The organism is Alistipes sp. HGB5, from assembly GCF_000183485.2.
In the GTDB taxonomy this organism is placed as follows: Bacteria; Bacteroidota; Bacteroidia; order Bacteroidales; family Rikenellaceae; genus Alistipes; species Alistipes finegoldii.
This window is the reverse complement of record NZ_AENZ01000011.1, coordinates 1-44764: the sequence shown is the minus strand read 5'-3', so window position 1 is coordinate 44764 and position 44764 is coordinate 1. Positions and strand designations below refer to the sequence as shown.

General features: G+C 61.6%; 33 protein-coding genes, 1 other RNA gene and 1 pseudogene. 22 read left to right on the top strand and 13 right to left on the bottom strand.

Features of this window, described 5'->3' with window-relative positions; all coding sequences use genetic code 11:
• The 4 genes and pseudogenes from HMPREF9720_RS02750 to HMPREF9720_RS02735 form a co-directional block, all read left to right on the top strand.
• Window positions 1-889 (top strand): annotated as a pseudogene (locus tag HMPREF9720_RS02750) (BACON domain-containing protein); the annotation flags it as partial.
• Window positions 890-904: 15 nt separating this feature from the next.
• Window positions 905-3898, top strand: a complete 2994-nt coding sequence (locus HMPREF9720_RS02745; protein WP_009596655.1) for a fibronectin type III domain-containing protein — start codon at window positions 905-907, stop codon at window positions 3896-3898.
• Window positions 3899-4028: 130 nt separating this feature from the next.
• Complete coding sequence (locus HMPREF9720_RS02740) at window positions 4029-4655, top strand: RNA polymerase sigma-70 factor (RefSeq protein ID WP_014776446.1); 627 nt, start codon at window positions 4029-4031, stop codon at window positions 4653-4655.
• 39 nt (window positions 4656-4694) lie between these two features.
• The gene (locus tag HMPREF9720_RS02735; protein ID WP_009596628.1) at window positions 4695-5675 is read left to right on the top strand and encodes a FecR family protein; all 981 of its coding nucleotides are present in this window, start codon (window positions 4695-4697) and stop codon (window positions 5673-5675) included.
• Window positions 5676-5799: 124 nt separating this feature from the next.
• On the opposite strand, the gene HMPREF9720_RS02730 is transcribed toward HMPREF9720_RS02735, so the two are convergent.
• The 7 genes from HMPREF9720_RS02730 to glyA all read right to left on the bottom strand — a co-directional run bounded on the left by HMPREF9720_RS02730 (window position 5800) and on the right by glyA (window position 13858).
• Window positions 5800-6648 carry an alpha/beta hydrolase gene (locus tag HMPREF9720_RS02730; protein ID WP_009596631.1) on the bottom strand — a complete coding sequence of 283 codons (849 nt, stop codon included), beginning with the start codon at window positions 6646-6648 and terminating at the stop codon, window positions 5800-5802.
• Window positions 6649-6721: 73 nt separating this feature from the next.
• Window positions 6722-8362: a phosphoenolpyruvate--protein phosphotransferase gene (gene ptsP / locus HMPREF9720_RS02725; protein ID WP_009596633.1), complete on the bottom strand. Its 1641-nt coding sequence runs from the start codon at window positions 8360-8362 to the stop codon at window positions 6722-6724.
• Window positions 8362-8625 (bottom strand): HPr family phosphocarrier protein, encoded by a 264-nt coding sequence (locus tag HMPREF9720_RS02720; RefSeq protein ID WP_039939670.1) that lies wholly within the window; start codon window positions 8623-8625, stop codon window positions 8362-8364. The genes ptsP and HMPREF9720_RS02720 overlap by 1 nt, the downstream gene beginning before the upstream one ends.
• Window positions 8626-8671: 46 nt before the next feature.
• Complete coding sequence (locus HMPREF9720_RS02715; protein ID WP_009596637.1) at window positions 8672-10798, bottom strand: PTS mannitol transporter subunit IICBA; 2127 nt, start codon at window positions 10796-10798, stop codon at window positions 8672-8674.
• Between the two features lie 134 nt (window positions 10799-10932).
• A complete protein-coding gene (locus HMPREF9720_RS02710) occupies window positions 10933-11880 on the bottom strand; it encodes an alpha/beta hydrolase (RefSeq protein ID WP_009596656.1) in 948 nt (315 codons plus the stop codon).
• Window positions 11881-11895: 15 nt separating this feature from the next.
• Complete coding sequence (locus tag HMPREF9720_RS02705) at window positions 11896-12576, bottom strand: DUF2461 domain-containing protein (protein ID WP_009596625.1); 681 nt, start codon at window positions 12574-12576, stop codon at window positions 11896-11898.
• Window position 12577: 1 nt separating this feature from the next.
• Complete coding sequence (gene glyA, locus HMPREF9720_RS02700; protein WP_009596629.1) at window positions 12578-13858, bottom strand: serine hydroxymethyltransferase; 1281 nt, start codon at window positions 13856-13858, stop codon at window positions 12578-12580.
• A 170-nt stretch (window positions 13859-14028) separates the two neighbouring features.
• On the opposite strand from glyA, the gene fabG reads away from it, so the two are divergent.
• The 3 genes from fabG to HMPREF9720_RS02685 all read left to right on the top strand — a co-directional run bounded on the left by fabG (window position 14029) and on the right by HMPREF9720_RS02685 (window position 16639).
• Entirely contained in the window at window positions 14029-14775 is a 747-nt protein-coding gene (gene fabG / locus HMPREF9720_RS02695) for a 3-oxoacyl-[acyl-carrier-protein] reductase (protein WP_022044589.1), read from the top strand.
• A gap of 114 nt (window positions 14776-14889) precedes the next feature.
• Window positions 14890-15546 (top strand): chloramphenicol acetyltransferase, encoded by a 657-nt coding sequence (locus HMPREF9720_RS02690; protein ID WP_009596653.1) that lies wholly within the window; start codon window positions 14890-14892, stop codon window positions 15544-15546.
• A gap of 214 nt (window positions 15547-15760) precedes the next feature.
• A complete protein-coding gene (locus HMPREF9720_RS02685; RefSeq protein ID WP_009596626.1) occupies window positions 15761-16639 on the top strand; it encodes a PorV/PorQ family protein in 879 nt (292 codons plus the stop codon).
• 90 nt (window positions 16640-16729) lie between these two features.
• Here HMPREF9720_RS02685 and HMPREF9720_RS02680 read toward each other — a convergent pair whose 3' ends face one another.
• Window positions 16730-17206, bottom strand: coding sequence for a low molecular weight protein-tyrosine-phosphatase (locus HMPREF9720_RS02680; RefSeq protein ID WP_009596646.1), 477 nt, complete (start codon window positions 17204-17206; stop codon window positions 16730-16732).
• Window positions 17207-17503: 297 nt separating this feature from the next.
• Here HMPREF9720_RS02680 and HMPREF9720_RS02675 point away from each other — a divergent pair, with 297 nt between their 5' ends.
• The 4 genes from HMPREF9720_RS02675 (at window position 17504) to HMPREF9720_RS02660 (ending at window position 21473) form a co-directional block, all read left to right on the top strand.
• A complete protein-coding gene (locus HMPREF9720_RS02675; protein ID WP_009596652.1) occupies window positions 17504-17917 on the top strand; it encodes a DoxX family protein in 414 nt (137 codons plus the stop codon).
• Window positions 17918-18020: 103 nt separating this feature from the next.
• On the top strand, window positions 18021-18539 hold the full coding sequence (locus tag HMPREF9720_RS02670; RefSeq protein ID WP_009596622.1) for a hypothetical protein: 519 nt from the start codon (window positions 18021-18023) through the stop codon (window positions 18537-18539).
• 4 nt (window positions 18540-18543) lie between these two features.
• Window positions 18544-19746, top strand: a complete 1203-nt coding sequence (locus tag HMPREF9720_RS02665; protein WP_009596651.1) for a BamA/TamA family outer membrane protein — start codon at window positions 18544-18546, stop codon at window positions 19744-19746.
• Between the two features lie 14 nt (window positions 19747-19760).
• Window positions 19761-21473: a phosphoethanolamine transferase gene (locus tag HMPREF9720_RS02660; protein ID WP_009596639.1), complete on the top strand. Its 1713-nt coding sequence runs from the start codon at window positions 19761-19763 to the stop codon at window positions 21471-21473.
• A 76-nt stretch (window positions 21474-21549) separates the two neighbouring features.
• Here HMPREF9720_RS02660 and HMPREF9720_RS02655 read toward each other — a convergent pair whose 3' ends face one another.
• Window positions 21550-21723, bottom strand: coding sequence for a histone H1 (locus tag HMPREF9720_RS02655; protein ID WP_009596623.1), 174 nt, complete (start codon window positions 21721-21723; stop codon window positions 21550-21552).
• A 174-nt stretch (window positions 21724-21897) separates the two neighbouring features.
• Between HMPREF9720_RS02655 and HMPREF9720_RS02650 the strand changes: the two genes are divergently transcribed.
• From HMPREF9720_RS02650 to HMPREF9720_RS02610, 9 genes are all read left to right on the top strand, one after another.
• Window positions 21898-23010, top strand: a complete 1113-nt coding sequence (locus tag HMPREF9720_RS02650; RefSeq protein WP_009596638.1) for an efflux RND transporter periplasmic adaptor subunit — start codon at window positions 21898-21900, stop codon at window positions 23008-23010.
• 4 nt (window positions 23011-23014) lie between these two features.
• Window positions 23015-26149 (top strand): efflux RND transporter permease subunit, encoded by a 3135-nt coding sequence (locus HMPREF9720_RS02645; protein ID WP_009596635.1) that lies wholly within the window; start codon window positions 23015-23017, stop codon window positions 26147-26149.
• Window positions 26146-27510 carry an efflux transporter outer membrane subunit gene (locus tag HMPREF9720_RS02640; protein ID WP_009596650.1) on the top strand — a complete coding sequence of 455 codons (1365 nt, stop codon included), beginning with the start codon at window positions 26146-26148 and terminating at the stop codon, window positions 27508-27510. The genes HMPREF9720_RS02645 and HMPREF9720_RS02640 overlap by 4 nt, the downstream gene beginning before the upstream one ends.
• Window positions 27511-27588: 78 nt before the next feature.
• Entirely contained in the window at window positions 27589-30237 is a 2649-nt protein-coding gene (feoB, locus tag HMPREF9720_RS02635; protein WP_009596657.1) for a ferrous iron transport protein B, read from the top strand.
• A gap of 475 nt (window positions 30238-30712) precedes the next feature.
• A complete protein-coding gene (locus tag HMPREF9720_RS02630; protein WP_009596636.1) occupies window positions 30713-31105 on the top strand; it encodes a CidA/LrgA family protein in 393 nt (130 codons plus the stop codon).
• Window positions 31098-31796, top strand: a complete 699-nt coding sequence (locus HMPREF9720_RS02625) for an LrgB family protein (protein WP_009596643.1) — start codon at window positions 31098-31100, stop codon at window positions 31794-31796. The genes HMPREF9720_RS02630 and HMPREF9720_RS02625 overlap by 8 nt, the downstream gene beginning before the upstream one ends.
• Before the next feature lie 127 nt (window positions 31797-31923).
• A complete protein-coding gene (locus HMPREF9720_RS02620) occupies window positions 31924-33588 on the top strand; it encodes a putative transporter (protein WP_009596645.1) in 1665 nt (554 codons plus the stop codon).
• Between the two features lie 185 nt (window positions 33589-33773).
• The gene (locus HMPREF9720_RS02615; protein WP_009596654.1) at window positions 33774-34961 is read left to right on the top strand and encodes a pyridoxal phosphate-dependent aminotransferase; all 1188 of its coding nucleotides are present in this window, start codon (window positions 33774-33776) and stop codon (window positions 34959-34961) included.
• 218 nt (window positions 34962-35179) lie between these two features.
• Window positions 35180-36001: a GNAT family N-acetyltransferase gene (locus tag HMPREF9720_RS02610; protein WP_009596649.1), complete on the top strand. Its 822-nt coding sequence runs from the start codon at window positions 35180-35182 to the stop codon at window positions 35999-36001.
• Between the two features lie 221 nt (window positions 36002-36222).
• Here the strand turns inward: HMPREF9720_RS02610 and HMPREF9720_RS02605 are convergent, their stop codons facing one another.
• Together HMPREF9720_RS02605 and purT are read right to left on the bottom strand one after the other, a co-directional pair.
• Window positions 36223-36663 (bottom strand): peptidylprolyl isomerase, encoded by a 441-nt coding sequence (locus tag HMPREF9720_RS02605; RefSeq protein WP_009596647.1) that lies wholly within the window; start codon window positions 36661-36663, stop codon window positions 36223-36225.
• A gap of 14 nt (window positions 36664-36677) precedes the next feature.
• A complete protein-coding gene (purT, locus tag HMPREF9720_RS02600) occupies window positions 36678-37853 on the bottom strand; it encodes a formate-dependent phosphoribosylglycinamide formyltransferase (protein WP_009596658.1) in 1176 nt (391 codons plus the stop codon).
• A gap of 83 nt (window positions 37854-37936) precedes the next feature.
• Here purT and HMPREF9720_RS02595 point away from each other — a divergent pair, with 83 nt between their 5' ends.
• Window positions 37937-39802 carry an outer membrane protein assembly factor BamB family protein gene (locus HMPREF9720_RS02595; protein WP_009596627.1) on the top strand — a complete coding sequence of 622 codons (1866 nt, stop codon included), beginning with the start codon at window positions 37937-37939 and terminating at the stop codon, window positions 39800-39802.
• A 149-nt stretch (window positions 39803-39951) separates the two neighbouring features.
• On the top strand, window positions 39952-41928 hold the full coding sequence (locus HMPREF9720_RS02590) for an LruC domain-containing protein (RefSeq protein WP_009596640.1): 1977 nt from the start codon (window positions 39952-39954) through the stop codon (window positions 41926-41928).
• A gap of 62 nt (window positions 41929-41990) precedes the next feature.
• Here HMPREF9720_RS02590 and ssrA read toward each other — a convergent pair.
• Window positions 41991-42393: a transfer-messenger RNA gene (ssrA, locus tag HMPREF9720_RS14940) on the bottom strand.
• A 415-nt stretch (window positions 42394-42808) separates the two neighbouring features.
• The coding region (locus HMPREF9720_RS02585) for an ATP-binding protein (RefSeq protein ID WP_039939664.1) at window positions 42809-44764 on the bottom strand (1956 nt) is incomplete at its 5' end.

Below are 44764 nucleotides of genomic sequence, written 5' to 3'. Positions count from 1 at the left end.
CACGGAGAAATACACCGTTTCGGTGACCCAGACGGGCGGCAACGGGCTGACGGCGGCCGCAGGCAGCTATTCGATCTCCTCGCCGGGCAACGGCTTCATCGAGATACCCCTCACGGGCACCGCGACCAAACAGGGCATCGTGACCTTCGCGCTGAAAGTCACCGACGCCGCGGGCGTCGAAACGGACTTCGGCGAGATTTCGACCATCGTCCGCGCCGGATTCGACCAAGCGGGCGAAGAGACGCCGCTGCTGGTCCAGAACTTCAACAAATTTCCTTGGGGCGGCGACTGCATCGGCCAGAAAGCCGGCGTGACCTCGGCGGACAAGACCGTCGCCAACCTCAGCCTCGACAACGAGACGGTGAGCGTCACGGCGGGCACCAACGCCAGCATCGGCGGCATCACCTCGACCGTACGCAACGGCAATCCCTCGTTCTACCGCGCCATCGGCATGGAGGGCTGGACGGGTTACCTCAACTACATGTGCCCCGGCTACATGCAGTTCGGAGCGGCAGGCGACAATGCCGACGGACAGCCCGGCAACATCATCTCCCCGGTGCTGAACATTCCCGCGGGCTACGACATGCTGCTGACCTTCAAGGTCGGCATCTGGGCCGCCGCGCCCGATCAGGGCATGGTCGGCATCTGCGAGAAGAACGACGGCTTCTGGATTTCGAAAGGCACGCTCAGCAAGATCGTCGCTTCGACCAAGAGCTACGTCTCGCTCGACATCCCGGCCTACACGTGGGTCGAAGTGTCGGCCGTCATCCCCAACCCCGGATCGCTGGCCAATCCGTCGCTCTTCATCTCCACGGCCGACAGCTGGTTCTCCGGATCGACGGTGAAGGCGGGCCGCTGGTATGTGGACGACATCAAGCTCGTATATTAAAACCGGACAACAACCATGAAAAAAAGCATCATATACATTCTGTTCGCCCTGTTCTCGTTCTCGGCCGCGGTTTCGCTCACGGCCTGCAAGGACGACGGCGTGGAGATTTCGGACGCCTACAAGTCGAAGACCCCGAAAAACGTGAAACTGCTCGAATACGGCAACAAGTCGCTCACGATCTGCTGGGACTTCGTCCGCGGCGCGACATCATACACTGTACAGCTCGTGGACGGCGACATGAACCCCGTCAGCGAAGCGCTCTGCATGACCACCGCCGACATCGACTACCATGAATTCACCGACCTGCCGACCGACCGGATCTATTACGGCCGCGTGCGGGCCAACTACCCCTACTCCGCCACTTCGGACTGGGTGTACGTCACCGAGCACGACAAACCGGCCATGCTGATGGCTTCGGTGGGCATCCTCGACCTCGATCCGCAGCTGAAACTCCATGCGGCGAGCGGTTCGACGCTGACCTTCGAGTGGTCCTACACCGACGACAAGGCGACCGACGCCGCGCGCAGCTACAATGTCGAGCTTTTCCGCGACGAAGCCTGCACCGATCTCTACGTCAGCTGGCTCGCCGACGGCAAACTCTCGTCGGGCAAAGGCATCTTCACTGCGCTGGCCGGCTACCCCGTCGTGCGCTACACCTTCTCAGGGCTCGATCCCGAAACGACCTATTACGCCCGGATCACCAACCTGAGTTTCGCCAATATCCAGACTCCCGTCGTGGCCGGAACCACGACCCAAGCCGGCCCGAAAGCCGCTGCGAACACCCCCGCGAAGGCCGGTGACATCGTGCTGGCGCAGGATTTCTCCGCCTTCATCCACGGCGGCGACATCGTGAATTCGGCGGCCGGTTACAACGCCGTTTCGGGCACCGACTTCCGCAAGACGTGGGAGAAGGCCGAGGGCGTGAATCCGCAGGCGGACGGCGACCGTCCCCTCTGCAACTGGGCGACCGAGTTCCACATCCACACGGGCGGCACGTCGGCCGAATACGTCGAAGCGCTCGGCATGAAGGGCTGGGGTTCGTCGGGCAACACCTCCACCCGTCCGGGCTACATCAAGTGCGGCGGCGGAAGCGGCGGCATCGGCATCCTCTACACGCCCCAGCTGACGGCCCTGCCCGCGAACACGACCGTCAAGGTCAGCTTCTCGGCCAGCGCCTATGCCGAAGGCGAAAACGTCTACGGCAGCGACATTGTCGTCGAAGCCGTCGAAGGGGCGGAATTCGGCTCGAACAACGTCGTGAGCAAGAAAGGCACCGCCTTCGTGTCGAAAACGGTCGACATCTCGTCCGCCGTGGGCAGGTTCGAAACCTACACCGTGACGCTCGAAGGACTCACCCCGGCGTCACGCATCGCCTTCTCCTCGAATCCGGCGCAGGCCGGCGCCAACAAGACGCGCTTCCTGCTCGACGACATCGTCGTCACCTGCGAGGGCGAAACGCATCTTGAGCAGCTCGCGGCCCCGGCGAACGTGAAATTCGACGCCGAAGCCGTTCAGCCCGACAAGCTGACGCTCAAATGGGACGCCGTGAGCGGCGCGGCATCCTATACGGTCGCCTGCTGGGCCGACGGCACCGACGAAAGCAAGGCTGCGCTGGTCGAAAAGATCGACGGCACGGCCTGCACGCTCGACAAGCTGACGCCCGAAACCAAATACAACGCCAAGGTCAAGGCCGTAGCCGGCCGCACGGCCACCGACTCCGACTGGTCGGCCAAGGCTTCGGCAACCACCGCCGAAGCTTCGCAGGGCAAGCTCGACGCACCCGCCAACCTGAAGGCCGAACCCGGATTCTCGACCGTGGCGCTGACATGGGACGCCGTTTCCGGTGCCACGGGATACAGCGTGACGGTCGATAACGGCACGCCGCAGACCGTGACGGACAACGCCTTCACGGCGACCGGGCTGACGGCGGGCACTTCGCACGACTTCTCGGTCGTGGCGCTCGCCGCGCTCGCCGCGGACAACTCCGATGCGGCGACGCTGCAGTCGAAGACGCTTTACGTCAGGATAGCCGCCGTAACCACGTCGAGCATCATCCTCGAATGGGAGCAGGCGGGAGACGTCTCGCAATATACGGTGGCCATCGAGGAGGAGGGCGATCCCTCCCGCAGCGCCCGGTTCACCTATGACTGGTCGAAAGCTTCGGGATACGGAAGCATCCCCCTGCGTTTCGCCTTCAACTATGTAGGCACGGAGTGGGCTTCGGCCGCCCTGTCGCCCTCGGCAAGCTACAGGCTCAGGGTGAAGGCCGGCGCCGCAGATTCCGATTCGGCGTGGTCGAACGACATTACGGGCACCGTAGCGCGCCGCACGGCCCCTGCCGGCGAAGTGTTCTATGAAGACTTCGACCGCTTTATGGGCGGCGACGCCGTCATGACCGCTGTCGGCGTCAAATCGGCCAAGAAGGTGACCAGCGAGGCCGGGCTTTCGACCATGCTGACCGAGTTCACCTACACCGACTGGTCGGCAGGCGGCGGCGCCATGAATGCCGGCAGCGGCACCTACGGCGATCCCTACCGGTTGATGTTCTTCAAGGACGACGGCTGGGAAACCGGTGCGCTGGTTACGGGCAACGGAGTTCACAATGCCTTCTGCGGCAGTTTCCGTCTCGGCGGCGACAACGCGAACCAGAGCTATATCCAGACGCCCGCCATGAGCGGACTCACTGCGGCGGCGAATGTCACGGTGACCTTCAAGACCGCCGTAAACGTCTGGACCGCGGCTTCGACCACCGCCCCGGCCGTTGTCTTCAAGGCGGGCTGGTGCCGCGACCAGTTCGAGTCGATGGAGCTGTATGTGGTCCACGGCGACGGAACGAAAGTCAAGGTCGGCGACACGATCGCGGTCGGCGATGCCGGGAGCGAGCTGGCGTGGAAATCGCACAGCGTCGCGATCGAGGGGCTGTTGCCTACCGACAAGCTGATGTTCACCAGCGTAGGCGCCAAGAAGAGCCGTTATTACATCGACGAGATATCGGTCGTCAAGAACTGACGCCTTGCATTCTCTGACTGCTTCGGCGCCGGAATACAGCGATGTGTTCCGGCGCCGTCGTTTTGTGCCGGACGGTGAAAAAACCGGGTGCGGAGTGGCGAATACGCAAGATTTGTGTATCTTTGTAAACATGGAATCCATTCCGACAGACAACGCCCGGCTCACGGCGGCGATCCGCGACGGCAGCCGCGAGGCTTTCGACGAGATGTGCGGCCGTTATTACGCGCCGCTGATGGCTTACGCCCGTCTCTTCCTGAAGGGAAACTGGGCGCAGGACATCGTGCAGGACGTTTTCGTAAACGTCTGGATTCGGCGCGAGACACTCGATCCCCGGCAGTCGCTCTACGGCTACCTGCTGCGCTCGGTCTACAACCAGTCGGTCAATTACGTGAACAAAAACCGCCATGCGGGCAACTACCGCTCCTACCATCAGGAGCGGATCGAGAGCATCGGATACGCCTACTACGATCCCGACAACAATCCCATCATCGAAAAGATCTACTCGCAGGACCTGCGCGCCGGCATCGACGCGGCGGTGGCCGCCCTGCCCGAAAAGTGCCGCGAGGTCTTCACGCTGAGCTACCTGCAGGGATTCTCGCACCGCGAAATCAGCGAGCGGCTCGGCATCGCGCAGAGTACGGTCGAAAACCACATCTACCTCGCGCTGAAGGCCCTGCGGTCGAAATTGTCGAAATCGGAACTGCTGATGCTCCTGTTTTTCATTTTCCTCTGTAATAATTCGCAGTCCTTTGGGTAGATTCATCCTGAGGATTGTATAGTAAGTAGCAAAACCAAAATGGAAGATACGCTTATAATGGATGCAGTCATCAATAAATACTTTGCGGGGGAGACCAGCGATCGGGAGGAGCAGTTCCTCATGGCGTGGCTGGAGGAGTCGGAGGAGCACCGGAAATACTTCTTCGAACTCAAAAGTATCTGGAACGCCCGCAACGTCTTCGCCGAAAGCGCCGACCTCGGCCGGTTCGCGGCCTTCATGCGCAGTACCGACGCCCGGATCGCGAAAATCGCCGGCGAGGAGCGCGCCCGTCGCCGCCGCGGTCTGCTGCGCTGGTCGATGAGCGCCGCAGCGGCCGTGCTGTTGGTGGTGTGTGCGGGATTCGCATGGCATTTCCTCGCAGGTCCCGACATTTACCGGGTCTATGAGAACAATACCGAAACCGTGACGACCGTCACCCTCGACGACGGCACGCAGGTATGGCTCAACGCCCGCACCCGGCTGATACTGCCCAAGGCTTTCAGTCCGACCGAGCGCAACGTGAAACTTGCCGGCGCGGCCTTCTTCGAAGTCGCGCGGGACGAAGCGGCGCCGTTCACCGTGGCTACCGACGACCTGCGGGTCCGGGTGCTCGGCACGGCCTTCTGCGTGCAGGCCTACGAGAACTCCGGGCAGGCCGAAGTGGTCCTCGAACACGGCTCGGTGCGCCTGCAAACCCCAGAAGGCGTCAATCTGGTCACCTTGCAGCCCGACCAGCGCGCGCTGTACGACGCGGCGGCCGACAACCTCGAAATCTCGCACGTGAACGCTTCGCACCTCGTGCTTTCGCAATACGATCTGGTGACGATGGCCAACGCCACCCTGCATGAAATCATCTCGCATATCGAAACGACCTACGGCGTGCGGATTTCGGTGCCGGGCCGTTACGGCGACAAGCGCTATGCGTTCAACTACCAGCGTTCGAACTCGCTCGAAGAGGTGCTCAACATCGTCGAGTACATGACGGGCGAACACTGCGAGGTGATCTTCCGCCAGAAATAACGTCGCTCCGCCGCATCGCCGGTCGGGGTTGCAGCCGGATGCTGCCCCGCCGCCGGCATCCGGAGCAAACCGCATACAAAAAGCCCCGCTTTCCGGCGGGGCTTTTCATGTTTTTGCAACTGCGTTACAGCGTCGAGAGCCAGTCGAGCGTGGCTTTCTGCCAGTCGTCGTAATAGCGGAACTTCGGGTTCATGCCCCAGCCGTGGCCGCCCGACGGATAGATGTGGAGCGTAGCCTTGACGCCGTGTTCCTTGAGCTTCTGGTAGAAAAGCGCGCTGTTCACGGCAGGCACCACCTTGTCATCGTCGCAGTGGAACAGCAGCGTCGGCGGGGTCCGGGCATCGACCTTCTTTTCGAGCGAGAACTCCTGCGCGACGGGTTTGTCGGCATCGTCGGCGCCGAGCAGCTGCACGAACGTCCCCTTGTGGCGTTTGTCGGCGTCGGCCGAAATCACCGGGTAGTAGAGGATCATGAAATCGGGCTTCACTTCCGAAAGCGTACCCACGCTGCCGGCGAGATAGCCGCCCGCCGAGGTGCCCGACACCCCTACTTTCGCCGGGTCTATGTTCAGCTCAGCGGCCATTTCGCGCATGACGCGCAGCGCCTCGTCGGCGTCGTTGCGCGGAACTTCGCTGTGACCGTTGGGCAGACGGTATTTCACCACGGCGGCCGTGACGCCGTTTTCGGCGAACCACTTGGCCTCCTTGTGGCCGTTGCCGACCGAAAGCGTCGAGTATCCGCCGCCGGGGAAGAATACCAGCGCCTGTCCCGTGGCATTGTCTCCGGCCTTGTAGATCCACATTTCGGCTTTCTGGGTATTGGACCACTGGCCGGGTTTGGGCTGAATCTCCTCGCCCGTCAGGCCGTTGGAGGTGGGCGCCGTCGCGTTGTCCCAGAGTACGACATGGTAGTCCTGCGCATAAAGGGCCGGCGACAAGGTCAGGGCGGCCAGCAGGAGCAGTGTTTTTTTCATGGTTTGCAGTTTATTTTGGATTAAACGGGTAAATCGGGTTCAAAGATAGTGTAAACCGCGTGCCGCGGCAAATTTATTCGGCTGCACCGGGTGTTTTTCGCACCTCAGGCAGGTCCAGCGTCCGTATCCGCTCTTTGAGCGGCGCGACGGCGGGTGCGCTGACGCTGAACTCCTCCAGTCCCGCTTCGAGCAGCCACGCCGTGGCTTCCGGGTCGGCAGCCAGTTCGCCGCACATGCCGGCTTCGATGCCCGCGCTGCGCGCCGCCGCGAGCGTCATGGCGACGGAGCGTTTCACGGCCGTATCGAACGGGTCGCAGAGATGCGCCACGCGCGGATTTCCCCGGTCTGCGGCCATGACGTATTGGGTCAGGTCGTTGGTCCCGATGCTGAAAAACCGCGCTTCCGCGGCCAGCAGGTCGGCGACCATGACCGCGGCGGGGGTTTCGATCATCACGCCCAGCTCGATTCCGGGATTGTAAGCGGCTTTTTCCGCGTCCAGCTCCGCCATGCACTCCCGCACGGCGGTTTCGGCCCGGCGGAACTCCCCGACCGACGTAATCATCGGGAACATGATCCGCAGGTTGCCGAATACGCTCGCCCGGAGCAACGCCCTCAGCTGCGTACGGAACACGTCGTGCATGGAGAGCGAAACGCGGATGGCGCGCCATCCGAGAAACGGATTTTCCTCATGTCCGAAATCCATGTACGGCAATGCTTTATCCCCGCCTATATCGAGCGTTCGTATAACTAACGGCCGTTCGCCGCACAACTCTGCCGCATGCCGGTAGGCTTCGAACTGCGTCTGCTCGCCGGGAAACCCGCCGCGGCTCTGCATGTAGAGAAATTCGCTGCGGAACAGCCCGATTCCCTCGGCTCCCGCATCGAGGGCCGCGCGCACCTCCGCGACGCTGCCGGCATTCCCCAGCACGGCGATACGCCGTCCGCCGCGCGTCACGGCAGGCGTATGCGCACCTTTCAGGCAATGCTCGCCGTGCCGTTTCCGCGATGCGCTCAGGGCGCGGTATCGCCGTTCGGTTGCGGTATCGGGAGCGACGATTATTTCGCCCGTATCTCCGTTGATTATCAGCTTGTCGCCTGTATTTATCTCAAGCATGCATTCAGATGCTCCGACGATTGCCGCAATCCCTTTGGCGCGGGCGATGATGCAGACATGGCTCGTGACGCTTCCGCGGGCCGTCACCACGCCCGCGATGCGGCTGAAATCCATCAGCGCCGTATCCGACGGCGTCAGTTCCTCGGCCACGACGATCGTTCCGGGAGCAAGTCCGGCGAACGGATTTTCGGCCGTTTCGCCCGTGAGAATACGGCGTATGCGGCCGCATACGTCCCGCACGTCGTCGGTGCGGCCTCCGAGGTATTCGTCGTCGAGCGCGGCGAGCATGCCGCACACCTCTTCGCAGGCTTCGTCCAAAGCCCGTTCGGCCGAAAAGCCGTGTTCCGAAATCCGCTCTTCGACCTGTTCCGCCAGCATCGGGTCGTCGGCCATCTCCAAGTGCGCTGCGAAGATGTCGTTTTCCGCCGCCAATACGCCCAGCTCCGTTTTCGCCTGCGCCAGCGCGGCATGGAAGCGGGCCGTTTCGGCCGCCGGATCTCCGGTCGCGGCGGACGGTGCGGCCGAAACGCGGCGTTCGAGGACGAACGCCGTTCCTGCGGCAATTCCCGCCGCCGGGATTCCGGTCCGAAGCACGCGCATCACTCGCTCATGTTTGCGATGAACGCCGCGACGGCCTTCACGGCGGCGGCTTCGTCGCCGCCCTCGGCGCATATTTCGATCTCCGTGCCGCACTTCAGCCCCAGCGACAGCAGGGCGAGCATGCTCGCGGCATTGACCTCCTTCGCGGCGGTGCGGAAAGTGATCCTGACGGGCGCAAGGCCCTTGACAAGTTTTGCCAGCTCCCCGGCCGGCCGCGCGTGCATGCCGTTGGGAGCCGTAATCGTTACTTTTTGCGATGTCATATAAGTCGTTGTTGGTTCGGTCGGTTTTCGGTTGTGCATCCTGCGGCTATTTCAGCGCGTCGTAGATCACCTGCGGGTCGGTCGCGGTCATAAGCCGCTGCAACAGCTCTTCGTCCTCGAACGATGCGCTCAGCCGGGCGAGGATCTCCAGATGCTCGTCCCCCACGCCTGCGATTCCCACGATCAGGTGCGCTTTCTCGCCGTCGAAATCCACGCCGTCGGGGTATTGCAGAACCACGATGCCGGAGCGCAGCACGCGCTCCTTGGCGTCGGAGGTTCCGTGCGGAATCGCAAGCCCCATCCCCAGACAGGTCGTCGCCAGCTCTTCGCGGCGCAGCATCGCATCGACATACTCCGGCCGGGCATATCCGCCCGCGACGAGCAGTTCGCCAGCCCGCCGGATCGCCTCCTCCTTCGGCTCCGCAGGCAGTCCGACCCGGATATTTCCGGGTTGCAGGATGGCGCCGTCCGGAGCGGCGTCCTTGGGGGCGGATGCGGTTTCTTCGGGTTGCGGGGCCGAATCGGCCGCGGCGCCCCGCAGACCGGATTGGTCGCAAGAGAGTGCGGATTGTGCGGACCGGGAACCGGATACACCGCAAGAGGGCGTAGTTTCCGCAAGCCGGGCGGCGGGCATGTCGGGAGACGCTGTTGTTTCTGCCGGTCGGAACGCGGATGTTTCGGAAGAGGGCGTCGCTCCGGCAGATCGGGCGTCGCAGACGTCGGAAGGCAATACGGCTTCCGCAAGCCGGGCATCGGACATATCGGAGTCCGATTCGCCGCAGGATACGGTTCCGGGGCCTGCCGCCGTCGGCTTCGCGCTCTCCAGCCGGGCGAACAGGGCGTCCAGACCGGGATCGGAGAGGAAGTTGTCGATTACGATCAACTCGGCGCCTTTTGCGGCCGCGGCGATCCGCTCCGCCAGTACGGACTGACATACGACCACATCGGCATCGGACGGAATACGGTCCGCCGCACTGTTGCCCACCGCAACGCCGATTTCCGCGTCCCGTAGGCGTTTGCGGAAACGGGTCGCGCCGAGGGCGCTCGATCCCATGCCCGCGTCGCAGGCGAAGATCACTTTGCGGACGGGTCGTCCGGCTGCATGCGGCGATATGCCCGCTGCGCTCTGCGGGAGCTTCCCGACGGCTGGATCGCCTTCCGTTTCGGTCTTGGACGCGCGCCGGATAAAGGGTGCGGCGACGACCAGCGACACGGCGGCGGAGATCACGACGCCCAGCAGGACGATGAGCGTCTTGCCTTTGGGAGCCATCGCCAGCACCGAGAGGATGCTTCCGGGCGACGCCGGAGCCACCAGCCCCGCATCGGAGAGCGAGAAAAACAGCAGTCCCGCGGCGCTGCCCGCGATTGCGGCAACGATCAGCACCGGACGGGCGAGTATGTAGGGAAAATAGATTTCGTGGATGCCGCCGAAAAACTGGATAATCACGGCTCCCGGAGCCGACTGGCGCGCATTTCCCCGGCCGAAAAGCCAGTATGCGAGCAGTACGCCCAATCCGGGACCGGGGTTGGTTTCGAGCAGGAACATGATCGACTGCCCCGTTTCGCGGGCTTGTTCGATGCCGATCGGCGAGAAGATTCCGTGATTGACGGCGTTGTTGAGAAACAGCACCTTGGCCGGCTCCACGAAAAGCGACACAAGAGGCAGCAGTCCGTGGCGTATGACCAGCTCGGCACCGCTGCTTATGAGCATCGTCAGGCCGGAGACCACGCTGCCGACGACATAGTAGCCCAGAACGGCCAGCAGCATGCCGAGAATGCCGATCGAGAAGTTGCTGACGAGCATTTCGAAGCCTGCCTTCACGCGCCCCTCGACCATGCGGTCGAACCGGCGGATCGCATATCCCGCCAGCGGACCCATGATCATCGCGCCGATGAACATCGGAATATCGCTGCCGACGATCACGCCGACGGCGGCAATGGCGCCGATCACCCCGCCCCGCTCCCCGGCGACGTTGCGCCCTGCGGTGTAGGCGATCAGCAGCGGCAGGAGGTAGGTCAGCATCGGCCCGACCAGCTGCGCGAGCTGTCCGTTGGGCCACCATCCCTCCGGGATGAAAAGCGCTGTGATGAATCCCCACGCGATGAACGCGCCGATATTGGGCATGACCATGCCGCTTAGGGTCCTGCCGAATTGCTGGATTTGTTGTCGCATAACTTCGTTTCTTGCTTATATATACAAGCGAAACGGGACTATCACCTATTCGAAACCGAAAAAAACGGTGCGCTTTTCATAAAAAAAACCGTCCTCCTGTGGAGGACGGTCGTATAAAACGGAACGGACAGCCGCTATTTGCCGTAATTGGCGTCGATATAATCGGAGAGCGTAAAGGCCTTCGGCAGTTCGGGGGCTTCCAGCGGCGTGACGTAGGTGTCAATCACCAGCGGTTCACGCTTCAGGACGAGCTTTTCGAGGAACGCGTCGATCTCGTAACGGTTGTCGTACATCGGGCGGGTCGCCATGACGTGATTGGTGTTGGCGACCGAGTAAAACCAATGCGGGATGCGCCGTTCGGTAAGCATATCGGCGATATGCTTCGAGCCGAAAAACCCGTTGCCGTCGTACAGCACGGCGTCGTAGGGGACGTTGCGGTCGGCATCGCCGTGGAAGAGCATCATCGGCGCGGGAGTCTTGGCCCAGCGCAGCTCTTCCTGCGTGTCGAAAATAGCTCCTGCATAGGATATTACACCCGCGTAGTTAAAGTCCTGCGGGAGCTTCTGCCGCGCCAGCGGATGCCCGTTGCAGATGCCGTATTCGCCCATCAGCACCGTAATGGCTCCGGCGCTCGAACCGCTCGCCACGATCCGGGTTTTGTCCACGCCCCACGCGGACGCATGGTCGCAGACGTAGGCCGTAGCGTCGTAGAGGTCGCCGGTCGCCATCGCAAGGGTCGTGATCCAAGCTTCGGGGAAGGTCTCCTCGCTGAGCGTTCCGGCCTGCATGGCCTTCTTCATGCCGAGCCGGTAGTCGATCGACACGACCACATACCCTTTCCGGGCGTAATATTCGAAATACGAAAGGAAGCTCGCATTGTCGCGCCGGCCGCCCACGAAACCGCCGCCGAAGACGAACATCAGGCAGGGTTTGGTCCGGCTGTCGGGCGTGAGCGCCACGTAGCGGTCCAGCCGCAGCGTGTCGGTCTGCTTGACGGCATAGACGAAGGTCTGCTTTTCGACCGTCTGCGCATAACCCGCCGCAGCGGCGAAGAGCGCGAATAATACAAGAATCCGTTTCATATCGTCTGCATAAAATTACATCATCTCCTCGTAGGCGAACTGCACGGCGCGGTTCAGAATCGCTACGAACGGCTGCGTGCAGCGGAACTCCGCCAAAGTCTTCTCCAGCAGGTCGTCCGCGAGCAGGAACTCCTCGGTGATCCGCTTGGCGATGTAGAAATCCTTGAGCTTCAGCATGTCGGCGTACTCGCTGTCGGCGGGGAATCCCGTGGGCACCCGCTTGAGCTTGTTCTCCTCGACAAGGTCGAACCCTTTGGCTTTCCGGATCGCCGCTGCAATTTCCGCGCCGTTGTCCGTAATTTCGTCCCGCACGCTGCGCAGCACGACCGGTTCGGGGCAGTAAAGCCCCGCCGAAAGCGCGTTGCTCCAAATCAGGCTGTCGCAGCACGGTTCGATATGAAAATAGTAACCGGCGAATCCCGACTTTTTGCCTTTCGGAGCGATGTACGCACCTATATATGTCTTATAGGGCGACTTGTCGGGGCTGAACCGCGTGTCGCGGGCGATGCGGTAGGTGCAGTCCTGCACCCGCAGGCCGCGCACCGCAGGGTCGAACTCAGCGATTCCCTCGATCAGCCGCTCCGTGAAGGCGGCGAAGCGCCCCTTCACGTGCGTCCATTCGGCGCGGTGGGCGTCGAACCATGCACGGTCGTTGTTGTCGTGCAGGCGGCGGAAAAAGTCGATTACCTCTTTCATATTACCAAGCGAAAAGCGGATAATCGGCCATCAGGGCGTTCACGTCCCTGCGTACGGCGGCGATGTTGTCCTCGTTTTCGGGATCGTGCAGTACGCGGTCGATCAGCCCGACGATGTAGTCCATCTTGTCCTCCTTCAGGCCGCGGGTGGTGATGGCCGGCGTGCCGAAGCGCAGACCCGAAGTCTGGAACGGCGAACGGCTGTCGAACGGCACCATGTTCTTGTTGGTCGTGATGTCGGCCGCCACCAGACACTTCTCGGCCAGCTTGCCCGTCAGTTCGGGGAACTTGGTGCGCAGGTCGACCAGCATCAGGTGGTTGTCCGTGCCGCCCGAAACGATCTTGTAGCCGCGCTTCACGAATGCTTCGGCCATCGCCTTGGCGTTCTTCTGCACCTGCGTCTGATACTCCTTGTAGCTGGGTTCGAGCGCCTCGCCGAAAGCCACGGCCTTGGCGGCGATGACGTGTTCGAGCGGACCGCCCTGAATGCCGGGGAATACGGCCGAATTGAGGATCTGCGACATCATCTTCACCGCGCCTTTGGGCGTGGTAAGCCCCCACGGGTTTTCGAAATCCCTGCCCATGAGGATAATGCCGCCGCGCGGTCCGCGCAGGGTCTTGTGGGTCGTCGAAGTGACGATATGCGCGTATTTCACGGGGTTGTCCAGCAGTCCTGCAGCGATCAGGCCGGCCGTGTGGGCCATGTCCACGAGCAGCAGCGCGCCGACTTTGTCCGCGATTTCGCGCATGCGTTTGTAGTCCCATTCGCGCGAATAGGCCGAAGCGCCGCCGACGATCAGTTTCGGCTTGCATTCCAGCGCCTTGCGCTCCATGGCGTCGTAGTCGATCACGCCCGTCGCCTCGTCGAGCTGGTAGCCCACGGCGTTGAAGTATTTGCCCGACATGTTGACCGGCGAACCGTGCGAAAGGTGGCCGCCGTGCGCCAGATCGAGTCCCATGAAGGTGTCGCCCGGCTGCAGCACGGCGAAGAATACCGCCATATTGGCCTGCGCGCCGGAGTGGGGCTGCACGTTGGCGTATTCGGCGCCGTAGAGACGGCAGATGCGCTCGATGGCCAGCGTCTCGACCTTGTCCACGACTTCGCAGCCGCCGTAATAGCGCGCTGCGGGATAACCCTCGGCATATTTGTTGGTCAGCACGGAGCCCATGGCCTCCATGACCTGTTCGCTTACGAAGTTCTCCGAGGCGATCAGTTCGATGCCGTGCATCTGACGGCTGCGCTCGGCGGCGATCAGATCGAAAATCTGGGTGTCTCTTTTCATATCTCTAAGGATTTGTGATGATTCGTTTACGGACGGTAAAGTTAGTAATATTTGGCGAAATTCCGGCGGCGGCGGAGCGTTTCAAAATATTTTTCTTAACTTTGTTTGTCTTTCGGACGAAAAAAGGAAAAACAGAATATTTTGCAAACATTCTTAATACTTTGAAAGCTATGAAATTACTCGAAGGTAAAGTGGCTGTCGTCACGGGCGCGGCCCGCGGTATCGGCAAGGCCATCGCACTCGAATTCGCCAAGGAGGGCGCCGACGTGGCGTTCACCGACCTCGTGATCGACGACAACGGCAAAGCCACCGAAGCCGAGATCGCGGCGCTGGGCGTCAAGGCCAAGGGCTATGCGTCGAACGCGGCGAATTTCGAAGAGACGCACAAGGTCATCGAAGAGATCGTCAAGGATTTCGGCCGCATCGATATTCTCGTGAACAACGCCGGCATCACCAAGGACGGCCTGATGATGCGCATGAGCGAAGCCCAGTGGGACGCCGTGCTGACCGTAAACCTCAAGTCGGCGTTCAACTTCATCCACGCCGTGACGCCGATCATGGCCCGTCAGAAGGGCGGCTCGATCATCAACATGTCGTCGGTGGTGGGCGTCAGCGGCAACGCGGGCCAGTGCAACTACTCGGCGTCGAAAGCCGGCATGATCGGTCTTGCCAAGTCGATCGCCAAGGAGATGGGTCCCCGCGGCATCCGCGCCAACGCCATCGCTCCGGGCTTCATCATGACCGAGATGACCGACAAACTGCCCGACGAGGTGAAGGAGGGCTGGTACAAGCAGATTCCGCTTCGCCGCGGCGGCACGCCGGAGGACGTGGCCAAGGTCGCGCTGTTCCTCGCATCGGATCTTTCGTCGTATGTCAGCGGACAAGTCATCCACTGCTGCGGCGCGATGAACTGTTAGGAATCTCCCGGCAATCGGAAAACAGCAGCGGTTCGGTGCCCCGCGGCATCGGACCGGCAATAAAAGCGTCCGCCAAGTCTGCTTGAGCGGACGTTTTGTTTAACGCCATACCTTATGAAACATACCGTAGACATCGAAACTTGGGAGCGGCGGGACAATTACGCCTTTTTCCGCAACTTCCTCAATTCGTGGATTTCGGTGGCGACCGAGATCGACTGCACCGAAGCCCGTGCGGCGGCCAAAGCCGCGGGACGCTCCTTCTTCCTCTATTACCTCTACGCCGTGCTGCGCGCGGTCAATGAAATCAAGGAGTTCCGTTACCGCACGGACAGCCGCGGAAACGTGATCTGGCACGACACGGTGGACGTCATCTCGCCCATCGCCGTTCCGGGCCGTACGTTTTACACCGTCCGCATCCCCTACCATGCCGATTTCGAACGCTTCTACGCCGAGGCCCGCGCCATCGTCACCGACATTCCGCAGGACGGTGATCCCTACGGCGCCGAAAAGGTGCTGCAGGCGCAGGGCGATTACGACGTCTTCCTGCTGAGCGCCACGCCGGACCTCTATTTCACCTCCCTGACCTACGCGCAGGGAGCGCCGGGCCAACCGACGGAATATCCGCTGATGAACGCCGGCAAGGCGGTGATGCGCGAAGGGCGGCTCGTGATGCCGCTCTCGATCTTCGTCAACCATGCGTTCGTGGACGGCGCGCATATCTCCCGGTTTTTCAAGCTCGTCGAGGAGTGCCTGAAGCGGATTTCAGCCTGACGGCATCATGCTTCGCACGCCGGCGTCGCGGCCCGTCCGGGACTGCGGGTCCCGAAGCCCGATCGCAGGCCGGGCGCACCGTGCCCAGAGTTTGGCCGCCCGCACCGGCGGAACTTGCATCTTTTTTGCTATATTTGCCGCACATGGAAGGCGTTCCGGACAAATCAGGAGACAAATTTTCGTTTTGCCGCCCGCCTTTCGCTATATTTGCCGTATGAAACGTCTGATAACCACACTGACACTGCTCGCCGCGACGCTCTGCGCCGCAGCGCAGGAAGCGACCCTGCCGACGCCCGACGCCAAGACGCTCGGCATGGGCGGCGTCGCCATGACGACCCTGTCTGGGTCGCACGCCATATACAACAACTCCGCGACGGCCATTTTCTCGCAGATGCCGTCGCAGATATCCTCGTCCTATTACGGACAGGGGCAGTTCGACTACTACGCCGTGACGGGATTCTGCCGTTTCGACAACGTCAATCTGGCGCAGATCGGCTGGCGGCAGTACCTGCGCGAGCGGGGCAACAACGACATGGCGGTCGATCTGGGCTACTCGCGCCGCATCGGCGGCAACTGGGCCGTCGGCGTGGTGGCCCGCTACATGCACCTCAAGCGTCCCGAAACCTCGGCGGACGCGCTGGCCGTGGACCTGAGCGCCGCATGGTCGCACCCGCTGGAAAATGTCGGAAGCTATTCGACGTTGCGCGCGGGCGCCAAGCTGGGCAATCTGGGCGGCTATCTGAAAGACACGCCTTACACCCTGCCGATGGACCTGACGGCGGGCGTGGCGCTGGATACGTTCCTCAGCGACGTGCACGAGATAACCGTCGGCACGGATCTGGGCTACTACTTCTCGCCTTCGAAAGTCCGGGGATTCCAGATGTCGGTCGGCGCCGAGTACAACCTGATGCAGCTCATCCAGCTCCGGGCGGGTTATCACTACGGCGAGCGCCGCGACTACTACCCTTCCTACGGTTCGGTCGGCGCGGGCGTCCGGTTCCTGCACCTGCGTCTCGACTTCGCCTACCTGATCGCCAAGAAGCAGACGCTGCTGCACAATACCTACAGCATCAGTTTCGGACTCGACTTCTGAGGCGCGGTCTCGATACGGCGGCTTCGGCAAGCCGCTGCGAAAACAACAATCCGGGGACGGGACGTCTCCGGATTGCTTTTTTTCTGCATGTCACTGCGGATTTTCGAGGTATTCGAGAATTCCCCCGCAGCCGTCCTCCAGCATGTCGAGCACCAGCTCGAAGCCTTCGGCGCCTTCGTAATAGGGGTCGGGAACATGGTCCCAACGGGAGTGGCGGCGGAAAAACTCCCGCATGCGGAAGATCTTTTCGGCGGCCCTGCGCGACGGCGCGAGCCGGTGGACGTTCTCGTAGTTCATGTCGTCCATGACGACGATCATGTCGAACCGGTCGAAATCCTCCTCCCGGATCTGCCGGGCGCGGTGGCCGAGGTCGTAACCCCGCCGTGCGGCGGCGCGGCGCATGCGGGCGTCGGGCAGTTCGCCCGTGTGCCCCGCGTAGGTTCCGGCCGAGTCGATTCCGATCCGGCCGCTGAGTCCCCGCTCTTCGACGATGTGGTGCATGATGCCGTCGGCCGCCGGGGAGCGGCAGATATTTCCGAGGCAGACGAAAAGGATATTGGTCTTCATGGGCGCAAAGATAACGAAAATCGGGCGACAAGACGAAAATTCAGGGGCGTTTCTGCCGGAACAGGCTGTCCGGGAGCGCGTCGAAGCGGGCGGCGGACGGGAAATATCCGCCCGGAGACCTTGTGTCGGTCAAGGAGGCCGGTCGGCATCCGTGTCATCGGCGGCTCCGGACTTCGGGGCGGAAATATCCGTCCATGCCGGGCCGTCTGCGGTTCGGGAGCGCGCCCGGAACGGCGCAGGCCGGGTGCGAATCGCTCCCGGAACGCCTTTGGAATACAAATTGCACGATGCCGGAGCATGGGAAAAAGAATCGAAGACTGGATCGGGCAATACCGGCACATGGATTGGGCCGTGCTCTACATGAGACTGTTCGCGGGAGGGATGATGCTCTTCCACAATATCGGCAAAATGCAGGATTACAACGAAATCGTCAATTCGTACCCGTCGTTCGCCTCGGCCGGCAGCGCGGCGACGTTCGTCGTCGTGACGGTGGCCGAGGTGCTGCTGGCGGTGGCGATCATCATGGGCATCTGGGTGCGGATGTCGGCGCTGATTCTCTCGCTGGGCATCCTGCTGATGTTCGCGTGGGGCGGATTCGGCGCCGGGGAGCTGGAGTTCGTGTGGCTGGGCGTCTACGTCTTCCTGATTATTTCCGGCGGCGGACTTTACGCTTTCGACACGGCGCTGACTCCCGCCAAGCCAAAAAAGTGAACCATACGGACAATATTATAACGGCTGATTGTCCGTATGTTGGCGGAAAAGTTGTAACTTTGCCCAGATTTGTTTTCTTTTGAAACCAAAAAACAGGATTACGATGAAGATGAAAGTAATTGGGATGCTGGCCGCCTTCACGCTCGCCGCATCCGCAGCGGCGGCTCAGGAGCTGCCCCGCAAAGTGAATAATGTCGAAGTGCTCGACCTCGACGGCAATCCGGCCAAGCTGCCGCACTGGGGCGAGAAGAACCTGATGATATTCTACGTGGACCCCGACCGTCACAAGCAGAACAACGATTTCACGGTCGAACTGGAGGAGAACCACCGCGCCCAGAGCGACAATATTTTCGGTTTCGGCGTGATGAACCTCAAGGACGCCCCGATGGTCCCCAACGGCATGGCCCGCAACATGGCCAAGAAACGCACGGCCAAGAACGGCGCGCTGGTGCTCGCCGATCAGGACCGTATCCTGAGCAAGGCTTGGGAGCTGGGCGACTGCAACAACCAGTTCGTGCTGATGATCGTATCGAAGGAGGGAGAGCTGGTCTTCCTGCGCAAGGGGGTTCTCTCGGAGCAGGACAAGGCCGATTTCTACGAAACGATCGAGAAGTACAAATAACCGGATGCTGCGCAAAACCGCCGTTCTGGCTTTAGCCCTTTGCTTCGCGCTGCAGGGAGCGGCCCAAGAGGGAGTGTATATCAACGGCAGCGACACGCTGCATTACAGCTATACCCCGCTTCCGGAACAGCCCCAGCCGCAGAAACGGCTCTCGTTCCCGCGGCGCGTGGTGAAATATTTCGAGGGATCGACGCGCGACCGCACGTTTGAGAAGAAAATCGACTTCACCTTCGCCGGAGGCCCCAGCTATTCGAAGAATACGAGTCTCGGCATCGGACTGCTGGCGGCCGGACTCTACCGCATAGACCGTACGGACTCGGTCACTTCGCCGTCGGACATTTCGATCTTCGCCAACGTCTCGATTTCGGGATTCTATGCGCTGGGCGTCACGGGCAACAACATCTTCTCCCGCAACGGCAAGCGCATCGACTATACGGTGATGTTCGCTTCGGCGCCCCGCGACATGTGGGGCATCGGCTATAACGACGGCCGCTACAACGAGGAGAGCTCCTACAACGAGAAACGTTACCTGATAAAGGCAAGCTACCTGCACCGGGTGCTGCCCAACACCTATGTGGGCGGCATCCTCAGTTTCGAGCATACGCAGGGCAAGAAGTTCAAGCCGCTGGGCGAGAGCTACCTCTACGGGCAGAAGACGCACTACACCGCCACGGGCGTCGGGGCGATTCTGGAATACGACTCGCGCGACTTCATACCCAACCCTTTCCGGGGCGTCTACGTCAGTCTGCAGGAGACGCTGTTTCCCAAGGGACTGGGCAACTGCGGACGTTCGCTGTGGCGCACGACCTTCACGGCCGACTACTACAGGCAGTTGTGGAAGGGCAGCATCCTCGCAACGGACCTCTACGCGGAGTTCAACTCCGAGGGAACCCCGTGGCTGATGCTGGCCCGCATGGGCGGCTCGCAGCGGATGCGCGGTTATTATCAGGGCCGCTATACGGACAACGACATGATAACGTTTCAGGTCGAGCTGCGCCAGCGCATCTGGCGGCGCATCGGCTGCACCTTCTGGGGCGGCGCAGGCAACGTATTCAGCGATCTGGAGCGGTTCGACTGGTCCGAGACGCTACCCAACTACGGCGTCGGCCTGCGCTGGGAATTGAAGAAACGGGTCAATGTGCGACTCGATTACGGCTTCGGCAAGAAGACGAGCGGCTTCCTGCTGAGCATAAACGAAGCTTTTTAGGTTAGTGTAACGATATGAATGCTGATCCGAACAGGGTAAACAGACGACGCACGGTCAAAACCCGCAGCCGTTTCACCACGCTGCTGACCGTCTATTTCTTCGTCGCGCTGATTATCCCCAACTGCGTGCTGGCCAATACCGAGCCTTACTCCGGCTGGACGGTCGAGGCGCTGATTCTGATGCCGCTGGGCTTCTACATGATGTGGAGCGTGGCGCTGAGCCGTTCCGGCGTGATGATCTGGCTGGGGTTTCCCTTTATCTTCCTCTGCGCGTTCCAGATCGTGCTGCTCTATCTGTTCGGCAACTCGATCATCGCCACGGACATGTTCACCAATCTGGTGACGACCAATCCCGGAGAGGCGGGCGAACTGCTGAGCAACATCTACCCTTCGGTCATTCTGGTCTGCGTGATGTATCTGCCGCTGTTGTGGTTCGCGGCGCGCGAGATCGGCCACAAACGCTACATTTCGCGCACGACGCGCATGAACGTCGGTCTTTCGGGTGCCGCGCTCATGGCGCTGGGCATGCTGGCCCTGTGGCCGGCCTATCATGTGAGCGAACAGCGGCACGTGCTGCGCGACGAGATTTTCCCGCTCAACGTGGCCTACAACGTCTACCTGAGCGCCTCGGAATTCCGCAAGGCCTACAACTTCGAAAAGACCTCGGCGGATTTCACCTACGAGGCCAGCCGCGAGGCCGAAGCGCCCGGACGCGAGATTTACGTATATATTATAGGTGAAGCGTCGCGCGCCATGAGCTGGGAGCTTTACGGCTACGAACGGGAGACCAATCCCCGGCTCTCGCAGGTGGACGATCTGGTGATTTTCCGCGATGTGCTGACGCAGAGCAACACCACGCACAAGAGCGTGCCGCTCATCCTCTCCTCCGTCTCGACCGAGGAGCACGACCAGCTCTACCGCCGCAAAGGGCTTCCTGCCCTCTTCAACGAAGCGGGCTTCGAAACGTGGTTCATCTCCAACCAGTCGCCGCAGGGCGCCATGATCGACAAGCTGGCCCGCGACGCCGATCACCTGATCTATATCCGCTCGCCGCGCCACGACATGCAGCTGCTGGACGAAATGCGCCGCATCGTCGAGACCGCCCCGGCGCAGAAGATGCTCTTCATCCTCCACTGCTACGGCTCCCACTTCAGCTACCACCAGCGTTATCCGCGCGAATTCGCACGTTTCAAACCCGACGACGACGTGGCGATCTCGCGGGAGCATGCGCACACGCTCCGCAACGCTTACGACAATTCGATCTGTTACACGGACCATTTTCTCGCCGAGACGATCGCCTTCCTGCGCGGACTGCGGCAAACCTCCTCGGCGCTGCTCTACTGCGCCGACCACGGCGAGGACATTCTGGACGACGACCGCGAACGCTTCCTGCACGCCTCGCCCACCACGACCGCCTATCAGCTCTACGTGGCCTCGCTGGCGTGGTTCTCCGACGCCTACCGGCGGAATTTTCCCGCCAAAGCCGCGGCTGCCGGGATCAATGAGACGGCGCCGGCCACGACCCACGCCCTGTTCCACACCATGGCCGACATGGCCTCGATCCGGGGCCGCTTCGTCGATCCGACGGTATCGCTCGTGAACCCCGACTACGACCGCAAGCGTCCGCGCCGTTACCTGAACGACCACAACGAGGCCGTTCCCTTCCGCAAAACCGGTCTCGAACCGGAGGACATGGAGGTTTTCGCCCGCTTCGGCATCAAACCTTAGGCAAGTTCACAGCCCGTATGAAACCAACAAAGGCTGCCCCCTTGGGACAGCCTTTGTTGCGTCATTGCGTCTGTAATTATTTCGCAGCGTCTACGGAAACCTTGCGGAACTCCTTCATCAGCTTCGAAATTTCGAGAGCGGACTTGCGGGCGCGCGTACCGGCGGCCTTGTTGCCCTTCTCTACCTGTGCTGCTGCATTAGCTGCGAATACTTCGTACTCTGCATTGATCTTTGCTACTAATTCTTTCATAACTTTTTTTATTAATTGGGTTTGTTATCAACGCAAAGATATAAAAATTATCTAAACAACATCATTTATTGCCAAAAAATTCAACGTTTTTTAGCATAAAACCCCCTTTCCAAGAGCCTGTCACCCGGTTCGCGGTACGTTTTTTGTCCCCGCAAGAGCGTAAAACATTCCGGTATGAACAGACTTTTAATCGTGGCGGGACTCGTTTCCGCGCTCCTGTCCGCCGGGTGCGGCCGGCACAAGCCGAAACCCGCAATGCCGCCCCTGCAGGTCGAAACGGCCCGCGCCGTTACGGACAGCATCCCCAACCGCATGAGCTTCATCGGTTATCTTTCGAGTAATTTCGACGCCGTGATCCAGCCCCGGATCAATGGCTTCCTGTTATCCAAGCAGTATGCGAACGGCATGCCCGTAAAACGCGGGCAGCTGCTTTTCACGATCGACCCCGACCAGCTCTCGACCACGATGCTCGCCGCCGAAGCCGCGCTCCAGTCGGCCAAGGCGCAGGCGCTGGAGGCGCGGAACAACTACGAGCGCGCCGTGCCGCTGGCCAAGATCAACGCCATCAGTCAGGCGCAGCTCGATCAGTATACGGCGCAGTACAAGGCCGCCGAAGCCTCGGTGCGCTCGGCCGAGCAGACGCTCAGCAGCGCCCGCATGAACGTCGGCTACACCGAGCTGCGCTCGCCCATCGACGGCATCATCGAACACACGGCGGCGCATGTGGGCGACTACGTCGGTCCCGGCACGCAGTTCAGCGTGCTGACGAGCATTTCGAACATCGACACGCTGACCGTCGATGTGGCCATTCCTATGGCCGAATACCTCAGGGCGGCCGGAGGACGCAGTTCGATCTACGACAACGAGGGGCTGCTCTCGGACATTCGCCTGACGCTGGCCGACGGCACGCGCTACCCTTACGGGGGACTCTACGACTATACCCGCAAGGACGTGTCGAGCAGCACGGGAACGCTCGTGCTGGTGGTGATGTTCCCCAACCCCGACCGGTCGCTCAAACCCGGACAGTTCGCCCGCGTCTCGGCCAACGTCGGCCCCGTGCAGCCGCGGGTGATCGTGCCCCAGCAGAGCGTCAGTCAGGCGCAGGGCGTCAATTCGGTCTGGGTCGTGCGGCCCGACAGCACGGCGGCCTACCGCCGCGTGGTGCTGGGCGACACCTACGGCACGATGTGGTGCGTGGACGAGGGCCTCGCCGAGGGCGAGCAGGTGGTTACGGCAGGCCAGCAGAAACTGCGCGACGGCATGAAGGTAATCCCCGTAAAACGCTGACGTCATGGAGAAATTCTTCATTTCACGTCCGATTTTCGCCATCTCGCTGGCCATCGTCATCGTACTCGTGGGGCTGATCTCGATCCTGAACCTGCCGATCGAGCAGTATCCCGACATCACGCCTCCGGTGGTCGAGGTCTCGGCGACCTACGACGGCGCCGACGCCGAGACGGTCAATAACGCCGTGGCCACGCCCGTGGCGCAGAGCGTCATGGGCGTCAGCGACATGCTCTACCTGCAGACCACGAGCGCCAACGACGGTTCAATGGTCATGCAGGTGACCTTCGACATCGGGTCCGATCCCGACCTCGACGCCATCTTCACCCAGAACAACGTATCCTCGGCCGCAGCCCAGCTTCCGGCGACGGTGACCAAGCAGGGCGTCACCACGCGCAAGACCATGACGGGTTTCCTGCTGGTCTTCTCGCTGCACAGCGACGGACGCTACGACGACGAATTCCTCTCGAATTATGCCTACATCAACCTTCAGAACGAACTGCTGAAGATCAACGGCGTGGGCAAGGTCTCGATCATGGGCGCCGGAGAGTACGCCATGCGCGTATGGCTCCGGCCCGACGTGCTGAAATACTACGACATCCCGGTTTCGGCCGTCACCGCCGCCATCGAAAATCAGGGCGGCATCTACCCTGCCGGACAGTTCGGAGCCGAACCAGCGCCCGACGGCACCTCCTATACCTATACGGTGACCATGCCCCCGCAGATCACCACGGCCGAGCAGTTCGGCGACATCGTCGTCGTGACCACCTCTGAGGGCGAACAGATCCGCCTGCGCGACGTGGCCGACGTATCGCTCGGAAGCCAGAGTTACGGCGTAAGCTCGCTCTTCGAGGGCAAGCCTACGGCCCTTATCGTCATTTATCAGGAGCCGGGCAGCAACGCCGTGGCCGTAGGCGACAAGGTCAAGGCCGAAATGGCGCGGCTCGGCGAACGCCTGCCCGACGGCATCACGACATCGACGGTCGTGGACACCACGACCAGCATCGACGCCGGCATCAGCGACATCTTCACCACGCTCATCATAGCCCTCGTGCTGGTGATCTGCATTATCTACCTCTTCATTCAGGACTGGCGCGCCACGGTCATTCCGCTGGTCGCCATCCCCGTGTCGCTGGTCGGCGCCTTCGCGCTCTTTCCGCTGCTGGGGTTCTCGATCAACATCATTTCGCTGCTGGGACTGGTGCTGGCGATCGGTCTGGTGGTGGACGACGCCATCGTGGTCGTGGAGGCCGCGCAGGTCAATATCGCCAACGGGATGAAACCCCGCGCCGCGGCGCTCGAAGCCATGAAGAACGTGGCTTCGCCCATCGTCGCCACGACCGTCGTCCTGCTGGCCGTATTCATCCCCGTATCGTTTACGGGCGGCATCACGGGGCGGCTGTTCCAGCAGTTCTCGGTGACGATCGCCGTGTCGGTCGTGATCTCGGCCTTCAACGCCCTGACGCTCTCCCCGGCCTTGTGCGCCCTGCTCCTGCGCCGCCGCGAACCGCCCAAGAAGGGATTCTTCGCCGCTTTCAACCGCTGGTTCGCCCGGCGGATGGACAAATACACGGCCTTCACGCCGACGCTGATCCGCCACGTGGCCCGCACGGGCGTATTTATCGCCGCGGTACTGGCCGTCATCTTCCTCGTGTGGCGCAAACTGCCCGCCGGATTCCTGCCCGAAGAGGATCAGGGATACGTGATGGTGATGGTTTCGACTCCCGAAGCCTCGTCGCTGCAGGTGACACAGAAGGCCATGATCCGGGCCGACGAAGTGATCCGCACGCTGCCCGAAGTCGCTTCGACCTCGTTCGCCGCGGGATTCAACATGATGGCGGGCATCGCTTCGACCGACAGCGGCATCATCTTCGTGTCGCTGGTCGGTTATTCCGACCGCAAACTGACGGCCATGGAGATCGCCCAGAAACTCACCGACGAGCTTTACATGGCGGTTCCGGGCGCCGAGTGCTTCGCCTTCATCCCGCCGTCGATCCCCGGTCTGGGCATCACGTCGGGCGTTTCGGTCGAGGTGCAGGACCTCGAAGGGCGCGGCACGGCCTACCTGCTGGAGCAGAGCGAACGGCTGATGGACTCGTTGCGCAAGCTGCCCTCCGTCGCGTCGGTGACCACGCAGTTCAACGCGGGCGTCCCCCAGCGGCGGCTGCGCATCGACAAGGAGCAGGCGCTGGCTTCGGGCGTGGACTTGGGCGTACTTTACGGCGACCTGACGACCCTGCTGGGCGGCGCCTACGTCAACAACTTCTCGCGTTTCGGCAAACTTTACCAGACCTACATTCAGGCCGCCCCCGCCTACCGCATGGACAAACGCTCGCTCGACAGCTATTACGTCGCCTCCTCGTCGGGCGAAAGCGTCCCCGTCTCGTCGCTGGTCGAGGTCGTGGATACCGTGGGCGTCGAATACGTCTCGCAGTTCAACCTCTACCGTTCGATCGGGCTTACGGTCACCCCCGCGGCCCGCACCTCGACGACGACCGTCATGCAGGACATCACCCGCACGGCCGCGCAGGTACTGCCCGACGACGTCGGCACGGCATGGAGCGGCACCTCCTTTCAGGAAGCCAACGCTTCGAAGACCGGAGGGCTGGTCTACCTGCTGGCGCTGGTCTTCGTGTTCCTCGCGCTGGCGGCCCTGTACGAATCGTGGGGGCTGCCGCTGGCGATTCTGATGAGCGTTCCCGTGGCGGTGCTGGGCGCCGTGCTCTTCATCGGCGTCTCACACCTGCTCAACGCCCTCTACGTCAATGACATATACATGCAGATTTCGCTGGTGATGCTGATCGGGCTGGCGGCCAAAAACGCCATTCTGGTCGTGGAGTACGCCGACAGGCTCTTCAACGAGCAGGGCGCCTCGCTCATGGACGCCGCGATCGGGGCCGCCAAACTGCGCGTACGTCCGATCATCATGACCGCCTTCGCCTTCATCCTCGGCGTCATGCCGCTGATCTTCGCCAGCGGCGTATACGCCACGGCGCGCAACATCATGGGCGTCGCGCTCGTGGGCGGCATGCTGTTCGCCACGCTGCTGGGCATCTTCGTCTACCCCGCGCTCTACTATTTCGTGGGACGCATCGGCGGTTTCGAACGCCGCCGCGAACGCAAAAAACAGGAACAGTCATGAAAGCCGGATACCTCATAATCATTTTTGCAGCATTTACGGCGGCCTGCACGCCGCGCTTCTACCCGCCGCGCGTTTCCGTGCCCGACGATTACATCTACGGGCGGGGATTCTCGGAGGACACGACCCGCTTCGGCCCCGAATGGTGGACGCTGTTCGGCGATACGGTGCTCAACAACCTCGTCGCACGGGCGCTGGACAACAACCGCGACGTGGCCGTGGCGGCCTCGCGCGTGGAGGAAGCGCGGCTGAACCTCAAGAGCGTGCGGGCGCAGTACCTGCCGCAGGTCGGGCTGGGCGTCACGGCCGAAGGCGAATATACGCCCGCCACGAAGATCGTGCAGTCGTACGCCGTCGAGCCGTCGCTCTCGTGGGAGGTGGCGCTCTTCGGGCAGCTGCGCAACGCCAAACGCGCCGCAAAAGCCCAGATAGCCTCGTCGGAGTGGGCGCTGCGGGGCGTGCGGCTGGCGCTGGCGGCCGAAGTCGCCACGACCTATTTCACCCTGCTCGAATACGAACGCGATCTGGCGATCGCCCGGCAGAGCTGCGCCCTGCGGCGCGAATCGGCGGCCCTGATCGACTCGATGTTCCGCTACGGCATGTCGGACGGCGTGGCGCTGGAGCAGGCCCGGAGTCTGGTCTACACCGCCGAAGCGGACATTCCGCAGTACCGACGGGCCGTGGCGCAGACGCGGCTGTCACTCGACATCCTGCTGGGCGAAACGCCGCGGCGAACGGACAGCGCGGGGGCTGGACTGCGCCTGCTGACCGATTACCGTCCGGCGGACATTCCCGTCGGACTGCCCTCGGAGCTGCTCGAACGGCGGCCCGACATCATGCAGGCGCGTTACGATATGCTCGCCGCAGCCGCCGAAGTGGGCATCGCACGCGGCAACCGGTTCCCGTCCATTGCTCTGACGGCCAAAGGCGGAATCGCATCCAATTCGATCAAAGGTTTAACTTCGGCCAACCCTTGGGCGTGGGATGCGTTAGGCTCGCTGACACTCCCCGTCTTCAATTTCGGCAGACTTCGCCGCGCGGAACAGGCCGCCATGGAACGTTACACGCAGTCGGCGCTGACCTACGAGCAGACCGTGCTGACGGCCTTTTCCGACGTCGAGCAGGCGCTGGTGGCCATCGCCACCTACCGCAGGCAGACCGAACGCTACGGCGAGCTGGTTCTCGCCAACGACCGCATCGCCGCGATGACGCAGGCGCTCTACCGCAGCGGCCTGTCCGACTACCTCGACGTGATCGACGCCCAGCGCAGTCTCTATCAGTCGCAGATGGAGTTCGTCAATCTGGTGGCGCAGCAATATATCAACTACGTCAATCTCTGCAAGGCGTTGGGCGGCGGGTGGTGAGACGAATATACCCACAAATGGGGATTGCACATCTCGGCGTAAAATCGTATCTTTGGAGCCAAAAACCAAAGAGCGACAATGCGTCTATCCGAACTTAAGACCGGGGAATCGGCCACGATACTCAAAGTGACGGGACACGGCGGTTTCCGCCGCCGCATCATGGAGATGGGTTTCGTCCGCGGACAGCGGGTCGAAGTGATTCTCAACGCCCCGCTGAAAGACCCCATCGAATACAAGATCATGGGCTACGACATCTCGCTGCGCCGCAGCGAAGCCGACATGGTGGTCGTGCTCTCAGACAGCGAAGCCAGCGAATACCTCGCCGGGGGCGGCTCGCGCCATCACCACCACGAACACCACCGCCGGCACTGCGGATGCGGCGCCGACGGACAGCCCGCGGAACCGGAATACCCGACGGCCGAGACGCCCGGTCCGGATGACGGCTGCGCGACGATCGACGAAGTCATCAACCGTCACAGCCGCACGATCGGCGTGGCACTGGTGGGCAACCCCAACAGCGGCAAGACCTCGCTTTTCAACGCCATTTCGGGCGGTCACGAACACGTCGGCAACTACAGCGGCGTGACGGTCGGCGCCAAGATCGGGCACCGCCACTACCGCGGCTACCGTTTCGAAGTGACCGACCTGCCGGGCACCTACGCCCTTTCGGCCTACACGCCCGAAGAGCGTTACGTGCGCAGCCACATCGCCGAGAGGACTCCCGACGTGATTATCAACTCGGTGGTGGCGTCGAACCTCGAACGCAACCTGTACCTGACTACGGAGCTGATCGACATAAACCCGCGCATGGTTGTGGCGCTCAACATGTTCGATGAGCTTAACTCAAGCGGTGCAGAGCTGGATTACGACAACTTGGGCCGCATGCTCGGCGTGCCGATGGTGCCCGTCGAGGCGCGCAACGGCAAGGGCATCGAGCAGCTGCTCGACACGGTGATCGCGGTATACGAGAATCAGGACGAGCGCGTGCGCCACATCCATATCAACATGGGGTCCGTCATCGAAGAGGGACTGCGCCGCCTGAACGGCGAGATGAACGCTTTCCGCGGCGAGCTGCCCAAAGCCTTCCCGCCCCGCTACTATGCGATGAAGATGCTCGAAGGCGACCGGCAGGTCGAGGAGCAGCTGCGCGGCTGCAGCCGCTGGCCCGAATGGGCCGCGATCCGCGATCTGGAAGCCAAGCGCATCAGCGAAGCGCTGGGCGAAGACGTCGAAACGGCGGTCGCCAACCAGAAATACGGATTCATACAGGGCGCGCTCAGGGAGACCTTCACTCCGGGCAAGCGCGAGGAGGCTTCGACCACGGCGCTGATCGACACCTTCGTGACGCATAAACTGTGGGGATTCCCGATCTTCTTCTTCCTGATGTGGTTCATGTTCTGGTGCACGTTCAGTCTGGGCGCCTATCCGCAGGAGTGGATCGACGCGCTGGTGGGCTGGATCGGCGGCGCGATCGACTACATGATGCCCGCCGGACCGCTGCGCGACCTGCTGGTGGACGGCATCGTGGGCGGCGTGGGCGCCGTGATCGTCTTCCTGCCCAACATCATGATCCTCTACCTGTTCATCTCGTTCATGGAGGATTCGGGCTACTTGGCCCGCGCGGCCTTTATCATGGACCGCGTGATGCACCGCATCGGCCTGCACGGCAAATCGTTCATTCCGCTCATCATGGGCTTCGGCTGCAACGTCCCGGCGATCATGGCCTGCCGGACGATTGAGAGCCGAAGCAGCCGGCTGATTACCATACTGATTACACCGTTTATGTCATGCAGCGCGCGAATTCCGATCTACCTGCTTCTGGCCGGCACCTTCTTTGCCGAGAATGCCGGGCTGGTGATGATCGGACTCTATGTGCTGGGCGTCGTGCTGGCCGTCTTCACGGCGCGGCTGATGCGGCGGTTCATGTTCCCGGTGGACGAAACGCCGTTCGTCATGGAGCTGCCGCCCTACCGCCTGCCGACATGGAAAACGACGCTCAGGCATATGTGGGACAAGTGCGCGCAATATCTGCGCAAGATGGGCGGCATGATTCTGGTCGCGTCGGTGGTCGTATGGTTCCTGAGCTACTACCCCCGCACCGACGCCGGAAATACGCCCGAACATTACGAAAACTCCTACCTCGGACGTCTCGGACGCACCTGCGAGCCGGTGTTCAGTCCGCTGGGGCTGAACTGGAAAGCGGGCGTGGCCCTGTTGTCGGGCGTCCCGGCCAAGGAGATCATCGTCAGTACGCTCGGCGTACTCTACTCCGAAGGGGCTCCTGCGGCGGCGCAGCCTTCCGGGACGATCGAAATAGTTGCCGAATCGGGTGAGATGGCGGACACCGCGAAGCTGTCGATCAACGATTTGCCAAACGGCAAGGTCGCCGTGATCGGCGGCGCGGACGGCCCGACGGCCATCTACATAGCGAAGACGGCCGACGGCCGGCCGGGCCTAAATCCGGGAACGGCGGCCGAAGATGCCGCGGCGGACGGAGACGAAGAGACGGCGAATCTCGCGCGACGTCTGACGGCGAGCGGCGATTTCACCCACGCCTCGGCGCTGGCGTTCCTCGTATTCATCCTGCTCTACTTCCCCTGCATCGCCACGGTCGCGGCCATCGGCTCGGAGGCGGGCTGGCGATGGGCCGTCGCCAGCGTGGCATACAACACCCTGCTGGCATGGCTGGCGGCATGGGCCGTCTATCATTTGGTCATGTGGCTCTGATATGGGATGGCAGGATTATACGGTATGGGCGATCGGAGCGGCGGTCGCGGTGTTGCTCGCACGGCGGCTCCGGTGCTTCTTCCGGGGGCGCAGGCGCGGCGGATGCGCGTCGTGCGCCAGTGCGCAGTGTCCGCTCAAAGCGGTGCGGCGCAACGATAAACGGCGAAGCCCCTGCACCCCGTCTGATCGCGGGAGGATGCGCCGGCGTGGCGTTTTGCCGCCCGGCAACTGCAAATCAATATGCGATGGACGATTTCGGCTCGCCGCATCTGCGCGCGACATCCTCCGGGACGCAGACGAAGCGACAGGAGACCGTGACCGCTCACAAATCGGGTCCTGCAGGTACAACATACGGCCAAAAACGCTATCTTTGCGGCAGATAAATTTCGCCGAAACAGGCCGCTTGTGCACAGACGACTAATTTTGCCGCTGTACACGGCCTTTATGCCTTTGCAGGCGAACATGTGCAGAAATTATGCTCGGACTCTTTTACATACTCCTTTTCTGGCTGATCGGCAACGCATTGAGCATCCTGACCGGAGGTTATGTGTCAGGTAACATCATCGGCATGATCCTGCTTTTCGCGGCGCTCTGCATGCGTTGGGTCAAAGCCGAGACCGTGCGTCCGGCGGCGAAATTCCTGCTGGGAGCCATGGCGCTCTTCTTCGTCCCCTACGGCGTGGGGCTGATGGACTCCTACCGGGTGATTCTCGACAATCTGTGGGCGATCGTGATTTCGGGCATCGTCTCGACGATCGTCGTCCTGCTCGTCACGGGGCAGACCTTCCAAAGCCTGAACCGCCGTTCGCGCCTGCGGCGCATCCGGCATCTGCGCGAAACCGCTCCAAACACTCCCGACCATGATTGACAAGGCATTCCTCTCCTCGGATCTCTTCCTGCTGACGCTCACCGTAGGACTCTACTGCTTGGGCTGCGCCGTCTACCGACGGCTGCGGGTGCCGCTGCTGCATCCCGTACTGCTGACGTTCGTCGCGGTGATCGTCTTCCTCAGCGCGGCGGGCATCGACTATCCCCGCTACAAGCAGGCGACTTCGGCGCTCGATTTCGCGCTGGGCATGTCGGTCGTGGCGTTGGGATACCTGCTTTACGAACAGATGGAACAGCTGCGCGGCAGTCTGCTGCCGGTGGGCGTCGCAACCCTCGCGGGATGCGTGACGGGCGTGCTGAGCGTCGTCTATATCGCCATGGCGTTCGGCGCAGGGCGCGAAATCCTCACCTCGATAGCCCCCAAATCGGTCACCGTGCCGATCGCCGTCTCCGTGTCGGGACCGCTGGGCGGCATCGTGCCGATCACGTCGGTCGTGGTCTTCTGCGTCGGAATCTTCGGCAGCATCTTCGGCGAGTGGATTCTGCGCCGCTGCGGGGTGCGGGACGCCGAAGCGCGGGGATTTGCGCTGGGAGCCGCCGCACACGGCATCGGAACGGCGCGCGCCATCGAGATAGGCGCCGTGGAGGGCGCTCTGAGCGGGCTGGCCATGGCCCTGATGGGGCTGGCGACGGCGCTGCTCATGCCGCTGATGGAGCGGTATCTGTATTAGCCGCAACCCCTGCGGCGGACGGACGGACGTATATCGGCACCATAAAAGTCGCATCAAAGTTTTTTAAATTCTATAATAAATACTACTTTTGCACAATTACTGGCAATTCGTACAAAAGTAGGTTAATATGGAGTGGTTACACACCTTGTTCTTCGGCAACGGCATCGCCCATGCCGTGCTGACCTTCGCGTTGGTCATCACCATCGGCATTCTGCTCGGAAAAGTCAAAATTGGCGGCGTCTCGCTCGGAATCACGTGGATTCTGTTCGTGGGCATCGTCCTGAGTCATTTCGGAATGACGGTGGACGGCGAGGTCAGGCATTTCGTGCAGGAATTCGGGCTGATTCTGTTCGTCTTCTCGATCGGTCTGCAGGTCGGACCGGGATTTTTCGCATCGTTCAAACACGGCGGCATGACGCTGGTCATGTGCGCCGTGGCGATCGTATTGCTGGGCGTGGCGACGGCCTATGTCGTCCATCTGGTGACCGGCACGCCGATTCCGACGATGGTCGGCATCCTTTCGGGCGCCGTGACCAACACCCCCGGACTGGGCGCCGCGCAGCAGGCTTACGCCGATGCGTCGGGGATCGAAGACCCCACGATCGCGCTGGGTTACGCCGTGGCCTATCCGCTCGGCGTCGTGGGCATCATATTCACGATGATCTTCATCCGCTACGCCCTGCGCGTGAAGTTCGAAAAGGAGGACGAGGGGCTGGCGGCGCTGAGCCGGGAGCACAAGCTCGCCGACAAGGTGTCGGTCGAATTCACCAACAAGACGCTCGACGGCCGCACGGTGGCCTATGTCCGCGACCTGATCAACCGTCAGTTCGTCATATCGCGCATCCTGCGTCCCGACGGAACGATCTCGATGGCCGATGCGGATAGCGTGATACACCTCGGCGACCGGCTGTGGGTGATCTCGCAGGCCGAGGACATCGAGGCGATCGTGGCCTTCTTCGGCCGCCGCGTGGAGATGACCGACGAGCAGTGGGGCAACAATACGCCCAACGCCGAGCTGGTGTCGCGCCGCATCCTGATCACGAAATCGTCGCTCAACGGCAAGAAATTCTCCGACCTGCGCCTGCGCACGAAATACGGCATCACCATCACGCGCGTAAACCGCGCGGGCGTCGATCTGATCCCCTATCAGGGCTTGGAACTGCAGGTCGGCGACCGCGTGATGGTCGTGGGACCCGCGAAGGCCGTGGCGCAGGTGGCCGACGTATTGGGCAACTCGCTCAAGAAGCTGAACCAGCCTAATTTGGTGACGATCTTCGTAGGTATCGCTTTAGGTGTGCTGCTGGGGTCGATTCCGCTGCTCAACGTGCCCCAGCCCGTGAAGCTCGGACTGGCCGGAGGCCCGCTGATCGTGGCCATCCTGATCGGACGCTTCGGTACGCATTTCCATCTGGTCACCTACACCACGATGAGCGCCAACCTGATGCTGCGCGAAATCGGCATCGCGCTGTTCCTCGCGGCGGTGGGCATCGGCGCGGGCGACGGATTCATCGACGCCATCGTCGACGGCGGTTACCGCTGGATCGGATACGGCGTCATCATCACCGTCCTGCCGCTGATAATCGTCGCGCTGGTAGCGCGGCTGTGGCTCAAGATGAACTACTACACGCTGATGGGACTTATCGCCGGATCGACGACCGATCCCCCGGCGCTGGCCTACGCCAACGCCACGGCGGGCAACGACATGCCGGCCGTGGGTTATTCGACGGTCTATCCCGTAGTGATGTTCCTGCGCGTGCTGACGGCGCAGATATTCATCCTCTTCGCGCTGTAAAAGGGGACGGTTCGTAAAAAATGTTACGAACTGTTACCCGCCCGACATGCCGCCCCGAAGCATGTCTGAGCGGGAAACGAAGCGGCGGAGAGAGTCCGAAGGGAGATAAAATTCAACGATGGCTTTTAATTTTTAATAGGAATACCTATCTTTGCAAACAGCAAATCCAAACACCTGATTACACTATGGCAAAAGCAGTCAACATCGCCCGTTCCCATCGGTTGGACGGCATCGGAGAGTACTATTTTTCGCGCCGTCTGCGCGAGATCGCCGAAATCGAAGCGGCAACGGGCCGTCAGATCGTGAAACTCGCTATGGGCAGCCCCGACCTGCCCCCGCACCAGTCGGTCATCGACCGTCTCGCCAAAGAGGCGCAGCGTCCCGACGTGCACAAATACATGTCCTACAAGGGAGAGCCGATCCTGCGCAAAGCTTTTGCAGACTGGTACAAGAAATGGTACCGCACCGAGCTGGACTACAATTCGGAGGTGCTGCCCCTGATCGGTTCGAAGGAGGGTATCATGCACATCTGCATGACGTTCCTCAATAAGGGCGACAAGGTGCTGGTGCCCAACCCCGGCTACCCCACCTACTCGGCGGCCGTGCGTCTGGCCGGCGGCGAGATGGTGACCTATGCGCTCAACAAGGAGACGAATTTCCGCCCCGATTTCGCGGCGATCGAGAAGGCCGGGCTGGACGGTGTGAAGATGATGCTGATAAACTACCCCAACATGCCGACGGGACAGACCCCGACCATGGAGCTGTTCCAGCAGATCGTGGATTTCGGCGCCAAGCACAACATACTGATCGTGCACGACAACCCCTACAGCTTCATCCGCAACGCGGCGGCTCCGATCTCGATCATGGAGGCCGAAGGCGCGCGCGACGTGGCGCTGGAGATGAACTCGCTGTCGAAAGGCCATTCGATGGCCGGCTGGCGCGTGGGCGTGGTCGTAGGCAAGAAGGAGTGGATCGACTCGATCCTCACGTTCAAGTCGAACATGGATTCGGGTATGTTCTACCCCATTCAGGCTGCGGCCGACACGGCGCTGGCGCTGGGCGAGGAGTGGTTCAAGGAGCTGAACGACATCTACTACGGCCGTGAGAAGCAGGCGTACGCGCTGCTCGACGCGCTGGGATGCAAATACCGCGAGCATCAGGCGGGACTGTTCGTATGGGCCGAACTGCCGGAGTCGTACGAGGGCGACAGCTTCGCATTCTCGGACGAGGTGATGGACAAGTGCGACGTGTTCCTGACTCCGGGCGGCATCTTCGGCTCGGAGGGCAAGCGTTACATCCGCATCACGCTCTGCTGCCCAGAGGAGCTGCTGAAGAAAGCGACGGAAAACATCAAGGCCAAGTTCGGAAAATAATCCGGCGGCGATACGGTCCAAAGAACCGAATGACAAAGAGACTGTCTCAGCGTTTTGAGACGGTCTCTTTTTTTGCCGTGGTTGTCGGCCGTCGCACGGACCGGAGCCGCGGTGAAAAAGCGGAATTCGGGAAGCGGAGATCGGTAAAAATCACTATCTTTGAAACAGAGCGGTCGCAGTCTTGCCGGGCGGCCATTTTTCCGCCGAAACCGACGCATATGGAGATAAAATCACTGGAAAAGACAGACTTCGACACGCTGTTCAGGGCTTTCGGCCGGGCGTTCGCCGACTACGAGGTGCAGCTGAACGCGGAACAGCTGCGGGCCATGCTGACACGGCGCGGTTTCGATCCCGCCCTGTCGTTCGCCGCATTCGACGGTGCGCAGATCGCGGCTTTCACACTGAACGGCATCGGCAATTTCAACGGCGTGCCGACGGCTTACGACACGGGAACCGGGACCCTCAAGGAGTACCGGGGCACGGGACTGGGCACGGAGATTTTCAGACACTCGATGCCGCACCTACGGCGGGCGGGCGTCGGACAGTATCTGCTGGAGGTGTTGCAGCACAACACCAGAGCCGTGTCCGTTTACCGGAATCTGGGGTTCGAGACGGTCCGAGAGTTCAACTATTTCTGCCGGGCGAACACGGAAATCGCCGACCGGGGCGATACGCCCCGCCTGCCCCACTCGGTGAGACGGACAGATTGGGATTTCACGCCCTCGTGGCAGAACAGTTTCGAATCCATAGGAAGAGCCGCCGGAGATTTCGTCAGTCTGGGCGTATTCATCGAAGAGGAACTCGTCGGCTACTGCGTTTTCGAACCCGCGTCGGGCGACGTCGCGCAGATCGCGGTGAAGCGGCAGTACCGCAGAAAGGGAATCGCCGGCCTGCTGCTGCGGGAGATGCTCCGGCTGAACAGGAACGACTCCATCAAAATCATAAATACCGACGTTTCGTGCGGCTCGATAACCGGATTCCTGCAAGCGAAAAACATCGTGCCGCAGGGAAAGCAGTTCGAAATGATCCGGAAGATATGACGCGGCGGCAGCGCATCGCCGGTTCCCGCATCAGACCGGCGGCGGCCTTTCTTCGTGCCGCTCCACGCTGATGCCGACGATGCGGAAAAGAGGAGGACAGGCCGCCGTGCGGCGTCCTCATGCGGGCAACGGATCTTCCCGCGATGAAAAAAGGCTCTCCGCACGGAGAGCCTTTGGCGAATTCTGCGACCTCAGGGATAATCTGCGATTGCAGCGGCGCGCTACTCGTTCACGATACGGACCGAGAGGATCAGGTCGCCGGGACGGATGTCGTCGATGACGTCCAGCCCTTCGACGACGCGGCCGAAGCAGGTGTGACGACCGTCGAGATGCTGCGTCGTTTCGCGGGTGTGACAGATGAAGAACTGCGAGCCGCCCGTGTCGCGTCCCGCATGGGCCATCGAAAGCACGCCCCGGTCGTGGTACTGGCGCGGAGCCGAGGTTTCGCATTTGATCGTGTAACCCGGACCGCCCGTGCCGTCGCCTTTGGGGCAGCCGCCCTGAATGACGAATCCCGGAATCACCCGGTGGAAAGTCAGTCCGTCGTAGAAACGGCTCTCCGCCAGTTTTACGAAGTTCGCCACCGTGCCCGGCGTCTCGTCGGTATAGAGTTCGGCTTTCATGTCGCCTTTCTCGGTCGAAATAATTGCGTATTGTGCCATATCGTTCGATAAAATTAAGGTTCCAGAACTTTGATTTCCGCGGCGGCAGCCTTGACCCGTTCGCGCAGGGCCTCCAGATCGCCGTCGAGCGGGGCGTAGCCCGTGACCACGCCCATGCGGCGGTTCACGCGGGCCGAGGGTTTGCCGAAGATGCGCACGTCGGTGCGGGGATCGGCGGCCAGTGCGCGGTCGATGCCCTCGTAACGCGGCGCCGAGGTGCAGGCGACCGGCGAGAGGACGACGGCCGAGGCGCCCAAACGCTCGAACGTGACGGCCGGAATCGGCAGCCCCAGCACGGCCCGCAGGTGCAGTTCGAATTCATTGAGATTCTGCGTGCCGGCCAGCGTCACCATGCCCGTATCGTGGGGCCGCGGCGAGAGTTCGGAGAAGTAGACCCCGTTTTCGTGGCTCAGGAAGAACTCCACGCCCCACAGCCCGGCGCCGGTCAGCGCTTCGGTGACGGCGGCCGCCATGCGCTGCGCTTCGGCCAGATGTTCGGGCGCGATGTGCGGCGACTGGAAGCTTTCGCGGTAGTCCCCGCCCTTCTGCACATGGCCGATCGGCGGGCAGAAGAGCGTCGGGCCGTTCTTCTGGGTTACGGTGAGCAGCGTGATCTCGCTGTCGAAGCGGATGAACTCCTCGATAATCAGCTCGCGGATGTCTCCGCGCGACCCTTCGCAGCCATAGCGCCAAGCGTGCTCCAGCTCTTCGGGTCCTTTGACGAGCGACTGGCCTTTGCCCGACGACGACATCAGGGGTTTCACCACGCACGGATAACCGATCTTCGCGGCGGCTTGCTTCAGCTCGTCGTACGACGTCGCGTAGAAATAGCGGGCGGTCTTCAGCCCCAGCTCCTTGGCCGCAAGGTCGCGGATGGCTTTGCGGTTCATCGTGAAATTGACGGCGCGGGCGCTCGGCACGACCTGCACGCCCGCCTTTTCGAACTCGTAGAGCCGTTCGGTGCGGATCGCCTCGATTTCGGGCACGATGATGTCGGGACGGTGTTTCCCGACGGCGGCGGCCAGCGCGTCGCCGTCGAGCATGTGAAACACTTCGCATGCGTCGGCGACCTGCATGGCGGGGGCGCCCGCATAAGAGTCGCAGGCGACGACGGTCTGTCCCAGCCGCTGCGCCGCGATCACGAATTCCTTGCCCAGCTCACCCGAACCGAGCAGCATTATTTTTTTCATGGACTTCTGTTTTTTTAGTGACGCAAAGATATGTTTTTTCGGCCTAAATTCGTACCTTGTAATGATAAAACTGCTCCGAAACCATGAAAAACCCGTTCATCGAATTATGCGGCTGCATCTGCCTGACCCTGCTGACGCTGGCGCCGCAGCCTGCCGCGGCGAAAACGGCCGGGGAGGTCCCGCCCGCCGATACGCTCCGCACCGTCTTCTTCACCGACATACACGTCACGCCGGGCAACGCGCAGGATTCGCTCTTCCGGATCGCCGTCGCGGAGGCGAACGCTTCGGACGCCGATCTGGTCATCTTCGGGGGCGACCTGACGAACATGGGGAGCGACCGCGAGCTGGCGCATGTGCACGGACTCATGTCGCAGCTCCGCAAGCCGTGGTTCACGGTGCCGGGCAACCACGAAACGACGTGGTCCGAAAGCGGCTGCACGACATTCCGCCGTCTGTTCGGACATGCGGGATGCGTCGCCACCCGCGCCAAGGGTTATCTCTTTCTGGGCTATGCCAGCGGGCCTTATATGAAAATGGCCGACGGAATGATACGGGGCGAAGACCTCGCATGGCTCGAACGCCAAGCGGCCGCCGCACGGCCCGGCGAGCGGATCGTAAGCCTCTGCCACTACCCGCTCAACGGGGATCTGACGAACCGGCAGGAGGTGACCGAGACGCTGAAAAGCGTGGGCGTCACGGCATCGCTGTACGGCCATTACCACCAACTGCAGCTACGCAACTTCGACGGGATTGCGGGGATTCCGGGCCGCGCGCTCGCGGGCAAAAGGGGCGAAGCGCCGGGGTATACGCTGCTCGACTTTTTCGCCGACTCGGTGCGCATACGCGAGAAGCCGCTCGGCATGCCCCCGGTCACTCGGTATACGGTCTGCCTGAAAGACGATCCGCAGATATTGGCCCTCCCCTGCGACCCGCTGCCGCCGGCGCCCGACGCCGAAGGCCGCATGCGGCTGGTCGTGCAGGACAGCGCCATGGTGCTGACGGGAGCGGCATTCTGCGGCGAGGTGCTCTGTTACGGCAATTCGCAGGGCGTACTGCGCGCCTACGACACGCGCAAGGGACGCGAATTGTGGCGGCACGTCTTTCCGGACGGGCTTTACACCACCCCGCTCTGCACCGACGGACTCGTGATCGCGGGAGCCGCATCGGGCGGCATATGGGCCTTCGACGCCCGGACGGGGCGCGAGAAATGGCACCTTCCGACGCAGAGCGCCGTCGTGGGCGACGGACTTACGGACGGCGGGGCATTATATATAGGGCTGGGAACCGGTTCCATAGGCAAGATCGACCTGCGCAGCGGCAGGCTGTTGTGGCGGCACGATTACGGCTGCGGGCAGGCGCAGGGGCGTCCGGCGCTGGCCGACGGACGGCTCGTATTCGGCGCATGGGACCGCCATCTCTATTGTCTCGATGCAGGCACCGGCGAACTGCTCTGGAAGTGGAACAACGGCAGCGGCAGCCTCTTCTTCTCGCCGGGGCATGTCGTACCCCGCATCGCCGGCGGCAAGGTCTTCATCGTCGCCCCGGACCGCGTCGTGACCTGTCTGGATCTCGCCACCGGGAAGCAGCTATGGCGCGACAACAGCCGCAAATCGCGCGAAACGACCGGACTGAGCGGCGACGGACGGAGGTTCTACTACAAGACGATGGACGGCGAGCTGGCGGCCATAGACACCTCGGCGGAGCGGTACCGCGAACTATGGTGCACGGACCTCGGCTGGGGGTATGAGTACAACTCCTGCCCGGCATTCGTGCGCGACGGCGTGGTCTATGTCGCGAGCCGTCACGGCACCGTTGCCGCAGTAGGCGAAGACGGCACGCTGCTGTGGAGCGTCAAATGCTGCAATTCGGGCGGAAATGATTTCGCGCAGGCTCCCGACGGCTCCCTGTGGACGACCTTCGCCGAAGGCAAGGTCTTCCGGATACCATAAACGGGCCTACAAATCTTATTTTTAATAATTTCCGGCAATTTTTCGCGCGTCGGAGAACAACGTACGCTTTTTTTGCATACTTTTGCGGTACAATATACACTTCCGCCCAAAATGTACACAAAACAGAGCGGGTGTAATTAACAACGATAATGAAAAGCGTCACTATCCTAACGATTGCGGCCATGGCGATGGCCGCTGCGACGGGTTGCTCCCACGACACCCCCACCCCGTCGCCCGAACCGCCCGTAAAGGGCGGGGAATTCAATGAATTCGGCTTCACGACAACCGCTCCGGTCACGCTCTCCGTCGATTACGGCGACATGGCCGGGATGCCGGCCAACGTCTATTTCGAGGTCTACGACACTTGTCCCGTCGAAGAGACCGAAACGGCCTATGCCAAAATCGCAGGTGTCGAGCCGCTCTATGCCGGCTATACCGACGGGCAGGGGCGTTTCGAAGGGACGATCGAACTGCCCGCGTATATCCGGAAGGCTTATGTATTGACCCCCGCCTTCTATGCGCGCACCCTGCTCGAAGCGACCCGCAGCGGCGATATGCTGACCGCATCGGCCGAATCGGGAGCACCTGCCAACGCAGCCCCCGCATCGACGCGCGCCAAGGAGTATCATTCGACGGCTGTCGAGCGGGACGGTTGGAAGACATGGCTGGGCAGCTACGACACGACCTACGGCAGCATCGGCTACGAATACGACGGCGATCTGAAGGTCAAGAATTACGGAGCGCTCCTCAAGGCGCACGCAAGCGTGTTCGACACGACCAAAAAGTGTCCGAAGGAGTACCGCTCCTCGCGCGACCTCTATCTCGAAAAATCGGCCGAAGTAGTCATCACCCTGCTGGGCAGCAACACCTGCTGGAACAGCTCGATGGGTTATTATTACTACAAGACCGGCAACAAGCCCAAGTCGCTCGCCGACGCCAATGTGGTGATGATCTTCCCCAACACGCAGGACGGCCGGTGGAGCAACTCGCCGTGGGAATCACGGCTCTATCAGGGCGTGGAGCGCGGCACCGCCGTACAGCTGATCTATTATCCCGAAATCGCCGACGGCAGCAAGGCCGGAGCTACGACCGTATTCCCGGCCGATTACCGCATCGGCTTCGTACTGGCCACCAACGCATGGACCAACCGGCTGAGAGCCGGAGACAAAAAGTACCGCGCCGCGACTTCCGACGGTCTGAGCGTCAATAACAACGGCGTCGCCTATCAGACGCCGCGCACGGCCGTATTCCGCTATACGGACAAGAAAAGCGGCATCAATTCGGTGCTCTTCTCGTTCGAGGACCACACCAACGACGAGAACTTCAGCGACGTGGTATTCACGATGACCTCCAACCCCGTGGACGCCGTGACGGACATTCCGTCGGTCGATGTCAACGACGGCAAGAAGACGGCCAACGTACTGCGCGGCATCTATGCCTTCGAGGACCTCTGGCCCAGCCGCGGCGACTACGACATGAACGACGTGATGGTCCGCAGCGATTACGAGAAGGTATTCAACGAAAAGGGCGTTTTCGAGGAGTCGTTCATGCTGAAGACCTTCGCCAACTTCGCAGGCAACGCCAACGGACTCGCCGTGACCCTTACGGGAGCTGCGGCGGATGCAAAACTCGAATTCAGCGTCCGCAAGCCCGGCGCCGAGACGTTCGAAGCCGCGGATTTCGAGCGCGACGGCAAGGTCGTGCTGCTGACGCCCGACGTTAAGGAGACGATGGGTGCGACCTACCGGATTACGGCGAAATACGACGCGCCGGTCGCCGAGGCGCAGGCCGGAACGATCAAGCCGTTTATCTACCGCACCGACCGCGACGGGCTGACCGCAGGGAAACGCTGGGAGGTGCATATCCCCTACGAAGCGCCGACGGCACGCGCCGAGATGTCGTTCTTCGGCACGAACGACGACAAGTCGATTCCCGAAAAAGGCATCTACTACGTACGCGCCGAGAATTATCCGTTCGCGTTCTTCCTTTCGGGTGCGAACGACGGGGACGTGGCCAAACTGCTCGACCAGACAAATGAAAAGTCCCCGATCGATCAGGTCTACCCCGCTTATGCGGAATGGGCCGCTACGAACGGCGAAAAGAATAAAGACTGGTACAAGAAATAATACTCCGCTCTTCAGACAAATACGACCTGCCGCAGTGACGGCAGGTCGTATTTTTTGTTGCGGTGTGGAGGTGGCGGGAGTCGAACCCGCGTCCAAACAGGGAACCCGAAAGCTTTCTACACGCTTAGCCGCCACTTGATCCTTCTACCCCGGTCCGGCAGGCGGCCGCCTAACCGAGGTCCCAGTCCCTGAATTTCGCACGCCGGCCGGGACGGTCCGGCGCACTATCTCTAAATCGATGATACCCCATATGGAAAGCGGTTAAAGAGCGGAACCACTCTCCGGGATACTCGTCGCCAAGCCTCCTTGGACCCGGCGATTAAGCTAACTTTCTCTGAAAATTAGGCAGCGAGTGCATAGCTGTTATTGCCATTTGTAAATCGAGCATCGGGATTAACGAGCCGCCACACAGCGCTCGGCGTGCTTACAATCAAACTCTGCCTGCTGTCAAAACCGGGCACCCCCGTTTTGCGAAACAAAGTCTCATGGAAACATTGCAAAGATAGTACAAATTTTCGGAATAATGCAGCCGCACCGGGAGAAATCGTCTGTTCGGCTCCGCCCAAGGGCGTTGCGCCGGGGAATCCGGTCCCGGTTCACGCACTTGTCCGGCCCGGCAGGAAAAACTGCGCGCAACTGCATGAGCGTCTCCTTGCACCGCGACAAGTCGCCGCCGGGAAGGGTGGCTGAACCGGGCGCAGACAGGTCTCTGTTTGCGGAAAACTCCGTGATGCGCTTATGAGCCGGTCGGGCAACGGCCCGTTTTCCGTTTCCGGCCGGGCGCACCTGCATGAGCAGAGTATGAGAGCCGCAACGACACCCATGACAGCCCGAATCCCGCCGGACGGCATACCGCAGGGCCACTGTTTCCGGAGCTGTCCTATTCTTCCGAAAGCAGCTCGCGGAGCGTCTGCCGCAGCCGTTCGCCGTTAAGGGGTTTAGACAGGTATTCGCTGGCTCCGGCGTCGAGCGCCTTCTGCCGGTCGCGGTCGTAGGCGAACGCCGTGACGGCGACGATCGGCACCGACGGATCGAAGGCGCGGATACGCCGCGTGGCTTCGAGACCGTCCATGCCGGGCATTTTGACGTCCATGAGAATTGCGGCGGGTTTGAGTTCGCGGCATATCCTCACGGCCTCTTCGCCGTCGGAAGCGCGCACGATGTCGAACTCCCTGCGCAGCATCAGCGACACCAGCAGGTAATTGCTGTCGGTATCCTCGGCCACGAGCAGGCGCGGCAGCCGTCCGTCGCCATGCACCGCCGCCGGACGCGGTGCGGGAGCGGCGCCCTTTTTTTCGGGCGCGTCGCACGTCACGGCCGGAATCGTGAACCAGAACCGGGAGCCGCGCCCCACCTCCGATTCGACGCCGATACGGCCGCCCATCTGCTCGACGATGCTCTTCGAGATCGAAAGCCCCAGTCCGGTGCCCTGCGCGAAGCTGTTGAGTTTGACGAAGCGGTCGAAGATGCTCTGCCTATGCTCTTCGGAGATGCCCGATCCGGTGTCTTCGACATGGAAAAGCAACTCGCCGCCCTCCGTACGGTACCCCAGCGTAATGGAGCCTTCGTCAGTGAACTTCACCGCATTGTTGATGAAGTTGGTGATGACCTGAATCAGCCGGTTCTTGTCGCCGACCACGCAGCACTGCGCGTCGTGCTCCCCGAAGATCAGCTCGACGGGTTTGTCCTTGACCTTGAGACTGAGCGAGCACACCGTCTCCTCGCACATGCGGTTGACGTCCACCCGGCCGTAATTGAATTCGAAGGTGCCTGCTTCGATCTTCGAAAGGTCCAGAATGTCGGATATGAGTTTGAGCAGCAGCTCGTTGTTCTCCTCGACGACACGCATGTACTCACGCCGCTCCCCGATGTCGTCCGTCTCGGCCAGCAGGTTCGAAAATCCCACGATGGCGTTCAGGGGCGTGCGGATTTCGTGGCTCATGTTGGCCAGAAAAGCCGATTTGAGCCGGTCGCTGACCTCGGCCTTGTTCTTGGCCTCGATCAGGTTCTTCTCGGTCTGCTTCAGCTCCGTGACGTCGAAATTGACGCATACCATCTCGATCTTCGACGGGTCGGTGTTCAGCGGATTGCGCACCACATTGACGCGGGTCCATCCCGTCGGTTCGCCTTTGGGCGTAACCCGCAGGTCAAGCGTGAATCCGTTGGATTCGCCCGCCTTGACGCGCCTGATTTCCCGGAATATGGCGTCGCGGTCCTCCGGGTCCACGTAGTTGTAAACCCCGATCACCTGCGGCATCGGCGTATCGCTTTCCTCTCCCAGATTATGAAACCACTGCGGCACGGCATAACCGTCGCGCGTCATCAGGTCGAAACGCGCATAGCCCACCTTGCCGAAGCGGCTCACCAGCGAAAACGAACTTTCGAACTCGGCAAGACGGCTGTAGGCTTCGTTGATCTCGGTGTTGTCGATATTGATGACCACGAAATTGATCAGCTCGCCGTACATGTCGTAGAGCATGGTGACCGTCGTATATATCTGCACGTTTCCGTTCTTGCCCGACGAATAGTAGCCGTCCAGCCTGTTGAAATGGTAATCGAGTTTGAACGCCTGCTCCTGCCCGTTGCGCACGTTCTCGCGGATCTCGCCGGGGACAAGCGGGTTGCGGAAGAAATTGACGCCCAGCACCTCCTCCTTCTTCTTGAGTCCGAAGATTTCGAGGTCCTTGTTATTGAGGTCCACCAGATACCCCTCCCGGTCGTACAGCTCGACGCCCACCTGCACGTTGTCGAAGATGTTGCGCAGCAGCTTTTCGCTGTTGAAAAGCGCTTCGTGGGCGTTGTGGACGTCGGTCGTGTCGGAAAAGAGACAGATCAC

What these genes read in the sequence shown, in the direction of transcription:
- HMPREF9720_RS02690 (WP_009596653.1), top strand. Translation starts at nt 14,890, where the DNA reads ATGAAACATACCGTAGACATCGAAACTTGGGAGCGGCGGGACAATTAC.
- feoB (WP_009596657.1), top strand. Translation starts at nt 27,589, where the DNA reads ATGCGTCTATCCGAACTTAAGACCGGGGAATCGGCCACGATACTCAAA.
- HMPREF9720_RS02630 (WP_009596636.1), top strand. Translation starts at nt 30,713, where the DNA reads ATGCTCGGACTCTTTTACATACTCCTTTTCTGGCTGATCGGCAACGCA.
- HMPREF9720_RS02670 (WP_009596622.1), top strand. Translation starts at nt 18,021, where the DNA reads ATGAAGATGAAAGTAATTGGGATGCTGGCCGCCTTCACGCTCGCCGCA.
- HMPREF9720_RS02665 (WP_009596651.1), top strand. Translation starts at nt 18,544, where the DNA reads ATGCTGCGCAAAACCGCCGTTCTGGCTTTAGCCCTTTGCTTCGCGCTG.
- HMPREF9720_RS02660 (WP_009596639.1), top strand. Translation starts at nt 19,761, where the DNA reads ATGAATGCTGATCCGAACAGGGTAAACAGACGACGCACGGTCAAAACC.
- glyA (WP_009596629.1), bottom strand. Translation starts at nt 13,858, where the DNA reads ATGAAAAGAGACACCCAGATTTTCGATCTGATCGCCGCCGAGCGCAGC.
- HMPREF9720_RS02625 (WP_009596643.1), top strand. Translation starts at nt 31,098, where the DNA reads ATGATTGACAAGGCATTCCTCTCCTCGGATCTCTTCCTGCTGACGCTC.
- HMPREF9720_RS02745 (WP_009596655.1), top strand. Translation starts at nt 905, where the DNA reads ATGAAAAAAAGCATCATATACATTCTGTTCGCCCTGTTCTCGTTCTCG.
- HMPREF9720_RS02740 (WP_014776446.1), top strand. Translation starts at nt 4,029, where the DNA reads ATGGAATCCATTCCGACAGACAACGCCCGGCTCACGGCGGCGATCCGC.
- HMPREF9720_RS02610 (WP_009596649.1), top strand. Translation starts at nt 35,180, where the DNA reads ATGGAGATAAAATCACTGGAAAAGACAGACTTCGACACGCTGTTCAGG.
- HMPREF9720_RS02680 (WP_009596646.1), bottom strand. Translation starts at nt 17,206, where the DNA reads ATGAAGACCAATATCCTTTTCGTCTGCCTCGGAAATATCTGCCGCTCC.
- HMPREF9720_RS02705 (WP_009596625.1), bottom strand. Translation starts at nt 12,576, where the DNA reads ATGAAAGAGGTAATCGACTTTTTCCGCCGCCTGCACGACAACAACGAC.
- HMPREF9720_RS02640 (WP_009596650.1), top strand. Translation starts at nt 26,146, where the DNA reads ATGAAAGCCGGATACCTCATAATCATTTTTGCAGCATTTACGGCGGCC.
- HMPREF9720_RS02675 (WP_009596652.1), top strand. Translation starts at nt 17,504, where the DNA reads ATGGGAAAAAGAATCGAAGACTGGATCGGGCAATACCGGCACATGGAT.
- HMPREF9720_RS02685 (WP_009596626.1), top strand. Translation starts at nt 15,761, where the DNA reads ATGAAACGTCTGATAACCACACTGACACTGCTCGCCGCGACGCTCTGC.
- HMPREF9720_RS02715 (WP_009596637.1), bottom strand. Translation starts at nt 10,798, where the DNA reads ATGCGACAACAAATCCAGCAATTCGGCAGGACCCTAAGCGGCATGGTC.
- purT (WP_009596658.1), bottom strand. Translation starts at nt 37,853, where the DNA reads ATGAAAAAAATAATGCTGCTCGGTTCGGGTGAGCTGGGCAAGGAATTC.
- fabG (WP_022044589.1), top strand. Translation starts at nt 14,029, where the DNA reads ATGAAATTACTCGAAGGTAAAGTGGCTGTCGTCACGGGCGCGGCCCGC.
- HMPREF9720_RS02655 (WP_009596623.1), bottom strand. Translation starts at nt 21,723, where the DNA reads ATGAAAGAATTAGTAGCAAAGATCAATGCAGAGTACGAAGTATTCGCA.
- HMPREF9720_RS02720 (WP_039939670.1), bottom strand. Translation starts at nt 8,625, where the DNA reads ATGACATCGCAAAAAGTAACGATTACGGCTCCCAACGGCATGCACGCG.
- HMPREF9720_RS02710 (WP_009596656.1), bottom strand. Translation starts at nt 11,880, where the DNA reads ATGAAACGGATTCTTGTATTATTCGCGCTCTTCGCCGCTGCGGCGGGT.
- HMPREF9720_RS02620 (WP_009596645.1), top strand. Translation starts at nt 31,924, where the DNA reads ATGGAGTGGTTACACACCTTGTTCTTCGGCAACGGCATCGCCCATGCC.
- HMPREF9720_RS02605 (WP_009596647.1), bottom strand. Translation starts at nt 36,663, where the DNA reads ATGGCACAATACGCAATTATTTCGACCGAGAAAGGCGACATGAAAGCC.
- HMPREF9720_RS02590 (WP_009596640.1), top strand. Translation starts at nt 39,952, where the DNA reads ATGAAAAGCGTCACTATCCTAACGATTGCGGCCATGGCGATGGCCGCT.
- HMPREF9720_RS02735 (WP_009596628.1), top strand. Translation starts at nt 4,695, where the DNA reads ATGGAAGATACGCTTATAATGGATGCAGTCATCAATAAATACTTTGCG.
- HMPREF9720_RS02650 (WP_009596638.1), top strand. Translation starts at nt 21,898, where the DNA reads ATGAACAGACTTTTAATCGTGGCGGGACTCGTTTCCGCGCTCCTGTCC.
- HMPREF9720_RS02645 (WP_009596635.1), top strand. Translation starts at nt 23,015, where the DNA reads ATGGAGAAATTCTTCATTTCACGTCCGATTTTCGCCATCTCGCTGGCC.
- ptsP (WP_009596633.1), bottom strand. Translation starts at nt 8,362, where the DNA reads ATGCGCGTGCTTCGGACCGGAATCCCGGCGGCGGGAATTGCCGCAGGA.
- HMPREF9720_RS02730 (WP_009596631.1), bottom strand. Translation starts at nt 6,648, where the DNA reads ATGAAAAAAACACTGCTCCTGCTGGCCGCCCTGACCTTGTCGCCGGCC.
- HMPREF9720_RS02615 (WP_009596654.1), top strand. Translation starts at nt 33,774, where the DNA reads ATGGCAAAAGCAGTCAACATCGCCCGTTCCCATCGGTTGGACGGCATC.
- HMPREF9720_RS02595 (WP_009596627.1), top strand. Translation starts at nt 37,937, where the DNA reads ATGAAAAACCCGTTCATCGAATTATGCGGCTGCATCTGCCTGACCCTG.